The sequence below is a fragment of the Nocardia sp. CDC153 genome, from assembly GCF_035818515.1.
Lineage (GTDB): Bacteria > Actinomycetota > Actinomycetes > Mycobacteriales > Mycobacteriaceae > Nocardia.
Genome location: NZ_JAYKYU010000003.1, coordinates 1086984 through 1144654, shown reverse-complemented (window position 1 = coordinate 1144654; position 57671 = coordinate 1086984). Strand labels below are relative to the sequence as shown.

49 protein-coding genes, 1 tRNA gene and 1 other RNA gene (2 of these 51 cut by a window edge) are annotated in these 57671 nt (G+C 68.0%); 38 read left to right on the top strand and 13 right to left on the bottom strand.

All coding sequences use genetic code 11. The features are described from left to right. On the bottom strand, positions 1-1975 hold the 5' portion of the coding sequence (locus VMT65_RS21895) for an MMPL family transporter (protein ID WP_326310168.1). The gene continues 359 nt to the left of window position 1, outside the view; the window shows 1975 of its 2334 coding nt (coding positions 1-1975); its start codon is at positions 1973-1975; its stop codon lies off the left edge, out of view. Positions 1976-2215: 240 nt separating this feature from the next. On the opposite strand from VMT65_RS21895, the gene VMT65_RS21890 reads away from it, so the two are divergent. From VMT65_RS21890 to tgt, 5 genes are read left to right on the top strand one after another with little or no spacing between them, the layout of a single operon-like run. Continuing rightward, positions 2216-2803: a TetR/AcrR family transcriptional regulator gene (locus VMT65_RS21890; protein ID WP_326310167.1), complete on the top strand. Its 588-nt coding sequence runs from the start codon at positions 2216-2218 to the stop codon at positions 2801-2803. A 49-nt stretch (positions 2804-2852) separates the two neighbouring features. Then, positions 2853-3392 carry an RrF2 family transcriptional regulator gene (locus tag VMT65_RS21885; protein WP_326310166.1) on the top strand — a complete coding sequence of 180 codons (540 nt, stop codon included), beginning with the start codon at positions 2853-2855 and terminating at the stop codon, positions 3390-3392. Between the two features lie 56 nt (positions 3393-3448). Next, entirely contained in the window at positions 3449-5182 is a 1734-nt protein-coding gene (locus VMT65_RS21880; RefSeq protein ID WP_326310165.1) for an ABC transporter ATP-binding protein, read from the top strand. Beyond that, a complete protein-coding gene (locus tag VMT65_RS21875; RefSeq protein WP_326310164.1) occupies positions 5179-7143 on the top strand; it encodes an ABC transporter ATP-binding protein in 1965 nt (654 codons plus the stop codon). The genes VMT65_RS21880 and VMT65_RS21875 overlap by 4 nt, the downstream gene beginning before the upstream one ends. A gap of 24 nt (positions 7144-7167) precedes the next feature. Continuing rightward, entirely contained in the window at positions 7168-8418 is a 1251-nt protein-coding gene (gene tgt, locus VMT65_RS21870; RefSeq protein ID WP_442790275.1) for a tRNA guanosine(34) transglycosylase Tgt, read from the top strand. A gap of 29 nt (positions 8419-8447) precedes the next feature. Here tgt and VMT65_RS21865 read toward each other — a convergent pair whose 3' ends face one another. Then, entirely contained in the window at positions 8448-9218 is a 771-nt protein-coding gene (locus VMT65_RS21865; RefSeq protein ID WP_326310162.1) for a queuosine precursor transporter, read from the bottom strand. 76 nt (positions 9219-9294) lie between these two features. On the opposite strand from VMT65_RS21865, the gene VMT65_RS21860 reads away from it, so the two are divergent. Beyond that, positions 9295-9870: a DUF4190 domain-containing protein gene (locus VMT65_RS21860; protein WP_326310161.1), complete on the top strand. Its 576-nt coding sequence runs from the start codon at positions 9295-9297 to the stop codon at positions 9868-9870. Between the two features lie 70 nt (positions 9871-9940). Here VMT65_RS21860 and VMT65_RS21855 read toward each other — a convergent pair whose 3' ends face one another. From VMT65_RS21855 to VMT65_RS21845, 3 genes are all read right to left on the bottom strand, one after another. Continuing rightward, positions 9941-10711 (bottom strand): RDD family protein, encoded by a 771-nt coding sequence (locus tag VMT65_RS21855; protein ID WP_326310160.1) that lies wholly within the window; start codon positions 10709-10711, stop codon positions 9941-9943. A 59-nt stretch (positions 10712-10770) separates the two neighbouring features. Then, entirely contained in the window at positions 10771-11700 is a 930-nt protein-coding gene (gluQRS, locus tag VMT65_RS21850) for a tRNA glutamyl-Q(34) synthetase GluQRS (protein WP_326310159.1), read from the bottom strand. 98 nt (positions 11701-11798) lie between these two features. Next, a complete protein-coding gene (locus VMT65_RS21845) occupies positions 11799-12296 on the bottom strand; it encodes a DUF309 domain-containing protein (RefSeq protein WP_326310158.1) in 498 nt (165 codons plus the stop codon). Positions 12297-12695: 399 nt separating this feature from the next. Between VMT65_RS21845 and VMT65_RS21840 the strand changes: the two genes are divergently transcribed. Next, positions 12696-12899, top strand: a complete 204-nt coding sequence (locus tag VMT65_RS21840; protein ID WP_442789901.1) for a DUF397 domain-containing protein — start codon at positions 12696-12698, stop codon at positions 12897-12899. Between the two features lie 114 nt (positions 12900-13013). On the opposite strand, the gene qcrB is transcribed toward VMT65_RS21840, so the two are convergent. Then, positions 13014-14669: a cytochrome bc1 complex cytochrome b subunit gene (gene qcrB, locus VMT65_RS21835; RefSeq protein ID WP_326310156.1), complete on the bottom strand. Its 1656-nt coding sequence runs from the start codon at positions 14667-14669 to the stop codon at positions 13014-13016. Positions 14670-14767: 98 nt separating this feature from the next. On the opposite strand from qcrB, the gene VMT65_RS21830 reads away from it, so the two are divergent. Further along, positions 14768-16198, top strand: a complete 1431-nt coding sequence (locus VMT65_RS21830) for a WS/DGAT domain-containing protein (protein ID WP_326310155.1) — start codon at positions 14768-14770, stop codon at positions 16196-16198. 42 nt (positions 16199-16240) lie between these two features. Here the strand turns inward: VMT65_RS21830 and VMT65_RS21825 are convergent. Further along, positions 16241-16326: transfer RNA gene (locus tag VMT65_RS21825), tRNA-Ser, on the bottom strand. A 77-nt stretch (positions 16327-16403) separates the two neighbouring features. Continuing rightward, positions 16404-17453, bottom strand: a complete 1050-nt coding sequence (locus VMT65_RS21820) for a hypothetical protein (protein ID WP_326310154.1) — start codon at positions 17451-17453, stop codon at positions 16404-16406. 99 nt (positions 17454-17552) lie between these two features. Between VMT65_RS21820 and ffs the strand changes: the two genes are divergently transcribed. After that, positions 17553-17647, top strand: an RNA gene (ffs, locus tag VMT65_RS21815) — signal recognition particle sRNA small type. 128 nt (positions 17648-17775) lie between these two features. Next, the gene (locus tag VMT65_RS21810; RefSeq protein WP_326310153.1) at positions 17776-19065 is read left to right on the top strand and encodes an aminotransferase class I/II-fold pyridoxal phosphate-dependent enzyme; all 1290 of its coding nucleotides are present in this window, start codon (positions 17776-17778) and stop codon (positions 19063-19065) included. A gap of 61 nt (positions 19066-19126) precedes the next feature. Here the strand turns inward: VMT65_RS21810 and VMT65_RS21805 are convergent, their stop codons facing one another. Then, complete coding sequence (locus VMT65_RS21805) at positions 19127-19933, bottom strand: methyltransferase domain-containing protein (protein ID WP_326310152.1); 807 nt, start codon at positions 19931-19933, stop codon at positions 19127-19129. Positions 19934-20091: 158 nt separating this feature from the next. Here VMT65_RS21805 and VMT65_RS21800 point away from each other — a divergent pair, with 158 nt between their 5' ends. The 18 genes from VMT65_RS21800 to VMT65_RS21715 all read left to right on the top strand — a co-directional run bounded on the left by VMT65_RS21800 (position 20092) and on the right by VMT65_RS21715 (position 37407). Then, the gene (locus VMT65_RS21800) at positions 20092-20670 is read left to right on the top strand and encodes an HhH-GPD-type base excision DNA repair protein (RefSeq protein ID WP_326310151.1); all 579 of its coding nucleotides are present in this window, start codon (positions 20092-20094) and stop codon (positions 20668-20670) included. Positions 20671-20787: 117 nt separating this feature from the next. Beyond that, entirely contained in the window at positions 20788-21483 is a 696-nt protein-coding gene (locus VMT65_RS21795) for a hypothetical protein (RefSeq protein ID WP_326310150.1), read from the top strand. Positions 21484-21641: 158 nt separating this feature from the next. Continuing rightward, a complete protein-coding gene (locus VMT65_RS21790) occupies positions 21642-22352 on the top strand; it encodes a hypothetical protein (RefSeq protein WP_326310149.1) in 711 nt (236 codons plus the stop codon). A 229-nt stretch (positions 22353-22581) separates the two neighbouring features. Further along, the gene (locus VMT65_RS21785; protein ID WP_326310148.1) at positions 22582-23307 is read left to right on the top strand and encodes a hypothetical protein; all 726 of its coding nucleotides are present in this window, start codon (positions 22582-22584) and stop codon (positions 23305-23307) included. A 117-nt stretch (positions 23308-23424) separates the two neighbouring features. Continuing rightward, a complete protein-coding gene (locus tag VMT65_RS21780; RefSeq protein WP_326310147.1) occupies positions 23425-23997 on the top strand; it encodes a flavin reductase family protein in 573 nt (190 codons plus the stop codon). 45 nt (positions 23998-24042) lie between these two features. Then, positions 24043-24975 (top strand): amino acid ABC transporter permease, encoded by a 933-nt coding sequence (locus VMT65_RS21775; protein WP_326310146.1) that lies wholly within the window; start codon positions 24043-24045, stop codon positions 24973-24975. Next, positions 24972-25736, top strand: a complete 765-nt coding sequence (locus VMT65_RS21770) for an amino acid ABC transporter ATP-binding protein (protein WP_326310145.1) — start codon at positions 24972-24974, stop codon at positions 25734-25736. Before VMT65_RS21775 ends, VMT65_RS21770 begins: the two co-directional genes overlap by 4 nt. 27 nt (positions 25737-25763) lie before the next feature. Continuing rightward, positions 25764-26744 (top strand): transporter substrate-binding domain-containing protein, encoded by a 981-nt coding sequence (locus VMT65_RS21765; protein WP_326310144.1) that lies wholly within the window; start codon positions 25764-25766, stop codon positions 26742-26744. A gap of 3 nt (positions 26745-26747) precedes the next feature. Next, positions 26748-27818 carry an LLM class flavin-dependent oxidoreductase gene (locus tag VMT65_RS21760; protein WP_326310143.1) on the top strand — a complete coding sequence of 357 codons (1071 nt, stop codon included), beginning with the start codon at positions 26748-26750 and terminating at the stop codon, positions 27816-27818. Continuing rightward, the gene (locus VMT65_RS21755; RefSeq protein WP_326310142.1) at positions 27815-29428 is read left to right on the top strand and encodes an ABC transporter substrate-binding protein; all 1614 of its coding nucleotides are present in this window, start codon (positions 27815-27817) and stop codon (positions 29426-29428) included. The genes VMT65_RS21760 and VMT65_RS21755 overlap by 4 nt, the downstream gene beginning before the upstream one ends. Positions 29429-29432: 4 nt before the next feature. Next, the gene (locus VMT65_RS21750; protein ID WP_326310141.1) at positions 29433-30392 is read left to right on the top strand and encodes an ABC transporter permease; all 960 of its coding nucleotides are present in this window, start codon (positions 29433-29435) and stop codon (positions 30390-30392) included. Next, positions 30385-30564, top strand: a complete 180-nt coding sequence (locus tag VMT65_RS21745) for a hypothetical protein (RefSeq protein ID WP_326310140.1) — start codon at positions 30385-30387, stop codon at positions 30562-30564. The genes VMT65_RS21750 and VMT65_RS21745 overlap by 8 nt, the downstream gene beginning before the upstream one ends. After that, the gene (locus tag VMT65_RS21740; RefSeq protein WP_326310139.1) at positions 30557-31372 is read left to right on the top strand and encodes an ABC transporter permease; all 816 of its coding nucleotides are present in this window, start codon (positions 30557-30559) and stop codon (positions 31370-31372) included. Before VMT65_RS21745 ends, VMT65_RS21740 begins: the two co-directional genes overlap by 8 nt. Next, positions 31369-32994, top strand: coding sequence for an ABC transporter ATP-binding protein (locus tag VMT65_RS21735; protein WP_326310138.1), 1626 nt, complete (start codon positions 31369-31371; stop codon positions 32992-32994). Before VMT65_RS21740 ends, VMT65_RS21735 begins: the two co-directional genes overlap by 4 nt. Then, positions 32994-34070, top strand: a complete 1077-nt coding sequence (locus VMT65_RS21730) for an LLM class flavin-dependent oxidoreductase (protein ID WP_326310137.1) — start codon at positions 32994-32996, stop codon at positions 34068-34070. The genes VMT65_RS21735 and VMT65_RS21730 overlap by 1 nt, the downstream gene beginning before the upstream one ends. 9 nt (positions 34071-34079) lie before the next feature. Then, the gene (locus VMT65_RS21725; protein WP_326310136.1) at positions 34080-35465 is read left to right on the top strand and encodes an NtaA/DmoA family FMN-dependent monooxygenase; all 1386 of its coding nucleotides are present in this window, start codon (positions 34080-34082) and stop codon (positions 35463-35465) included. Further along, on the top strand, positions 35462-36274 hold the full coding sequence (locus VMT65_RS21720) for a DUF1684 domain-containing protein (RefSeq protein ID WP_326310135.1): 813 nt from the start codon (positions 35462-35464) through the stop codon (positions 36272-36274). The genes VMT65_RS21725 and VMT65_RS21720 overlap by 4 nt, the downstream gene beginning before the upstream one ends. Next, complete coding sequence (locus VMT65_RS21715; protein ID WP_326310134.1) at positions 36271-37407, top strand: LLM class flavin-dependent oxidoreductase; 1137 nt, start codon at positions 36271-36273, stop codon at positions 37405-37407. The genes VMT65_RS21720 and VMT65_RS21715 overlap by 4 nt, the downstream gene beginning before the upstream one ends. 211 nt (positions 37408-37618) lie before the next feature. On the opposite strand, the gene VMT65_RS21710 is transcribed toward VMT65_RS21715, so the two are convergent. Beyond that, on the bottom strand, positions 37619-38896 hold the full coding sequence (locus tag VMT65_RS21710) for an ROK family protein (protein WP_326310133.1): 1278 nt from the start codon (positions 38894-38896) through the stop codon (positions 37619-37621). Positions 38897-39590: 694 nt separating this feature from the next. Between VMT65_RS21710 and VMT65_RS21705 the strand changes: the two genes are divergently transcribed. From VMT65_RS21705 to VMT65_RS21680, 6 genes are all read left to right on the top strand, one after another. Next, positions 39591-40358 (top strand): GntR family transcriptional regulator, encoded by a 768-nt coding sequence (locus tag VMT65_RS21705; RefSeq protein WP_326310132.1) that lies wholly within the window; start codon positions 39591-39593, stop codon positions 40356-40358. Then, positions 40359-40586, top strand: a complete 228-nt coding sequence (locus tag VMT65_RS21700; RefSeq protein WP_326310131.1) for a 4Fe-4S dicluster domain-containing protein — start codon at positions 40359-40361, stop codon at positions 40584-40586. A gap of 9 nt (positions 40587-40595) precedes the next feature. Further along, positions 40596-41975 (top strand): ABC transporter substrate-binding protein, encoded by a 1380-nt coding sequence (locus tag VMT65_RS21695; protein WP_326310130.1) that lies wholly within the window; start codon positions 40596-40598, stop codon positions 41973-41975. A gap of 101 nt (positions 41976-42076) precedes the next feature. Further along, positions 42077-42889, top strand: a complete 813-nt coding sequence (locus tag VMT65_RS21690; RefSeq protein WP_442790274.1) for an ABC transporter permease — start codon at positions 42077-42079, stop codon at positions 42887-42889. Beyond that, positions 42886-43647: an ABC transporter ATP-binding protein gene (locus VMT65_RS21685; RefSeq protein ID WP_326310129.1), complete on the top strand. Its 762-nt coding sequence runs from the start codon at positions 42886-42888 to the stop codon at positions 43645-43647. The genes VMT65_RS21690 and VMT65_RS21685 overlap by 4 nt, the downstream gene beginning before the upstream one ends. Then, positions 43647-46343, top strand: a complete 2697-nt coding sequence (locus VMT65_RS21680; protein WP_326310128.1) for a fumarate reductase/succinate dehydrogenase flavoprotein subunit — start codon at positions 43647-43649, stop codon at positions 46341-46343. The genes VMT65_RS21685 and VMT65_RS21680 overlap by 1 nt, the downstream gene beginning before the upstream one ends. 19 nt (positions 46344-46362) lie before the next feature. Here VMT65_RS21680 and VMT65_RS21675 read toward each other — a convergent pair whose 3' ends face one another. Beyond that, positions 46363-47970, bottom strand: a complete 1608-nt coding sequence (locus VMT65_RS21675; RefSeq protein WP_326310127.1) for a DUF2207 family protein — start codon at positions 47968-47970, stop codon at positions 46363-46365. An 85-nt stretch (positions 47971-48055) separates the two neighbouring features. Here VMT65_RS21675 and VMT65_RS21670 point away from each other — a divergent pair, with 85 nt between their 5' ends. Continuing rightward, a complete protein-coding gene (locus tag VMT65_RS21670; protein WP_326310126.1) occupies positions 48056-49285 on the top strand; it encodes a neutral zinc metallopeptidase in 1230 nt (409 codons plus the stop codon). A 24-nt stretch (positions 49286-49309) separates the two neighbouring features. Here VMT65_RS21670 and VMT65_RS21665 read toward each other — a convergent pair whose 3' ends face one another. Together VMT65_RS21665 and VMT65_RS21660 are read right to left on the bottom strand one after the other, a co-directional pair. Next, entirely contained in the window at positions 49310-50605 is a 1296-nt protein-coding gene (locus VMT65_RS21665; protein ID WP_326310125.1) for an ammonium transporter, read from the bottom strand. Positions 50606-50709: 104 nt separating this feature from the next. Next, positions 50710-51543, bottom strand: coding sequence for a hypothetical protein (locus VMT65_RS21660; RefSeq protein ID WP_326310124.1), 834 nt, complete (start codon positions 51541-51543; stop codon positions 50710-50712). Between the two features lie 393 nt (positions 51544-51936). On the opposite strand from VMT65_RS21660, the gene VMT65_RS21655 reads away from it, so the two are divergent. The 3 genes from VMT65_RS21655 to VMT65_RS21645 all read left to right on the top strand — a co-directional run. Beyond that, positions 51937-54390: a DNA polymerase III subunit gamma and tau gene (locus tag VMT65_RS21655; RefSeq protein ID WP_326310123.1), complete on the top strand. Its 2454-nt coding sequence runs from the start codon at positions 51937-51939 to the stop codon at positions 54388-54390. Between the two features lie 255 nt (positions 54391-54645). Continuing rightward, complete coding sequence (locus tag VMT65_RS21650) at positions 54646-55857, top strand: acetyl-CoA C-acetyltransferase (RefSeq protein ID WP_326310122.1); 1212 nt, start codon at positions 54646-54648, stop codon at positions 55855-55857. 37 nt (positions 55858-55894) lie between these two features. After that, on the top strand, positions 55895-57671 hold the 5' portion of the coding sequence (locus tag VMT65_RS21645) for a 3-hydroxyacyl-CoA dehydrogenase NAD-binding domain-containing protein (protein WP_326310121.1). It continues 386 nt past the right edge of the window; only the first 1777 of its 2163 coding nucleotides appear in the window; its start codon is at positions 55895-55897; its stop codon lies off the right edge, out of view.

Below are 57671 nucleotides of genomic sequence, written 5' to 3'. Positions count from 1 at the left end.
CGCGCATGCGGGTCACCAGGAACACCTGGTAGTCCATGGCGAGGCCGAATACCAAGCCGATCAACATGATCGGCAGGAAGCTCACCAGCGGATGCGGCTCCACCAGACCGAAGTGGCCCTCCTGGAAGATGAGCACCGTCGCGCCGAAGGTGGCCGCCATGGAGAGCAGGAAGCCCAGCGCGGCGGTCAACGGCACGACGATCGAGCGGAACACCAACAGCAGCAGGATGAATGCCGCGCCGGCCACGATCGCCAGGTACGGAATGATCTTGTTCAGCAGCGCCTGCGAGACGTCCGCGTAGATGGCGGTGGTGCCGGTGATGCCGTACTCCATGCCGTACCGGTCCTTGAATTCGGACTCGGCGTCGCGGGCGTTCTTGACCAGGTCCTTGGTCTCCTGGTTGTTCGGCCCGGACTTGGGCACGCCGGTGAACATGGCGGCCTGCTGGTCCTGGCTGCGCATGGCGAAGGTCAGGTAGTCCATGCCCGGGTAGCCGGCGAGCTTGGCGCGCAAGGCATCCAGGGCCTCGGTGCGCTGATTCTCCGGCGTCTTGCTGAGGTCGACGGCCACCAGCAGGGTGCCGTTGGCGCCCTCGCCGAAGCCCGCGGTCTGCAGGTCGTAGGCCTTGCGGATGGTCTGGTGCTTGGGCATGGAGTCGCCGCCGGGCAGACCCAGCTGCAGATTCACCGCGGGCGCGGCCAAAAGACCCAGCAGCACAACCGAAATGCCCAGCGTCAGCGCCGGAGCCTTGCCGATGAAGCGGGCGAAGCGCATGCCATTGGTGACCGAGTGCTCGTCCTCGGGATCGTGCTGGGCCACCAGCGGCAGCTTCGGCTTGAACAGGAAGCGGCCGAACGCGCCCATCAGCGCGGGCATCAGGGTGACGGCCACCAGCACCGCCATGGCCGCGGAGACCGCGCCGAAAATGCCCATGTAGGTGAGGAAGCTGACACCGACGAAGCTCAGGCCCGCCAGCGCGATGATGACGGTCAGACCGGCGAAGATGACGGCCGAACCCGCGGTGCCGACCGCGGTGCCCGCGGCCTCCTCCGGCGAATTCGACACGGCCAGTTCATGTTTGTACCGGGACACGATGAACATGGCGTAGTCGATGGACAGCGCCAGGCCGATCATGGAGGCCAGGATCGGGGTGAAGGTCGGCACGGTCAGGAAGTGGGTGCCGAACATGATGATGGAGATGGCGGTGCCCACGCCGATCAGCGCGGTGAGGATCGGCACGAAGGCCGCCACGATCGCGCCGAACGCGATCACCATGACCACCAGCGCCACCGCGATGCCGATCAGCTCGGAGGAGCCGTTCGAGCCGCCCGGATCCTGCGCGATGGAACCGGTCAGTTCCACCTGCAGCCCGGCCTGCCGCGCCTTGTCGCCGACCTGGTAGGCGGCGTCGCGATCGGCCTGCTTGATATCGGAGAACTTCGCAATCGTGTACTTGGCCTTGACCGTCGCCACCGAATCCGCGGCGGTCTTGTTGAGCACGTTCAGCGGCGCGCTCGAGCAGATGGCGGCGAAGTTCGGATTGGACCGATCGCCGTTCAGGCAGTCGATGCCCGCGGGCTCACCGATCTTCTTGGTGACCTCGATCGGGTTGGCGGGAGCGGACTTCGGGTCCGACTTGTCCACGATCGCCAGCGCGTTCAGATCGGTGAGGAACTCGTTCAACGCCGCCGCGTTCGCGGGGTCGGTGAGCTTCTGGCCCGCGGGCGCGGCGATCACATAGGTGCCGGTGACGGCATTGGGGTCGAAGTCCTTGGACATGCCCGGGAAATGCTGGTCGAGGATTTCCGTGGCCCGCTCCGAGGGCAGGTTGGGCATGGTGAAGGAGTCTTGGAACGGCTTGGCGAGGGAACCGCCGAGGCCGCCGATGACGAGCAACGCGGCGATCCACGCCGAGATGACTATCCATTTCCGGCGGAAGGCGAACTTTCCCCACCGATAGAGGTATACGGACACGAGGGGTTCTCCTGGGCGAATGGTTACGGGCGAAACAGGGTGCTGGTTGCGCTGGCGCGTAGACAGGCACTGCCGCCGGGAGCCTCGGCCCCCCGCCTCCACGAAAACTAAATTCTGCCTACCGTGCGGTAGGTAGACTACCGAGCGATTAAGCGGAGGAACAACCTCGACTCTAGGTGGCGTAGATCGCACTCCGAGCGCGGTTGGAGCACCTCCCCGCGCGGGTGAGAGGATGAGACCATGGGCGCCCCAGTCGTTTCCGGAACAGTTGTCGCAGGTAGAAGCACCAAGGACGCGATTCGCGAGGCGGCTCTGCAGATTTTTTCGACCAAGGGGTTCGACCACAGCAGTTTGCGCGAGGTCGCGGATGCGGTCGGAATCACAAAAGCGTCGCTCTACTATCACTACGCGTCGAAGGTCGATCTGCTCGTCGCCATCATCGAGCCGATGTTCGACGAGGTTCGCACCCAGGTCGAGGGTCTGGCGGATATTCCGCACACCCCCGAGAACGTGGAACGCGTAATTCGGGAGCGGCTGCGCTCGACGCTGGCCAATCGCCATGTGGGCGCGCTGTGCATGCGCGACACCGTGGCCATCGTGAACGCCCTCGGCAATCGCTATCCCGACCTGATCGAATTGCATCACCGCACCTGCCGGTGGCTGGCCGGCCCCGATGCCGATGCCGACACCCTGCTGCGCGCCACGGCCGCCATGCAGGTGCTCAGCACCGCGATGATGTCCCAGGAGATCGTGCCGGACACCGAGATCGCCCACGTCGAGGAGACGCTGTTGAATGCCGCACTCGGCGTACTGAATCCGAAGCGATAGGGTTTTCCTTTACCCGTTCCGAATCGAATGCCGCGAGTCAGGAGTTCCCGTGCACATCACCGCGAAGGTCGATTACGCGGTGCGCACGCTCGTGGAAATCGCCAAGGCGCAACCGGATTCGGTGAAGGCCGACGCCATTGTGGCCGCCCAGGACATTCCGCCCAAGGTCCTGGAATCGGTGGTCTCGGATCTGCGCAAGGGCGGATTGGTCACCAGCCGCCGCGGCCCGGACGGCGGGTACCGACTGGCGCGCGCGGCCGCGGAGATCAGCGTCGCGGATGTGATTCGCGCCGTGGAGGGTCCGCTGGCCTCGGTGCGCGGACAGCGGCCCGAGGACGTCGGCTATCCGGGCGCGGCCGAACCGCTGCAGCGGGTGTGGATCGGGCTGCGGGTGAACATCCGCTCGGTGCTCGAGCGGGTCACCATCGCCGATATCGCCCATGATCTGCTGCCATCGTTCCTCGACGAGCTGCTGCGCGATCCGGACGCCTGGACCCGTCGCCCCCGCCCGAACGGCGGACCGGTCGCGACCCCGCATCGTGGTGAGGTCGCGGTCGCGTGGCGCGACCTGGACCAGCCCGATATCTAGCCCTGCCGAAAAACGTCGCGGCGATGCCCCGGTTTCGGCGGTAGCCTGCCAACATCATGTTGATCCGACTTCTACGCACCTTCCTCTGGCCCTATCGCTCCCAATTGGCCGGGGTCGTCGTGCTCCAGCTGATCTCGGTCATCGCCATGCTGTATCTGCCCACGCTGAACGCCGACATCATCGACAACGGCATCACCACGGGCGATATCGGCTATATCTGGTCCACCGGCGGCTGGATGCTGCTGGTCACCGCCATTCAGATCGTCGCCCAGGCCGTTTCGGTGTATCTGGGCTCGCAGGCCGCCATGGGCGCGGGCCGCGATATGCGCGCGGCCCTGCTGCACCGGGTCGGCACCTTCTCCGCGCGGGAGGTCGGCGTGTTCGGCGCGCCGTCGCTCATCACCCGCAATACCAATGACGTCGGGCAGGTGCAGCTGCTCATCGTCATGAGCGCCACCATCCTGGTGATGGCCCCGATCATGTGCGTCGGCGGCATCTTCATGGCGCTGCGCGAGAGCATGCAGCTGTCGTGGCTGCTGCTGATCGCGGTGCCCGCGCTCGCGCTGACCATGGCCTTCATCATCACCCGCATGGTGCCGGGCTTCCGGCGCATGCAGGAGCGCATCGATGCGGTGAACCGGGTGCTGCGCGAACAGATCACGGGCATCCGTGTGGTGCGCGCGTTCGTGCGCGAGCGCCAGGAGACCTGGCGTTTCGGGGTCGCCAATACCGAGCTGACCGCGCAGTCGCTCTATGTCGGCAAGTACATGGCGCTCATGTTCCCGGCGGTCATGCTGATCTCGAATGTGACCACGGTCGGCGTCATCTGGTTCGGCGGCCACGCCATCGACGACGGCAAGATGCAGATCGGTTCGCTCACCGCCATGCTCGCCTACATCATGCAGATCCTGATGGCGGTCATGATGGCCTCCTTCCTGGCCATGATGGCCCCGCGCGCCGCGGTCTCGGCCGAGCGCATCGGCGGGGTGCTGGACACCGAGTCCTCGGTGGCCGAACCGCGACTGCCGCAGGATTTCAAGGGCGATCCGGCCACGGTCGATCTGGCCTTCGCGGAGTTCAAGTTCCCGGGCGCGGAGAAGCCGGTGCTGCGGGCCATTCGCTTCCAGACCGCGCCGGGCACCACCACCGCCATCGTGGGTGCGACGGGTTCGGGCAAGACCACGCTGATCAATCTGATCCCGCGGCTCATCGACGTCACCGACGGCGCGGTCTACGTGGGCGGCACCGATGTGCGACACCTGGCGCTGGAGACGCTGCGCTCGCAGATCGGCCTGGTGCCGCAGAAGGCGTATCTGTTCTCCGGCACCGTGGCCTCGAACCTGCGCTACGGCAAGCCGGACGCCACCGATGAGGAGCTCTGGCGCGCACTGGAGATCGCGCAGGCCGCCGACTTCGTGCGGGAGATGCCGCAGGGGCTGGAAACGCCTGTGGCGCAAGGCGGTACGACCGTCTCGGGTGGTCAGCGCCAACGCCTGGCCATTGCCCGCGCGCTGGTGCGCAAGCCCCGGGTCTACCTGTTCGACGACTGCTTCTCCGCCCTCGACGTCGCCACCGATATGCGGGTGCGCGAGGCGCTGCGGCCGGAGACCGCCGACGCCTCGGTCATTATTGTGGCGCAACGGATCTCGACGATTCGTGACGCCGATCAGATCGTGGTGCTCGAGGACGGCGCGATGGCCGGGATCGGCACCCACGACCAATTGCTGAAGGACTGTCCCGAATACCGCGAGATCGTGGAGTCGCAGTTCAGCGCGGAGGAGGTGCGATGAGGCCCGGCGGCGTCAATCCCGGTGCGCCGGACGCGAAGGCGAAGTCCTTCGGCCCGTCGCTCAAGCGTCTGCTGCGCATGCTCGCGCCGGACAAGGCGTATCTGGTGGTGGTGTTCCTCTTGGCCGTGGGGTCGGTGGTGCTCAACACCCTGGGCCCGCAGATCCTCGGCAAGGCCACCAACATCATTTTCGACGGTGTGGTCGGCAAGGAACTGCCCGCCGGAGAGAGCAAGGACCAGCTGGTCGAGCGCCTGCGCGCGAACGGCAACGGCACCTTCGCCGACATGTTGGCGAGCATGAACGTGATTCCCGGCACGGGAGTCGATTTCACCGCCGTCGGCCATGTGCTGGCCTGGGTGCTCGCGCTCTACATCGGCGCGTCGGTGTTCGGCTGGCTGGAGGCGCAGCTGCTGATCATCGTGATCAACCGGACCGTCAAGCGCCTGCGCGCCCAGATCGAGGACAAGCTGCACCGGTTGCCGCTGCGCTACTTCGACTCCATGCCGCGCGGCGATGTGCTCTCCCGCGTCACCAATGACGTCGACAATATGGCACAGACGTTGCAGCAGACCATGTCTCAGCTGATCATCAATGTGCTGTCGGTGATCGGCATCCTGATCATGATGTTCTGGATCTCGTGGCTGCTCGCGCTGATCGCCCTGCTCACCGTGCCGTTGGCGATCATCGTGACCGCGCAGATCGCCAAGCGCTCCAAGCCGCACTTCGTGGACCAGTGGAAGTACACCGGTGCGGTCAACGCCCAGGTCGAGGAGGCCTTCACCGGCCACGAGGTGGTCAGCGCCTTCGGCCGCGTGCGCGAGGTCGGCGAGAAGTTCGACGAGACCAACGAGAAGCTCTACCACGCCTCGTTCAAGTCGCAGTTCATCTCCGGGCTCATCATGCCCGCCATCATGTTCCTCGGGAACCTGAACTACGTGCTGATCGCCGTGGTCGGTGGCCTGCGGGTGGCGTCGGGTCAGCTGTCACTGGGTGAGGTGCAGGCGTTCATCCAGTACTCGCGCGGGTTCACCCAGCCGCTCACCCAGATCGGCTCGATGATGAACATGCTGCAGTCGGGTGTCGCCTCGGCCGAGCGGATCTTCGAGATCCTCGACGCCGAGGAGCAGTCGCCGGATCCAGAGGAGGATTCGCGGCCGGTGGATCGCGGCCGGGTGGCCTTCGAGGACGTGTCCTTCCGCTACGAGCCGGAGACGCCGGTCATCGAGAACCTCTCACTGGTGGCCGAACCCGGGCACGTGGTCGCCATTGTCGGGCCGACCGGCGCGGGCAAGACCACGCTGGTCAACCTCCTCATGCGGTTCTACGAAGTGGATTCCGGCGCGATCACCATCGACGGGGTCGACATCACCCACATCGGCCGCGACCGTCTGCGTTCGCGCATGGGCATGGTGCTGCAGGACACCTGGCTCTTCGGCGGGACCATTCGCGAGAACATCGCCTACGGCCGCACCGACGCCACCGAGGAGGAGATCCTCGAGGCCGCCCGCGCCGCCTACGTGGACCGGTTCGTGCACGCCCTGCCGATGGGCTACGACACCGTCATCGACGAGGAGGGCTCCGGCGTCAGCGCCGGTGAGAAACAGCTCATCACCATTGCCCGCGCGTTCCTGGCCAAGCCGTCCATCCTGATCCTGGACGAGGCCACCAGCTCGGTCGACACCCGCACCGAGCTGCTGGTGCAGCACGCCATGGCGGCGCTGCGCCGGGACCGCACGAGTTTCGTGATCGCGCACCGGCTTTCGACGATCCGCGACGCCGACACCATCGTGGTGATGGAGAAGGGCAAGATCGTCGAGCAGGGCACCCACGAGACGCTGCTGCGCGCGCGGGGCGCGTACTACCGGCTCTACAGCGCCCAGTTCGCCGCCGCGATCACCGACGGCGAAGGCAACAATGTGGACGATCCCGAGCCGGACGCGGTGGGTGCGGGCAAGGCCTGATTCCCACCTGAGAGGATGGAGGCCGTGTCTGCTGCCTCCGAGTTCTCGTTCAAGGTCGGTACCCGTCTGGAAGGGCGGCATGGCAGGACGGGCGTGATCAGTACGCCGCACGGCGACATTGCCACGCCCGCCTTCACCCCGGTGGGCACCAAGGCGACGGTCAAGGCCGTGCTGCCGGAGACCATGAAGGAGATCGGCTCGCAGGCGCTGCTCGCCAATGCCTATCACCTGTACCTGCAGCCCGGCCCGGACATCGTCGATGAAGCCGGGGGCCTGGCGGCGTTCATGAACTGGAACGGACCGACCTTCACCGACTCCGGCGGCTTCCAGGTCATGTCGCTGGGCGTCGGCTTCAAGAAGGTGCTGGCCATGGAGGCCGTCGGCGTGCGGAGCGACGATGTGATCGCCAAGGGCAAGGAGCGTCTGGCCCACGTCGACGACGACGGCGTCACCTTCCGCTCGCACCTGGACGGGTCGAAGCACCGCTTCACCCCCGAGGTGTCCATGGGCATCCAGCATCGGCTGGGCGCGGACGTCATGATGGCCTTCGACGAGCTCACCACGCTCATGAATACCCGTGGCTACCAGGAGGAATCGCTCGAGCGCACGCGCCGCTGGGCCAAGCGCTGCCTCGACGAACACGAGCGACTCACCGCCGCGCGGTCGCATCGGCCGTATCAGGCGCTGTTCGGGGTGATTCAGGGCGCGCAGTACGAGGACCTGCGCCGCAAGGCCTGCCGGGATCTCGAGGCGCTGCGCGGCGAGGCCGGAACCGGATTCGACGGCTACGGCATCGGCGGCGCGCTGGAGAAGCACAATCTGGGCACCATTGTCGGCTGGTGCTGTGACGAACTGCCGGAGCACAAGCCGCGGCACCTGCTCGGCATCAGTGAGCCGGAGGACATCTTCACCGCGGTGGAGAACGGCGCGGACACCTTCGACTGCGTGAATCCCTCACGCGTGGCCCGCAATGCGGCGCTCTACACCGACGAGGGCCGCTTCAATATCAATACCGCCCGCTTCAAGCGCGATTTCACGCCCATCGACGAAACCTGCGACTGCTACACCTGCGCCAACTACACCCGCGCCTACATCCATCACCTGTTCAAGGCGAAAGAGATTCTCGCGGCGACGCTGTGCACCATCCACAACGAGCGCTTCACGGTGCGCCTGGTGGATCGCGTCCGAGAAAGCCTGGACGGCGGCTACTTCGACGAGTACAAGACCGACTTCTTGAGCCGCTGGCGCGGCCGCATCAAAGCCCCTGGGCTGTAGGAACTTTCGACGCGACCGCGCCGAAACCCCTACTCGTAGATGGCGGCACGCTCGCGGGGCCGGTACGAGGGTTCCCGCTTCTTCAGGAAGGCGATGCAGCGGTAGCTGATCGGCAGCACACACATCTCGACCAGCGTCTTCCAGATGAAGCCCACGATCGTGTAGTTGATGTAGTCGCCCCAGGTGTGAATGCCGATGGCGGTGGCCGCGATCGAGCAGAACACGAAGGTGTCGCCGACCTCGCCCGCCACGGTGGAGCCCAGGAGCCGCGCCCACAGGTGCTTCTCCTTGGTCTTCTCCTTGATGAGCACCAGGGTGATCGAGTTCAGGAACTGACCCACGAAATACCCGGCGATGCCGGCGAAGGCCAGCTGCGGGGTATGGCCGAGGACATTGCCGAAGTCCGAGCCGTTCTGGTCCAGATCGCCCGTGGGCAGCTTGATGACCACCTGGAAGCAGATGATCATCAGCAGCAGCGCACCGAATCCGTAGTAGACGATGCGGCGGGTGGCGCGGAAGCCGTAGACCTCGCTGAGGATGTCGCCGATGACGTAGGCGATGGGGAAGAGGAAGAACGCGCCGTCCATGGTCAGGGGCAGCACGGTGATGGGGCCGAGGGACACATGGTGTCCGGTGAAGAACTGCACGCCCTTGGCGACGCAGACATTGGAGATCAGCAGCACGGCGGTGAAGGCCACCGCCACCGGTGTGAAATATCCCCCCGCCGCGTCCGCGAATGCGGCGTGCTCCGGCGCGGGGTGTCCAGATCGGTCGTTTTCGACCGTTTTCGTATCGCTCACGCGGAAAGTATCCCTGCCTGGATCGATCCGCACGGACCGGTGGGTGTCTTCGTTCGGTACGGCCTAGGCTGAGCCAATGACGAATCCCGGCGACTCCGACGAGTGGTGGAAGCAGTACGGCGGCGAGAGCTCCGTACCCGAGGCTCCGCCCGCGGCACCGCAGCCGCAACCGTCGCCGCCCGCGGCCGGATACACCTCCGCGCCCCAGTATCAGCATCCGCCGCTGACCCCGCCGCCGCAGCCGGTGTATCCGAATTACCCTCCGCCGCAGGCGGGTCCGACTCCCGGTTATCCGCCCGCGGGGCAGACACAGGGTAGTGGCGCGCAGCCGCCGGGCTACGGCTACCCGGGCTATCAGCCCTACGGGTACAGCCTGCCGAGCCAGCAGACCAATTCGCTGGCCATCGCCTCGCTGATCGTGTCGATCATCGGCCTGCCGGGCATGTTCATGTGTCTGTTCATCCCGCTGATCTCGATCGTCGGCCTGGTGCTCGGGATCGTCTCGCTCAACCAGATCAAGTCCAATCCGCAGCAGCAGGGCCGCGGCCTCGCGCTGGGTGGCATCTGGGTGGGCGCGGTCGGCGTGGTGATCGGGCTCGGGCTGCTGTTGTTCCTCATCGCCGTGGGGGATTGGAGCACGAACTACAGCTGAAAACGACTGTGCGGCAATGAAAATGGGGCGCATCCGAAGGATGCGCCCCATTTTCGTCGGGTTCGGGGACTCAGCCCTTGAGCACCTGGGTGCCGCCCGCGAACTTGTCGTGCCAGCCCTGCTTGTTCGGGTCCTGCTCGATGGAGATCGCGGCCCAGATCATCAGACCGATGCTGACCAGATTGCCGAGGCAGTAGACGATATCGGCCGCGACGAAGATATTGCGCTTCAGCGACGTGGCGACATCCAGCGGCGCGCCGCCCGGGCCGATGACGCGCAGGCCCAGCAGCTTCTTGCCGAGGGTCTGACCGTTGTTCTGGGTCTCCATCAGCACGAAGTAGGCGGTGATGATCGCGGCGGAGATGACCGAACCCAGAATCGACGCGCTGATCCCGCCGCCCATGGCGGCCTCCAGGATGCCGACGACGATGCCGGTGGGGATACCGGCGATCAGGTAGTCGATGACGCGGGCGCCGAAGCGAACCCACAGCTCACCGGGCTGCGAGCCACCGAAACCCGGTGCGCCGTAACCGGGCTGGCCGCCACCCGGGTAGGGCTGGTACGGCTGCTGGCCGTAGGGCTGCTGCCCACCGTAGGCATCCTGCTGACCGAACGACGGCTGCTGACCGAACTGCGGCTGCTGCTGGGCGTACGGGTCGGACTGCTGGCCATAGGGCTGCTGACCGTACGGCTGCTGCGGCTGCTGCTGACCGTAGGGATCGGACTGCTGGCCGTAGGGCTGCTGCCCGTACGGCTGCTGGGGCTGCTGCCCGTAAGGCTGCTGCCCATACGGCTGGCCGCCCTGCGGATATTGGTTGGGGTCGTACCCACCGCTCGTCATTGTTTCGCCGTCCTCGTCGAATTCGTTCGGGATCTGGTCGAGTGCGTACGTTACGTATATCAGCTGGGTTGCAACAACCCGTTAGCGTCGAGTGTCCAGGGTTCGCGCGGCAGGTCTTCCGGCCGGAATTTCTCGAGCAGCGCCGACGGTGTGGTTGCGCCGGTGTAGCCGAGGGACTCCGCCAGCACGCTCAGCACGTACCCCGGGGATTCGCCCAGCGCCATCCGATTCCGCAGGGTGACCGCGCCGTCGCGTTTGGCCAGGCGTTGGCCCGCGGTGTTGAGCACCAGCGGCACGTGGGCGTACTCGGGCACGGGCAGCCCGAGCAGGGTTGCCAGATAGGCCTGGCGCGGGGTGGAGGGCAGCAGGTCGTCGCCGCGCACCACCTGATCGATGCCCTGATCCGCGTCGTCGACGACCACGGCGAGGTTGTAGGCGGGGGTGCCGTCGCCGCGGCGCAGCACCAGATCGTCCACCGCGCCGCGATATTCACCGAGCAGCCGATCGGTGACGGTGAATTCGGTGACGTCGGCGCGCAACCGGAGCGCGGCGGGGCGGCCCTCGGCGCGGCGCTGTTGTTTCTCGTGTTCGGTGAGGGTGCGGCAGGTTCCGGGGTACGCGCCCAGGGGTCCGTGCGGTGCGGTCACGGCCTGCTGTATTTCCCTACGCGTACAGAAGCATTCGTAGGTCAGCCCGGCCGCGGTCAGGCGCGCGATGGCCGCCTCGTAGAGCGGGAGTCGCCGGGACTGCCACACCACCGGCGGGTCCCAGTCCAGACCGAGCGTCGCGAGATCCTCGAGCTGCCGTTCGGCCGCGCCCGCGCGCACTCGATCCAGATCCTCGACCCGCATGAGGAATCCGCGCCCGGTCGAGCGGGCGAACAGCCAGGCCAGCAGTCCGGTGCGCAGGTTGCCCAGGTGCAGATCGCCGGAGGGGCTCGGCGCGAAGCGGCCGTTCCCGGGTTTTGCTGTGGCGGGGTCGGTGGGCACGTCTGTCGATGGTAGTTCGCATCCTTCGCACGGCCGCCGGTCCCGCGCATTCTTGCGGGCACGCACACCGAGTGTGCGTCCGGAAGCGAATTGTGAATTCAGTGCGAGATTGTGAGTCGCGGCCGAAGATCGTTATCCGACACCGGTTTTCCCTGGTCAATCGCGATGAGCAGGGCGTCGGCGCAGGCCAGCAGCCCGGCGGAGTCGATATCGTAGGGGGCCGGGCCGTAGGCGGTGAGACGCTGGGCCGCCCGTTCCAGCAAGGTGCGAGCGCCCTTCGAATTTCCGCGTTGAATGTGGGTCAGCCCAACGGCAAACTGCGCGAGGCCCTGCCACAGCGACTTCTCCGCGAACGGACCGTTCTTCCAGGCCGCCTCGAGTACCTCGTGCGCGTTGAAGGCCAGGCCGTCATCGATCAGCCGTTGGGCGTACTCGAGGGTCTCGGCGGGCGGCAGCTCGAGATCGTCGGGGATGCGGGGGACACCCGCGCTGCCGAATGGGAGAGGTCGCCCAAAACGGTCACGGGGTCGGGCATTCCGGGCGCGTCCGTTCTCGTCACGGTCCCGTTCGGCGTCGTCGCGGGTGTCCTCGGGCATGCCCTCCATGATTCCCCATGGCGGGTGCCGTGGCGCGCACCGCGTTTCCCGGCGGGATCATTAATGACACGACAACGGAATTCGGACTTCTGAAATTCAAAAGCCTCAAATTGCGGCTATTTTCGTGCAAATAATTAGCTGGCTAACCTTGCCGCATATTTGCTGATTGAAAACGAAAGAATGCGATCTCCTAATGACGAACCCTGCTAGTGTTTAGCGCGGGAACGGCCATCGGGGGTGCATTCCCATCGCGAAGTGCAGAGAACCGGTTGTACGGAGCGTTTGCGTGCGACCCGCGGCGTAACCGGGATTCCGGAATCTCGATGGATCTCGAGGTCGCCAAGATCGATGCCAGCAAGATCTCGTACTTGACGCAGCAAAGGAGCTAGGACCGTGAACGTGGATTTCACAGGCGCCGTCTGGCGCAAGAGCAAACACAGTGGCCCCAATGGCAACTGCGTAGAGGTCGCGTTTCTCCGCGACGGCAATGTCGCCGTGCGCGACAGCAAGGATCACGGTGGCGGGCCGATCCTCGCCTTCACCCCCGGCGAGTGGGATGCCTTCATGGCGGGCGTCTCCGACGGGGAATTCAAGCGGGCCTGATCGGCACCGCGGGGCCTGACCGCGGCCCCACCGGGAGCAAAGCGAAGCCCCGAGTCCCGGAGACTCGGGGCTTCACTCGTGTGTACGGCGGCTTGGGCGGTGGCGGTACGGCGGCTACGGCTCGGAAGTTCCGCTATGCCCCGGGTGACCGTTGCCGGCACTGCCATTGCCCATGGCCGCCTCCTGTGCCCGCCGCAGCACCGCCAGCTGTGCGTGCTCGGCCTCGCGCTCGTTGGCGGCGTTGAGCTCCCGTTCCCGCGGCGGATCCGCCCAGAAGAACGCACCCGTGCCGGGGCTGCCCGCGACCCCCAGTTCGTTCATCTTCCGCGGCACCCGAGCGCCCTGATACTCCAGGGGAATCGGATGCCCGTGCGCGTCCACCGGCCCCAGCGGCTGATGGATCTCGATGTACTCACCGTGCGGAAGTCGCCGCACCACACCGGTTTCGATGCCGTGCTCGAGCACCGCGCGATCGCCGCGCTGCAGGCCCAGGCACAACCGGTAGGCGATGGTGTAGGCCAGCGGCGGCACGGTCAGCAGTGCGATGCGGAAGGCCCAGGTGGTGGCATTGAGCGAGATGTCGAACTTGTAGGCGATGATGTCGTTGACGCAGGCCAGCGTGAGAATCAGATAGAAGCTCAACGACATGGCCCCGATCGAGGTGCGCACCGGCACATCGCGCGGGCGCTGCAGCAGATTGTGCCGGGCCCGATCGCCGGTGAGCCGCTTCTCGATCCAGGGGTAGGCGATGATCAGCGTGAAGATCAGCGGCATGAACAGCGCCACCGAGAACGCGCCCGGCACGGTGTGCCCGAAGATGTAGAGCTCCCAGGCCGGGAACAGGCGCAGGAAGCCGTCGGTCCACATCATGTAGAAGTCCGGCTGGGTGCCCGCCGAGACCTGAGACGGGTTGTAGGGCCCCAGATTCCAGATCGGATTGATCTGCAGCACCCCGCCCATGATCGACAGCACCGCCAGGGTGAAGGCGAAGAACGCGCCCTGATCCAGCGAGAAGACCGGCACGATGCGGGTGCCGATGACATTCTTCTCGGTGCGTCCGGGACCCGGGTACTGCGTGTGCTTCTGGTACCAGACCAGCGCGATGTGAACCACGATGAGCGCCAGCATGATTCCCGGCAGCAGCAGCACGTGGGCGATGTAGAGGCGCGGAATGATGATGTTGCCCGGGAAGTCGCCGCCGAACATGAGCCAGTGCAGCCAGGTGCCGATGACCGGACTGCCCAGGGTGATGCCCGCGAAGGCGGCGCGCAGGCCGGTGCCCGAGAGCAGGTCGTCGGGCAGCGAGTAGCCGAAGAAGCCCTCGAACATGGCCATGATGAACAGCAGCGCGCCGAGCACCCAGTTGGCCTCGCGCGGCTTGCGGAACGCGCCGGTGAAGAAGATCCGGCACATGTGGACGATCATCGAGGCGGTGAACAGCAGTGCGGCCCAATGGTGTACCTGCCGCACGAACAGGCCGCCGCGCACGTCGAAGGAGATATTCAGCGCGGACTCGTATGCCCGGGACATGGTGACCCCGCGCAGCGGTTGATAGGCGCCGTTGTAGGTCACGTCCTGCATGGACGGATCGAAATACAAGGTCAAATAGACGCCGGAGAGCAGCAGAATGATGAAGCTGTAGAGCGCTATTTCGCCGAGCAGGAACGACCAGTGGGTCGGAAAGACCTTGTTGATGGATCTTTTCAGGAATGCGGCACCTTGGTACCGCTCGTCGGCCTCATTGGCCTGAATCGCCAGTTTGGATGCCATATGCGTCTCACCCGCCCCCGGGACAGTGATTGGCTTCTACTACAAACGGTAGCACCCAGAGCCAGTGCGCCGTAGGGCGTTTCGTTAGGGTGCTCGGGGTGAATTCCCTCGCCGCCCGGGACGCCGCCATGTACTGGCTGTCCGCGCGCACGCCCAACGACCTGTTCCTGCTCTACTGCTTTGTCGACGTTGGCAGCGATGCGGAGCGGCTGCGGGCGGCCGTAGCGAAGCGGGTCGAGCATGTTCCGGATTTGCTGATACACGTGCTGGACACTCCTGCGAACCTTGCGTATCCGATTTGGGCACCTTGCGAATTCACGAATGACCAGTTCGTCGATCATGAACTGGCGGCGGCGACATGGGCGAATGTCACCGCCGCCGTGGGCGGCCTGGTCGGCACCGGTCTGCGCGCCGAGGATCGCCCCTGGCGGCTGCACGTCTTCCGAAATGTCCGGGACGCCCCGGGTTTTGCTGCCGGCGAGTCCGCGCTGGTAGCGGTGCTCCAGCTATCCCACGCCCTGGCCGACGGGCGTCGCGCGGCCGTCATCGCACGAGAGTTGTTCGGGCATAGCGAATTTCCGGCAGCGTCGGGTAAGGCCCGAACTACGCCGTTCATCCGCCGGTTGGTGCCCGATGCGATTGGGGAATCGATTACGAGCGTTCTCTCCGCTACCATGGCCATACCTGGAATCCCGATCGGTATGGCGCGCACCGTCGTTCGCGGATTGGGCGCTGCCCGCGCGCAACGCCGTCTCGCCGAGCTGACGGCCGCCGGTGCGCTGCCGCCACCCGCACCGGATACGCAACCGAACGCGCTCAACGGCGGCGGTGCGACGCCGGTCTCGCACTCCGTGCGAATGCTGGTGTGCGACAAGGACCGGCTGCGGGCTCCGGGCCACTCTGTGACGGTTGTGTTCCTCACCGCGGTGTCGATCGCGCTGGAGCGCCACCTGCGCGAAGCGGGCGAGGCGATCGACGGTCTCCGCGCCCAGGTGCCCATGGCGTTCGCCGGGACCGGCGTCGGCCGCAATGGCTACCGCGATCTGTCGGTGGATCTGGCCGTCGCCGCATCGGACCCGCGCGCCCGGGCCGCCCGCATCGCCGCCGATCTGGCCGCGCGCCGGGAGCGTGCCGCGCATCCGCTCCAGGGCGCACGGGACGCGGTGACCGCGGTCCTGCCCGCCCCGCTGCTCCATCGTGACGTGGCTCACGCGCCGATCGACATACTCCCCGAACGAGTTTCGGGTCACACCGTGGTGTCGAGCGTCGACCGGGGCGCCGCGGATCTCGAGTTCGGCGGCGGTGCGGTGCGATTCACCGCCGGGTTCCCGGCCCTGGGCGCGGTCATGCATCTGACCCACGGCCTGCACGGCCTCGGCGACACCGTCACCCTCTCCGTGCACGCCGATCCGGCCGTGCTGCCCGATCCCGACCGGTACGCGAGTTTGCTGGAGGCCGCCGTGGACGAGGTCGCCACCGCTTTGCGGGCACCCGGCACCGCGTTGCGGGAACCCGGCACGACCGAATAGCGAAGGCCCCGGCCGGACTGAGTCCGGCCGGGGCCTTCGAAGCGGAGGATAGGGGATTTGAACCCCTGAGGGCTGTTAACCCAACCCGCGTTCCAGGCGAGCGCCATAGGCCACTAGGCGAATCCTCCGCCGAGCAATATACCGGGTGCACCCCTGGTAGAAGCAAATGCCGTGGTCGGCGGCTGCTTCTCCGGCGAATTCGGGCTCACTTCTTCTTGATGTTGTCCAGCGCCTTGCGGGTCTGGTCCTTGCAGGTCTGGGCGAGGTCGTCGGTGCTGACGGTCTTGCCCTTGTACATGGTCAGGCGGAGCTCGATCTTGACCGAGGCATTGTCGTCCTTGACCGCGCAGGTGTAGTCGGTGGTGGTGAAGTAGGTGTAGTCGTCGGACTTGGACACCCAGTAGCCGGCCTCGCCGATGCCGGTCAGGTCACCCGAGGTGCGGCCGCTGCCGGTGGTGCCGGTGTCGGAGGTCTTCCAGATGTCGTATTCCGGGCGGTTGTACGCGCTGGAGGAACCGCTCAGGAAGGACACGTCGAGGGTCAGGTCGGCGGTGTTGGTGTCGGTGGAACCGTATTTGTCGGGCTTGGTGGTCTCCTCGTTGCCCGCGCGGCATTCGAAGCGGCCACCCGAGTAATCGGTGGGCTTGGTCTCGGAATGCTCGGGGGCGCCCTTGGAGTTGGCGGCGAACTTGCTCAGCGCCGAGGTGTCGATCACGCTGCAGCCGTTGGTGACACCGTCCATGGTGTACTTCCCGGCATTCTTCTTCTTGTCGTCACCGAGCGGGGAGCTGCCGCCGCTGAGCGCGACCGCGCCGATGATCACGCCGATGATCACCACCAGGCCGATGACGCCGCCGACGATCCAGCCGGTCTTGTTGCCACCGGAACGCGGCGGCGGCGCGACGTAGCCGTAGGCGGGCGCGACCGGGGGCGTCGGGGCGTACTGCTGCTGCGGGGCGAATTGCTGCTGCGGCGGGTACTGCTGCTGCGGGTAACCGCCGGACACCGGCTGGCCGTAGCCGCCGGTCATCGGCTGCTGCGGATAGCCGCCGCCGGACTGCGCGGGCGGAATGGCCTGGGCGGGTGGGGTGTACGGCGGCATACCCCCGGCCGCGTAGTTGAGCATGGTCGGGTCCGCGCCCTGAACCGGTTGGCCGGGATCGGTTCCGGTGGGCGGGGTGGCCCACCACTGCGCGGTCTCCTGGGCTTTCGCCGGGTCGTGTGGCCCGCCCGGTCCTGGTTCGGAACTCGTCATGTGATCTTTCCCCTCCGGAAATGAGCGGGAGACCCCGCATATCGCAGGCATCGTATCGACCCCCGGCGGCACGGGTCTCGGTGAGCCGCTACACTGGCCGACGGATCCAGCGCGGCGCGCATCCTGTGAACTCCCCCAGGGCCGGAAGGCAGCAAGGGTCAACGGGCTCTGCCGGGTGCGCTGGGTCCCCTTTCTTTTTGTGGGCACCGTGGACTGGCGTATATCGCTGCCGAATCGGAGTGGCCTGCTAGTAACGTGGGCGGTTGGGTTCGCGCGGAGCGCAACCCTCGACACACACCCACGCCCTTGGAAAGGCTGTCAGATGCCTCGGCAGACGCAATTCGGTTTGATGAGCCATGCGGAACTCGTGACGGAACACGAGACGCAGACCGCGAACTACGCGAAGCTCAAGACCGAGAAGCTGACGCTGGACATTACGAGGGGTAAGCCATCGCCCGAGCAGCTGGATCTCTCGCAGGGACTCCTCGAGCTGCCGGGCACCGCCGACTACCGGGACGCCAATGGCACCGATGTCCGCAATTACGGTGGCCTGCACGGCCTGCCGGAGCTGCGCGCCATTTTCGGTGAGCTGCTCGGCATTCCGGTGTCGAACCTGCTGGCGGGCAACAACGCCAGCCTCGAGATCATGAACGATCTGCTCACGTTCTCCATGCTGTACGGCAACGCGGATTCGGTGCGCCGCTGGATCGACGAGCCGGCGCTCAAGTTCCTGTGTCCGGTCCCGGGTTACGACCGCCACTTCGCCATCACCGAGGCGCTCGGCTTCGAGATGATCCCGATCCCCATGAAGGGCGACGGCCCCGATGTCCACCTGATCGCGGAGCTGGTCGCCTCCGACCCCAGCATCAAGGGCATGTGGGCGGTGCCCAACTACTCCAACCCCACCGGCATCAGTTTCTCCGAAGCCGTTGTCCGGGAACTCGTTTCGATGCCCACGGCGGCACCGGACTTCCGGCTCATGTGGGACAACGCCTACGCGGTGCACCCGCTCACCGAGACCGCCGACCCGGTGGTGGACGTGCTGGGCCTGGCCGCCGCGGCCGGGCACCCGAACCGCCCGTTCGTGCTCGCCTCCACCTCGAAGATCACCTTCGCGGGCGCGGGCGTGAGCTTCTTCGGGTCCTCCACCGCCAATGTGGAGTGGTATCTGAAGCATCTGGGCAAGAAGACCATCGGCCCGGACAAGGTGAACCAGCTGCGGCACCTGCGCTTCTTCAAGGACGCGGAGGGGGTGCGGGCGCACATGCAGCGCCACCGCGCCATCCTGGAGCCGAAATTCAAACTGGTGCTGCGGATTCTGGAGGATCGGCTGGGCGCGTCCAAGGTGGCGTCCTGGACCGAGCCCAAGGGCGGCTACTTCATCAGCCTCGATGTGCTGGAGGGCACCGCGAGCAAGGTGGTGGCGCTGGCCAAGGACGCGGGCATCGCGCTGACCCCGGCCGGTGCGTCCTATCCATACGGAAAGGACCCGGAGGACAAGAACATTCGCATCGCGCCCAGCTTCCCGTCCACGGCGGAGCTGGAGAAGGCGATGGACGGCCTGGCCACCTGCGTCCTGCTGGCGGCCTCCGAGAAGTTGATGAACCTGTAAGGGATTCAAAGAAATAAGAGGCGCGCACCCCGAAACGGTGCGCGCCTCTTGTCTTTTGGGATCAGAACGGCTTGTGGGCCAGGACCGCGAAGATCGTCACCGACAGGTGGATGTCGCCGCTGGCCGCACCGGCCTCCAGGTCCGCGAGCAGTTGGTCGCGCTGTCGTTCGGTGATCGAACCGCGCGCGACGGCCCGGTCGGCCACGCGGGCGACCAGCGCGCCCGCGCCGACCCCGCCATCCTGAATGAGCGCGTGCGAGCCGATATCGTCCACGACCAGTCCGGCCTGGGTGAGCTGCCCGGCCAGGCGGCGGCCCGCGAAGGGGTTGGTGGTGCCCGCGATCATGGTCTCGATGACCTCGTGCACCACGTGCCGGTCGCCGGGATGCACGATGGCCGTGCCCCAGTCGGAGTCCATGACCACCACGCGCCCGCCGGGGCGCAGCACGCGGGCGATCTCACCGGCCGCGCGGGCGGGGGCGGTCAGATGCCCGAAGACGCGCTCGCACAGCGCCACATCGAAGCTCTCGCTCCCGACGGGCAGGCCGTAGGCGTCACCGCTGACGAAGGTGGCGGTGGATCCGGCCTGCGCGGCGCGGCGTTCGGCGGCCAGCAGCAGGTCCGGATCGGGTTCGACGCCGAGCGCGGTCCCGGTGGGCCCGACCTTGGCGGCCAGGGTCAACACCTCCGACCCGGTGCCGGATCCGATGTCGATGGCGCTCTCGCCGGGTTGGGTGGCCAGGGCGTCGTGGGCCCAGGCCCGCAGCCGCCGGATGCCCGGCAGGGCCGCCTGCAGATCGTTGACGTCGACGAGCTGATCTTGTCCAGCGCGGTCGAAACGGTCCGGTCGTAGTCCGGCTGGGTCCATTGCGCCTCCGCTGCGCTCCAGCGATGCGGCGTCGGGGTGTGACGCGATTCGTACTGAAGAATTAGCCATGGTGTCGGGCATGGCCGAAGCCTAGCCCTTTCGTGGCCTCCGGGGTGACCCGTGTCACGGTGACGCACGGGTAATGGGATGATCGAGGCATGGTGAGCCGCACGCTGTGTATTGCGCAGGAATCCGATGCCGACGAGCTGCTTTCGACCGATGATTTCGCCCTCTTGGTCGGAATGATGCTGGATCAGCAGTTCCCCATGGAGCACGCATTCCGCGGGCCCTGGAAACTCGCCGACCGAATGGGCGGCTTCGATATTCACAAGATCGCCGCCGCCGATCCCGAGGAATTCGAGGAGCTGGCCGCGACCCCGCCCGCCATCCATCGTTACGGGCGTTCCATGGGGCGTCGGGTGCAGGAACTGGCCCGCTACATTGTGGAGAACTACGACGGCAATACCTCGGCGTTGTGGACCGAGGGCGATCCGGACGGCAAGGAAGTGCTGAAGCGGATCAAGAAGTTGCCCGGGTTCGGCGATCAGAAGGCTCGAATCTTCTTGGCGCTCTTGGGTAAACAGCGCGGGTTGACCGCGGCGGGGTGGCGCGAGGCGGCGGGCGCGTACGGCGAGGACGGCTCGCGGCGCTCGGTCGCGGACGTCACCGACGCCGAATCCCTCACGCAGGTGCGGGAATTCAAGAAACAGGCCAAGGCGGCCGCCAAGGCGCAGTAATACCCGTTCGGCCCCGGCCGCCAGAATCAAGCTGGTTTTTAACCTCCAGAATCCTGAGGGGTTGCTTAATGCTTGCCGCCGACAGATCAGTTCGCGGCAGTGGGAAGCAGTACCAGAATGAAGATGAGGAAATTCGCCGGAATCGCGGCCTTGGTGATCGCGGCGACCGGCGTGACGGCGGGGACGGCGTACGCCGGACCGGCCCCGGCCGACGGCGGTGCCATCAATTACACCGGCCAGGTCACCGATACCGGCGCGATCATTCGCACCGACGCCGGTTCGCTGGTGGTCGAGGATGGCGTGCTGAAGATCAAGGCGGCCAATGGAACCACGGTCGCGGGCACGGAATTGAAGTTCCGGGTCGATGATTTCGAGTTCCCGATCGCGGCCGATATCTCCGACCGCACCGCCACCCTGACCCCGCAACTCGACGAATCGCACGCCGTGTACAAGCCGGTCGCGCTGCCGTACGAGGATCAGGCGCCCTGGAAGACCCAGTACGACCGGGAACAGGCCGCGTGGAACCGCCTGCGCGACACCATCTCGCTGGGTGCGACCGTCGGTACGCTGGTCGGTGGCCTCGGTGGTGCGGCTCTGGGCTGCGCCGCGGGTGCGGCGGTCGGCCTGACCGCGACCGGTGCGCTGCTGGCCCTGTTCGGTGCGGGCCCGCTGCTGGGCTGCGTCGTCGGCGCGTCCACCGTCGGCTTCCTGGGCACCATCGCGGGTCAGCTGTTCGTGACCGCGCCGGTGGCGATTGCCGCTGCGGCGCAATACTTCACGACCATCAACCAGCCGTTCAACGCCGCCAAGTAAGAATTACGGCAACCGATGGGCAAAGGTTCATCCGCGGGGAACCCGCCTGCCACATTGCGTTTGTAAAGGCGGGTTTCCATCACAGCGTCCCAGGGGAGACACCTGACAATGTTCCCCTGGGACGCATCTGCTCATCTGAAGAGAGATCTCCAAAACACATGCGTCTCAAGAAATTCACCGCGGTGTCCGCCCTGGTCGTCGCCGCGCTCGGCGTGACCGCCGGTACCGTGAACGCCGCGCCCGCCGCGGACGCCAACGCGCCGATCAACTACACCGCCACCGCCACCGAGACCAACACGGTCATCCGCACGGATGCCGGTTCGCTGGTCGTGGAGAACGGCAACTTCGAGATCAAGGCCGCCAACGGCAACGTTGTCGCCGGGATGCCGCTGAAGTTCCGGGTGGACGACTTCGAGTTCCCGATCGCCGCGGAGATCGCCGACCACACCGCGACCCTGACCCCGCAGTACGACATGGACCACGCGACCTACGCGCCGGTCGCCAAGGATGTCGCACTGCCGTACGAGGATCAGGCTCCGTGGAAGTCGGATTACGACCGTGAGCAGGCCGCCTGGAACCGCATGAAGGACACCATCTCCCTGGGCGCGACCATCGCGACCCTGGTCGGTGGCCTGGGTGCCGCGGCCGTCGGCTGCGTGCTGGGCTTCGGCGTCGGCGCTCTGTCCACCGGTGTGCTCGCCACCCTGTTCGGCGCGGGTCCGATCATCGGCTGCCTCGTCGGCGCGGGTGCCGTCGGCTTCCTGGGCACCATCGCGGGCCAGCTGTTCATCACGGCTCCGGTGGCCATCGCCGCCGCGATCCAGTACTTCACCACCATCAACCAGCCGCACGTCGTCGCGCCCAAGTAATACCGCGACCGACTGAAAGAGCAAGGGGCTCTATAGAATCAGCATCACCTCATCGGGACAGCCCGCTCGATCGAATGATCGGGCGGGTTTCCCAATGTCGGGCTGATTGCTCCCCCGAAAGTGTTCACCGAATCGGTACCTTTGGGACATACTTCGTTCGCGTCGGACCGTTTCGATCATGCGGTCCGGTCCATATCTGGCGGACCGTCTGATGAGGGAACGAAATTTCATGCGCTTCAAGAATTTCGCCGCGACCGCGGCGCTGGTGATCACGGCCATGGGCGTCACCGCCGGTACCGTGAACGCGGCTCCCGCCGCCGACAACGGCGTGATCGACTACACCGCCACCACCTCCGACTCCAGCACCATCATCCGCACGGATGCCGGTTCCATGGTCGTCGAGAACGGCAATTTCGAGATCAAGGCCGCCAATGGCACCGTCGTGGCCGGTATGCCGCTGAGCATCCACATCGACGATTTCGAATTCCCGATCGCCGCGAACATCTCCGACCACACCGCCACCCTGACCCCGCAGGTCGATATGGACCACGCGACCTACAAGCCGGTCGCCCAGGCCCAGGATGTCAACCTGCCCTACGAGGATCAGGCGCCCTGGAAGTCGGACTACGACCGTGAGCAGGCCGCCTGGAACCGTATGCGCGACACCATCTCCACCGGTGCCACCATCGGCACCCTGGTCGGCGGCATCGGCGGCGCGGCCGTCGGATGCGCGCTGGGCGCGATCGTGGGCGCGGGTGTCGCCTCGGCCACCATTGTCGGCCTGTTCGGTCCGTTCCTGCCCGCCGGTGTGATCGGCTGCATCGGCGGCATGGCCGCCGTCGGCTTCCTGGGCACCATCGCCGGTCAGCTCTTCGTGACCGCCCCGATCGCCATCGCCGCCGCCTACAACTACTTCGTCACGATCAACCAGCCGACGCTGAACGTGCCCAAGTAATTCCGCGTTCCACGCGCGCATCGAACCCCCGCTCGACACCCGTCGCGCGGGGGTTCGTTTGCAATCGGTGTGAGCCCAATCCTGTCGCCGCGTGGGGGCCGGTGCTGGACTCGGGTAATGGGCGAGCTGACCACTGAGTCTCTGGGCAAGATATCCCCGATTCACGGCGCGGCTGCCGCGCTTGCTCCCGTCGACGGAGCCGATCTGCGACGCACCTTCGCGCACTTCCCCAGCGGGGTGGTGGCGGTCTGCGCGCGTATTGGCGGGACGCCGTACGGCCTGGTGGCCAGTACTTTTGTGCCGGTGTCGCTGGATCCGCCGCTGGTGTCGATCTGCATTCAGTACACCTCGGAGACCTGGCCGCGGCTGGAGCAGGCCTCCCGGTTGGGGTTGAGTCTGCTCAGCAGTGAGCAGGAACCGGCGGCGCGGAGTTTGAGTTCGCGGCGCGGGGATCGGTTCCGCAATGTCGAGTTGCATACCGGCAATGGGAACGCGGCCTTCGTGGGCGGGGCCACCGCCTGGTTGGAGACCTCGGTGCACGAGCAGGTTCCGGCGGGGGACCATGCCGTCGTGCTGTTGCGGGTGCATCGGGTCAGCGTGAGTTCCGACTCGGAGCCGCTGGTCTTCCACCGGAGTATTTTCCGCGCGTTCGAGGGGAAATCACCTGTCGGTCAATTGAATTCAGCCTGATCGGGACCGGCGACAGTGGCGGCGGGGCTTCGTATCGTCGGTTTCATGAGCACCCTGGCGGCATCCGCGCAGGCAGCGCCGTCCACCGAAGACTCGGTGGCGACAACCGAGCGCGAGGACGGTGATCTGCCGATTGTCCGGACCCGGCATCCGTGGCGCTGGGCCACGGCCGCCGTGGCATTGGTGCTGGTCGCGCAGTTCGCGCACGGGCTGATCACCAATGCCGGATGGGACTGGGGCACCTTCGCGCAGTACTTCACCGCCAAGTCGGTGTTGTCGGCGCTGAAGGTGACCCTGGAACTGACCTTCTGGGGCACCCTGCTCGGATTCTTTCTGGGCGTGTGGCTGGCCATCGGCCGACTGTCGAAAAGTCCGGTGCTGCGCGCGATTTCGTGGACCTATATCTGGGCCTTCCGCTCGATTCCCCTGATCGTGCAATTGCTGTTCTGGTTCAACCTGGCGTATCTGTACAAAACGCTGTCGCTGGGCATTCCCTTCGGGCCGGAGGTCGTGCGTTTCCAGACCAATGGGGTGATCAGCGGATTCACCGCCGCCGTCATCGGCCTGGCCCTGCATCAGGCCGCGTATTCGGCGGAAATCATTCGGGCCGGGATCATTTCGGTGGATCAGGGGCAGTGGGAGGCGGCGCGGTCGCTGGGCCTGCCGTGGCGACGCCAGTTCTTCACCATTGTGGTGCCGCAGGCCATGCGCGGGATTCTGCCGAATGCCGCCAATGAGGTGATCAGCCTGTTCAAGGGCACCTCGATCGTCTCGGTCATGGCCATCGCGGAGCTGTTCTATCAGGTGCAGGTGATCTACGGCCGAAATGGCCGGGTGGTGCCGCTGCTCATGGTGGCGACGGTCTGGTACATCCTGCTCACCACCGTGCTGAGCGTCATTCAGTTCTACATCGAGCGGCATTACTCGAAGGGCGACCGTGCGCGGGGTTCCGCCGTGCAGGGCGGTGACCGCCGATGAGCGAGTTCGCGATCGAATTGCGCGGTGTCCGAAAGTCGTTCGGCCGCAACGAGGTGCTCTCCGGCATCGATCTGGCGGTCCGGCCCGGTGAGGTCACGGTCATCCTGGGCCCCTCCGGTTCCGGCAAGTCGACGCTGCTGCGCACCATCAACCACCTCGAGCAGGTGGACGGCGGCACCGTGCGGGTCGGCGGCGAGCTGGTCGGCTATCGCCGCAAGGGCAACAAGCTCTACGAGCTGCACGAGCGGGAGATCCTGCGGCAGCGGGCCCGTATCGGATTCGTCTTCCAGAACTTCAATCTCTTTCCGCACCTGACGGTTCGGGAGAATGTGGCGCTCGCCCCGGTGGCCACGCAACGCCGCCCCAAGGGCGAGGTGAATGCCGAGGCGCTGGAGCTGTTGGCGCGAGTCGGCCTGGCGGACAAGGCCGATGAGTATCCGAGCCGTCTCTCGGGCGGGCAGCAGCAGCGCGTGGCGATCGCCCGGGCCCTGGCCCTGCGGCCCGAGGTGGTGTTGTTCGACGAGCCCACCTCCGCGCTCGATCCGGAGCTGGTCGGCGAGGTCCTCGATGTCATCAAGGATTTGGCGCGCGGCGGGTCCACGCTGGTGATCGTCACCCACGAGGTCGGTTTCGCCCGCGAGGTCGCCGACACCGTGGTGCTCATGGACGCGGGCCGCATTGTCGAACAGGGTCCACCCGCCCGGGTGCTGGACAGCCCGGAGCATCCGCGCACCAAAGCCTTTCTCGCACACGTTCTCTGACGTCCCCGATTAGTAAGGAATCCGCCCATGTCTCTGGCGAGCCGTCGCAGACGGACCAGCGCCTTGATCGCCGTCACCCTGCTGAGCCTGTTGGTGGGCGGGTGCTCCGGCAAGGGCGACGGCGGCGCGGAGAGCACCCGCAGCGTGAACGGTCTGACCTACGATCTGTCGCCGGAGCAGGCCGGGCGCGTGCACGCCGACAAGGTGGATGCCATTGCCGCGCAGGTCCCGCAGGCCATTCGCGACCGCGGCACGCTGGTGGTCACCGGCACCATCGGCGCGACACCGCCGCTGGGCTTCTACGCCACCGACGACCGCACCATCGTGGGTTCCGAAGTGGACCTGTCCATCCTGATCGGCGACATCCTGGGCCTGAAGGTGGACCGCCGCAATGGCGACTGGGCGCAGAACTTCGTGAAGATCGACTCCGGCGAGGCGGACCTGTTCGTCTCCAATGCCACGGTCACCGAGGAGCGCAAGGAGAAGTACGACTTCGCCACCTACCGCCTGGACAATATCGCGCTCGAGGTGCCCAAGGATTCCACCTGGACCTATCAGGACCGGAAGTCGCTGGCGGGCAAGAAGATCGGCGTCACCTCCGGCACCAATCAGGAGCAGCTGCTGGTGGCCTGGAACGACCAGAACGTGGCCGAGGGGCTACCCAAGCTGGAACTGGCCTACTACCAGCAGCCCTCGGACTACTACCTGGCGCTGTCCTCGAATCGCATCGACGGCTACGTCGGCCCCAACCCGTCGGCCCAGTACCACTCGGCGACCACCGGCACCAAGGTGCTCACCACCTGGTCCGGCGCGGGTGACGCCCTGCAGGCCGAGATCGCCGCGCTGACCCGCAAGGACAACGGCCTGATCGGCGCCGTGCAGCAGGCCATCCAGTACGCCATCGACCACGGCACCTACCAGAAGGTCCTGGACCGCTGGGGCCTGGGCGGCGAGGCCGTGAAGCAGTCGCGCATCAATCCGCCCGGCCTGCCCAAGAAGAAGGGATGAGCGGTGAAATTCCTGCTGCTGACCCTGATCACGCACACCCCCGACCCGGTGACGGGCACCACCGAATCGCCCCGACAGCGTTTGCGCCGGGTGGTCGACAGCGCCCGGCTGGCCGAGGAACTCGGCTATGACGGCTTCGCGGTGGGGGAGCGGCACGAGGACCCGTTCATCTCCGCCGCGCCGCCGGTGGTGCTCAGCCACATCGCCGCGGTCACTTCGCGCCTGGCCCTGTTCACCGGGGTCACCACGCTGAGCCTGTTGGATCCGGTGCGTGCCTTCGAGGACTACTCGACCCTGGACAATCTCTCCGACGGTCGCCTGGAACTGATCATCGGCAAGGGCAATGGCGCGGCCCAGGCCAAGCTGTTCCACGTCACCACCGAGGACCAGTGGGACCGCAATCGCGAGGGCTACGAGCTGTTCCGCAAGCTGTGGGAGAGCGACAGCGTCACCTGGGAGGGGCGTTTCCGACCGTCGCTGACCGAGGCCAAGGCGCTGCCCCGGCCGCTGCAGCCGCGCCTGCGCATCTGGCACGGCAGCGCCACCAGCCGGGAATCGGCGGATTACGCGGCGCGACACGGTGATCCGCTGTTCTCCGCCAATGTCACCTATCCGATCGAGCCGTACGCGGAGTTGATCGACCACTACCGTGAGCGCTGGGCGGCCTACGGCCACGACCCGGCGCAGGCGCTGGTGGGCGCGGGCACCGCGGGCTTCCTGGTGACCCGCACCTCGCAGCAGGCCCTCGACCTGTACCGCCCGATCTTCGAGGCGCGGCTGGCGGTGGCGCGAAAGTTCAACGTGCCCATCGTGTTCGAGAGCGTCGAGGACTTCGCCGCCCGCTCGTCGGCGCTGATCGGCAGTCCCGAACAGGTGCTGGACAAGGTGAGCCGCTACCACGAGCGCTTCGGCCACGAGGTGATCCACCTGAGCGCGGACGCCGACGGCCGCACCGAGACGCAGCACCGCGACAGCCTCGAACTCTTCCAGGCCGAGGTCGCTCCCGCACTGCGCCAACGCATTCCGAGCCGTCCGCTCGGCGCCGACCGCTACCCCTCCGGAGATCCCCGATGAGACGTTCCCTCGCGTTGACCGGCGCGGTCGCCGCCGCGTTCACCCTCGCCGCCTGCGGTGGCGGCGGGGACAACGGGGGCGGGAACGGCGAACCGTCGGGTCCGCCCCAGACCGGCGGCACCCTGCGCTACGGCCTGTCGCTCGCCCCGACCTGCTCGGATCCCGCGCAGTCGGCGACCAATCAGACCATCTACGTGACCCGCCAGATCGTGGATTCACTGGTCGATCAGGATCCGGAGACCGGCGCGCTGAAGCCGTGGCTGGCCGACAGCTGGACCGTCTCCCCGGACGCCAAATCCTTCACCTTCCATCTGCGCGACGGCATCACATTCAGCGACGGCACGCCGCTGACCGCGGACTCGGTGCGCAAGAACTTCGACTCCATCGTGGCGCTGGGCGGTGCGAAGGCTCCGCTGGGCGCGAGCTACCTGGCCGGTTACACCGGCAGCACCGTGGTGGACCCGCATACCGTGCGGGTGGACTTCAGCGGCCCCAATGCCCAATTCCTGCAGGCCACCTCGACCCCGCAGCTCGGTATCCAGTCCGACGCCACGGTCGCGAAAACGGCCGACGAGCGCTGCGTGGGGACCAATATCGGCAGCGGCCCCTTCACCTACACCGAGTGGAAGCAGAACGCCTCGGCGACGCTGTCCAAGCGCAGCGGATACGCCTGGGGCTCCGCGGTTTTCGCCTCGCAGGGTGAGGCGTACCTGGACAAGATCGTGTTCACCGTGGTCCCCGAATCCGGGGTCCGCACCGGCAGTCTCGCCTCCGGCCAGCTCGATGCCATCAGTGACGCGCTGCCGCAGGATGTTCCGCAGATCGAATCGGGCGGCGGCCGGGTGCAGTTCACCGCCAATCCGGGCGTGCCCTTCGGCCTGCAGGTGAATGTGACCCGCGGACCGCTGCGCGACGCCGCGGTCCGGGCGGCGCTGGTGCCCGCCATCAACCGCAAGGAACTCGTGGACACCGTCCTGGGTCCGCAGTTCAAGGTGGCCACCAGCGTCCTGGCTTCCAAAACTCCTGGCTACGTGGATCTTTCGGCCCGCGTGAAGTACGACCCCGAGGCCGCCAAGAAACTGCTCGATCAGGCGGGCTGGGTGCCCGGCGCGGATGGCATTCGCGTCAAGGACGGACAGCGCTTGGCCGCGAGCGTCATCTTCGCGCCGGTCTTCGCGGGCAACCAGGCGATTCTCGAGCTGACCCAGCAGCAGTTGCGGGCCGTCGGCTTCGATCTGCGGCTGGAGCCGCTGTCGGTCGCGGAATCCAATGTGCGCCAGAACAACAAGGACTTCGACTTCGACTACTACAACTCGACCCGCGCCGACGGCGACATCCTGCGCACCACCTTCGCCGTCGACCAGCGCAACCTGAACGCGCGCGGCCCCGCCGAACCCCTGGACAGCCTGCTGTCCCAGCAGCTTTCGGCCACCGACCCGGCCGCCCGCGCCAAGGTCATCGGCGACGCCCAGTCCGCGGTCCTGGACCAGGGCCTGTGGATACCCACCATCGAACTGTCTCAGGCCATCGGCGTCGGTAAGAACGTCGCCGGGGTGAAGTTCGAGGCCTCGGCCCGCCTCCAGTTCCACGACACCTGGCTGAAGCGGTGATCGCATGGGCCGCTATGTGATCGGACGGGTGCTGCAGGCGATCGGCGTGCTGTGGGCGGCGTTCACGCTGTCCTTCGTGGTGCTGTACCTGCTGCCCGGGGATCCGGTGGACATGGCGGCCAATGCCGCCACCGGCACCCCGGTGGACGCCGCGGCCGTGGCGGAGATGCGGGCCCGATACGGCCTGGATCAACCGCTGTGGACGCAGTACTGGACCGCGCTGACCCACGCGGTGCGCGGCGACCTCGGCCATTCGATCTTCAGCGGCCAGACCGTCACCGGCGCGCTCGGTGACGCCCTGCCCTCGACTCTCGCGCTGGCCGGGCTGGGTCTGCTGCTGGCCCTGGTCGGTGGCACCGGGCTCGCGCTGGTGGCCGCCTACACCCAGCGGCCATGGCTGCGCGGCGTGCTCACCGCGCTGCCGCCGGTCGGGGCGTCCATGCCCGCGTTCTGGGTGGGATTGCTGCTGCTGCAGTTCTTTTCGTTCCGGCTGCGTCTGGTCCCGGCCTTCGGCGGCTCCGGTTTCCGCGGCATCATCCTGCCCGCCGTCACCCTGGCCCTGCCGATCGGCGCGGTGGTCGCCCAGGTGCTCTACGCCAGCCTGGTGGTGACCTGGCGGCAGCCGTTCGTCGATGTCGCCTTCGCCAAGGGCGCGTCCCGCTGGTGGGTGCAGTTGCGTCATGTGCTGCGGCCGGCCGCGACCCCCGCGTTCACCGTGGCCGGACTCTGGGTGGGGCAGGTGCTGGCGGGATCGGTGGTCACCGAAACCGTGTTCTCCCGACCGGGATTGGGCCGACTGACCCAGGAATCGGTGCTGCACCAGGACATTCCCGTGGTACAGGGCATCGTGGTGTTCGCCGCGCTCGCCTTCGTCACCGTCAACCTGTTGATCGACCTGGCTTATCCACTCTTGGATCCCCGCAACGCACGGCGGGATTCGAGGAAGGAGCGTGCTCATGTCTGATTTTCGCCCGCACCATCTGATCCGGAACCTGCGCGAACGCCGGCCGTCGGGACCCCGCTCGCGATTGCGGGTCGTCACCCTGAACCACCCGCTGCTCGATCCGGGTATCGCCTACTGGGTCGTCGACGACGCACCAGACCATTCCGACAGCGGGGTGTGGGCCGATGACTGAGACCGCCTGGCTGCGCCGCAATCTCGGCCTGCTGGTGGCGGGTACGGTGGTCGCGCTCATTCTGGCCTGGGCGGTGGTGCCCTCGCTGTTCGCGGGCCGCGATCCGTTGCGCGGCGTGCCCGCCCAGAAGCTGCGGGGGCCGAGCGCGGACCATTGGTTCGGCACCGACAATCTGGGCCGGGATCTGTACACCCGCGTGGTGCACGGCACCGGACTCTCGGTGAGCGCCACCGTCTTCGCGGTGCTGCTCGGGCTGGTCGCCGGATCGCTGCTGGGCTTGGTGTCGGGGACCGCGGGCGGCCTGCTGGACACCGCGCTCATGCGGGTGGTCGACGTGCTGCTGTCCATTCCCGATCTGCTCGTCGCGCTGTCCATGATCACCGTGTTGGGGCTGGGCACCCGCAATGTGGCCATCGCCGTGGGTGTTTCGCTCATCGCGCGATTCGCCCGGGTGATGCGCGGCGAGGTGCTGCGGGTCCGCAGCGCCCCCTACGTCGAGGCGGCATTCGCCTCGGGGGTGCGCTGGCACACCGTGTTGTTCCGGCATGTGCTGCGCAATGCCTACCTTCCGGTCGCGGCGCTGGCCGCGGTCGACTTCGGTGTCGCGGTCCTGTTCGTGGCCACCCTGAGTTTCCTCGGGTACGGCGCGGTGCCGCCGACGCCCGAGTGGGGATCGCTGGTGTCCGACGGGCGGGGCTTCCTGGCCACGGCCTGGTGGCTGACCACCCTGCCGGGGGTGGTGATCGTCGTGTTGGTGTTGTCCACCCAGCGCATCGCGCGTGCTCTCCAGAAGGACGATGTCCGATGACCGATCTGCTGTTGAGTATTGAGGGGCTGCAGGTCGAGTACCGGGGGAGCGCCGGGACGACGCGGGCCGTGCGGGGTGCCTCGCTGGAGGTACGGCGCGGGGAGACCGTGGCACTTGTGGGTGAATCCGGTTCGGGGAAATCGACTCTCGCGCACGCGGTGATCGGGCTGCTGCGCGGTGGCGCGATCACCGGCGGTGAGATCACCTTCGCCGGTGCGCGCATCGAGCGGGCCTCGCAACGCACGTTGCAGGGAATCCGTGGTGCGCGCATCGGCCTGGTGCCGCAGGATCCGGGTACCTCGCTGAACCCGGTGCTGCGCATCGGACAGCAGGTCGGCGAGGTGCTGCGCATCCACGGCCGGGCCGATCGGCGCACGGCCGGGCTCGAGGCAGTGCGGATTCTCGAACAGGCCGGGCTGGATCGCCCCGAGTTGCGGGCCCGGCAGTATCCCCAGGATCTGTCGGGCGGCCAGCGGCAGCGCGTGCTGATCGGCATCGCCCTGGCCTGCGGGCCGGAACTGGTGATCGCCGACGAGCCGACCAGCGCGCTGGACGTCACCGTGCAGCGCCGCATTCTCGACCACCTGGCCGCGCGCACGGCGGAATCGGGGACGGCGGTGCTGCTCATCACCCACGACCTGGCGGTCGCCGCCGAGCGAGCTGATCGCATCGTGGTCATGCGCGATGGCGAGATCGTCGAAACCGGCACGGCCGCCGAGGTTCTCGGCAATCCGCGGCACGAATACACCCGACGGCTCATCGCCGCCGCGCCCAGTCTCGATCCGGCCGAGCGCCCGCGCCGTGCCCTCGAACGGACGACCCCGCTGCTGGCGGCGACCGGCCTACGCAAATCCTTCCGCATCGCTCGCGATTTCACCCTCACCGCCGTCGACGACGTCTCCCTCGAGCTCCATCGCGGCGAAACCCTCGCGGTCGTAGGCGAATCCGGCTCGGGCAAGTCCACCACCGCGCGCATTCTCGCCCGGCTGGCCGAGCCCGACGCGGGCACCATCACCTTCGACGGCCAGGACATCACCGGGCTGCGGGGTGCTCGGCTGCGCGCCCTGCGCCGCCGCATCCAGGTCGTCTACCAGAACCCGTATGTGTCGCTGAATCCCAAGCTGACCATCGGCGCGATCGTGGCAGAACCCTTGCAGGCGTTCGGCATCGGCGATCGGCGCACCCGTCGCACCACCACCGCGGAACTGCTGGAACAGGTCGCCCTGCCCGCCTCCTACGTCGCCCGTCGTCCGGCCGAGCTCTCCGGTGGTCAGCGGCAGCGGGTCGCCATCGCCCGCGCCCTGGCGCTGCGGCCGGAACTGCTGGTGCTCGACGAACCGGTCTCGGCCCTGGACGTCTCGGTGCAGGCCCAGATCCTGGACCTGCTCGAATCGCTGCAGTCCGAACTGGATCTGGCCTACCTGTTCATCTCCCACGACCTGGCCGTGGTCCGCCGCCTGGCCGACCGCGTCGCGGTGATGCGTCAGGGCTGTGTCGTCGAAACCGCCACCACGGCCGAGCTTTTCGACAATCCGCAGCACGACTACACCCGCGAGCTGCTCGCGGCCGTGCCCCGGCCCGCCGCGCCCGCCGTCGCCCTCCCGCTCGAAAGGACGGCCTGATGCCGCACTCGTCCCCGCTGCTGCTGGGCCTGGAACTGTCCGGCACCGGCGCGCACCCCGCCTCCTGGCGGCGCGCCGACTCCCGCGCCGAGGAACTCTTCGACGCCCGCTACTGGGTGGACGCGCTGCGCGCCGCCGAGGCCGCGGGCATCGACCTGGCCTTCCTGCCGGACTCCTTCGCACTGCAATCGGCGGGCGCGCTGGGCCGCCTCGACGCGGTGGCCGTCGCCGCCCGCGCCGCCGCGCCGACCCGCCGCATCGGTCTCGTTCCGCAGGCGTCGGTCACCCACACCGAGCCGTTCCATCTCTCCAAAGCCATTGCGAGCCTGGACTTCGCGAGCCACGGTCGGGCGGGCTGGGAGGTCGTCGTCGGCGTCGGTGAGGCGGCCCTGTTCGGTCGCAAGCCCGAACAAGATGACCGGTCCCGATGGCGAGAGGCGGACGAGGCCGTCGAGGTGGTGACCCGGCTGTGGGACAGCTGGGAAGATGACGCCGAGATCCGCGACCGCGCCACCGGCCGCTTCATCGACCGCGACAAACTGCACTACATCGACTTCAGCGGCGAGCACTTCTCGGTGAAGGGACCGTCCATCACCCCGCGCCCGCCGCAGGGCCAACCGCTGGTCGCGGTGCGCGCCGCCGACCCGCACAGCACCCGCGTGGCCGTGCACCGCGCCGACCTGATCCGCATTGCCGCACCGGATCTCGCGACCGCCGCCGCCACCCGCGCCGAACTGCGCGCCGCCGTCGCCGCCGCCGGGCGCGACCCGAACCTGGTGCGGGTGCTGTTGGACCTCGATATCCACCTCGCCGACACGGTCGACACCGCCGCGGCCGAGGTCGCCCAGCTCGAGGAGTGGATCGCCACCCCGGCCCCGGCCACGGTCTTCCACATCGGCACCGTCGGCGAACTCCGCGATCTGCTGCGTCGGGTCGAAACCGACTGTGCCGCAGACGGTGTGGTGCTGCGGCCGCTCGCGCTGCACGCCGCCCTGGACCGACTGCCCGGCCGCACCCGCACCCTGCGCGAGCGACTGGGCCTACCCCGTCCCGCCGGCCGCTACGCCCACGCCTGAGGAGCCACCATGCCGGATCAGCGCCTACGCAAGCAGATTCACCTGGCCGCCCACTTCCCGGGCGTCAACCACCACACGGTGTGGACCGACCCGAACTCGGGCAGCCAGATCGACTTCGACTCCTTCGTGCACCTGGCCCGCACCGCCGAACGGGGACTGTTCGACTTCTTCTTCCTCGCCGAGGGCCTGCGGCTGCGCGAACACCGCGACCGCATCCACGACCTGGATGTGGTGGGCCGACCGGACACCTTCACGGTGCTGGGCGCCCTGGCCGCCGTGACCACCCACCTCGGGCTGGCGGGCACCATCAACACCACCTTCAACGAACCCTTCGAGCTGGCAAAGCAATTCGGCACGCTGGACCATCTCTCCGGCGGGCGCGCGGCCTGGAACGCGGTCACCTCGTCGGACGCCTTCACCGGCGAGAACTTCCGGCGCGGCGGCTATCTCGAGCACGCCAAGCGCTACACCCGCGCGCACGAGGTGGTCGACGCCACCCGGGCGCTGTGGGACAGCTGGTCCGCCGACGCGCTCGTCATCGACCGGGAGCGTGGGGTTTTCGCGCGGCCGGTGCCGACGGTCCACTTCTCGAGCGAGCAGTTCGAGATCGAGGGTCCGTTCGTGTTGCCGCGCAGCCCCCAGGGCTACCCGGTGCAGATCCAGGCCGGGGATTCCGACGAGGGTCGCGAATTCGCCGCGGCCAAGGCCGATGTCATCTTCAGCGCGCACGGCGAACTCGAGGACGGGCAGCGGTTCTACCGGGACGTCAAGGACCGGCTCGCCAAATACGGACGCGGTCGCGACGAGCTGAAGATCCTGCCCGCCGCCGGATTCGTGCTCGGCGACACCACCGCCGAGGCCCACGAGCGTGCCCGCCACATTCGGCTGCAGCAGGTGTCACCGCAGACCGCCATCGCCTTCCTCGAACAGGTCTGGGGCCGTGACCTTTCCGCCTACGACCCCGACGGCCCGCTACCGGACATCGATCCGGCCGAGGATGTGAACATCACCCGCGGTCGGGTCCGTCACGCCCGCGACCCGCGCGCCATCGCCGACGCCTGGCGGGCCCGCGCCGCGGCGGAGAACCTGTCGATTCGCGAGCTGATCATCGCCACCACCGCCCGCCAGCAGTTCATCGGCACACCCGCCGAGGTGGCCGCCGAGATCGACCACTACGTCCAGTCCGATGCCGCCGACGGCTTCGTCCTGGTCCCCTACCTGACCCCGACCGGACTCGACGAATTCGTCGACAAGGTCGTTCCGGAGCTGCAGTCCCTGGGCAGTTTCCGCACCGAGTACACCGGCCCGACCCTGCGGCACCATCTGGGGCTGCGCCATCCACATCACGGCACCAGCAATCTGAATCACGGCACCGAAGGAGTACGCGCGTCATGACCGCCACCGCCACCGAATTCGACCAGCAGTGGGCCACCTTCCGCGCCGAACGCGCCGCCTGGGCGCGGCAACCGCTGGGCTGGCTCAGCCTGACCGGGCTGCACTGGCTCGGCGGCGACGAGGAGACCGTGGCCGGGCTTCCGGGCCGCTGGCGAGCCGACGACGAGAACGTCTACGTGACAGTCGATTCCCATGCGGGTGAGCACCTGCGCCTCGAGGGCGAGGAGCTCACCGGCTCGACCGTCCTCACTCCGGCCGAGGGCGCGCCGGGCCTCGAGGTCCGCACCGACGGCCGCGTCATCGAGGTCATTCGCCGCACCGGCCAGTTCGCCCTGCGCATCCACGACCCGGCGTCCCCGACCCTGGCCGCCTTCACCGAAATCCCGGTCTACGAACCGAATCCGGCCTGGACGGTAACCGGTCACTTCGAGCCCTACGAGGTGGCCCGGGTGGTCACCACCGGCGCGGTGGTGGCGGGCCTCGAACACCATCACACCGCCACGGGCACCGTCACCTTCGAATTGGACGGTCAGGCCCGCGAACTCGTCGTCTTCGGCAACCAGCTCCACGGCCTGCACATCCTCTTCACCGACGCCACCAGCGGCGTCACCACCTACGGCGGGGCCCGCCGCCTGGATCTGTCCCGACCGGCCGCCGACGGCACCGTGATCCTCGACTTCAATCGCGCGGTCAATCTGCCCTGCGCGTTCACCGACTACGCCACCTGCCCGGTCGCCCCGGCCGAGAACCGACTGCCGCTGGCCGTCGAGGCGGGCGAGAAGGATCCGCGGAAGGAGCACACGGCATGACCATCCCACTATCGGTCCTGGACCTGGCCCCGATCAGCGCGGGGTCCACCCCGCAGCAGGCGTTGCGCAACAGCATCGACCTGGCCCGCCACGCCGAACGCCTCGGATACCACCGGTTCTGGGTCGCCGAACACCATTTCGTGCGGGTCGCCAGCGCCACGCCCACCACCCTCATCGGCCTGATCGCGGCCGCCACCGAATCCATTCGGGTCGGCTCGGCGGCCGTGCAGCTCGGCCACCACACCTCGATCTCGGTGGTGGAGGCGTTCGGCACCATCGATGCCCTGTATCCGGGCCGCCTGGACCTGGGGCTGGGGCGCTCCGGGCATCGCGGTGAGCAGATCCGCTCGGCGGGCGTGCCGCCGGTGCCCGCGCCCGAACGGCCGACCCAGGTGCGCGACGGTGTCGTGCTGCCGCCGCCGTTCTTCCCGGGTCAGCTGCTCGATTTCTCCCGGGTGAAGGCGGGTTTGGCGGCCCTGCACCTGCCGGGCGCGCAGCCGCTGCCCTACACCGAGCAGGTGGAGGACATTCTCGCGCTGCTGGCGGGTACCTATGTCAGCCCCGATGGCGTTGAGCTGCATGCCGTTCCGGGTGAGGGCGCGGACGTGCAGCCGTGGCTGTTCGGCAGCAGCGGCGGCGAAAGCGCCCAGCTGGCCGGACGATTGGGCCTGCCCTTCGCGGCCAATTACCACGTCTCAACGGGCACCATCGTGGAGACCGTGGAGGCCTATCGCGCGGCCTTCCGTCCGTCGGAGCGCTTCCCGCGCCCGTATCTGGTGGTCTCCGCCGACGTGGTGGTCGCCGAGGACGACGCCACCGCACAGCATTTGGCCTCCACCTACGGGCACTGGGTCTACAGCATTCGCAGCGGGGCCGGGGCCGCCGAATACCTCGATCCCGACACCGCCGCACCGCTGTCGGATCAGCAGCGTCGCCTGGTCGACGATCGGGTCACCACCCAGTTCGTCGGCTCCCCGGCCACCGTCGTCGAGCGGCTGCACGCCCTGCGCAAGCTGACCGGGGCCGACGAAATCGTGGTCACCAGTGTCACTTTCGACCACCGGGACCGCCTGAACTCGCACCGCCTGCTGGCCCGCGAGTGGGGTCTGACCCCGCAGGTGCGCGCCGCCTGAGACCACCGCCGCCCGCCCGGGAAGGGGACTCCCGGGGCGGGCGGCGGTTCCCCGCACCGCGCGCAGGGCCTCGCGCGCGTGCGGGATCGGGGTCGGGCCGGACCGTGGACCGTCCGGCCCGACCCCCCAACCTCGGCCACGAAAACGTCCGAGTCACAAAGAAATCCCCGCCGGGCAGGTCCCGGCGGGGATTTCTGGTCTGCTCCGGCGGCTAGCGTGCCGCGCGGGTGGCCCGGCGCATGGCGGACAGCGGGTCGGCGTAGAACACGCTCACCGAGGTCACCGCCGCCGCGAATTCCTGCACCCGCCCGCCGAAGCGGGAGATCCGCAGATCGGCCGCGGGCAGCGTGGTCGATTCCGCGAAGGCCTTGGCCACCCGATCCATGCCCGGCCGCCAGCCCGTGAAGGCCTGACCACCCAACACCACCCGATCCGGGTTGAACATGTCGCGCACCAGAGCCGCGGTGCGGCCGAGGATTTCGGCGCGCTCGATGAGCAGTTCGCGGGCGGCGGCATTGCCGGTGTCGGCGGCCCGGTACAGATCGGTGATGGCCGGGCGGCGCGGTGCCTCCGGCTTGGGCAGGACGCCCTTGCGCACGGCCCGCTCGAGCAGGGCGCGCTCACCGACGGTGGCCTCCAAGCAGCCGCGACGGCCGCAGGTGCAATCGACATCGGAACCGGTCGGCAGATGCGCGATCGAACCCGGGCCATTCGTCGGGGTGTGCACGCGATCGTGCAAAGTCACTGCCACACCGGCGGTTTCGCGGGCGTAGACCAGCAGGCTGCTGCCCGGTCGGGTCTCCTCGCCCGGCTCGCGCGGGGCCAGCAGCAGCTCGGCGGCGGCCATGGCCTCGACGTGCGCGGACACCGACACCGGCAGATCCAGCACGCTGCTGAACACCGCCGCCACCGGCGCGGCCTGCCAGCCCAGGCGTGGATGGTCCACCACGCCCGCGGCCGGATCGACGCGACCGGCCAGCGCCACACCGGTCCACAGCGGCTTGCGCCGCGGCAGCCGATCCAGGAAGGCCTTGGCGCTGCGGGCCACTATGGTCAGCGCCGCGTCCTGAGTCGTTTGGGGCGTGGCGATTTCGAGTCCGCCGAGAATGCGGCCGGACAGATCCGCGGCCACGATGCGGGTGACGGTGAAGCCGATGTGCACACCCAGGGTCACGTACGAGTCGGTGTCGACCTCGAACGGGACGCGCGGGCGGCCCACCGCGCCGGACGCGGTGAGATCGGCGCGCTCGCGCAGCAGTCCGGCCGAAAGCAGCGCGGACACTTGGCGATTCACGGTGGCGATGCTCAGACCCGTGGTCTGCGCGGCGACATCGCGGAAGATCGGGCCGCGGGTGGCGGCGCGCAGCACGGCGGCCGCCGGATTGTCGGTGATGCGGAGCTCCGGCGGGACCGCCGGGCGGGCCGGGGCCAACCGCGCGGTCGCGACGGACGCGGAGCTGTGGGGACGTTCAAGGATGGGGCTGGACACTTTTCGGAATCCTTGCTGCGGTCCCCGCTGCCGACAGGGGGACGAATGCCTACATGGAGGTATCAGCTGTGCAGCGAGGAACCCGGATTCGGAAAGCGAATCGGGGTCAGAACTCGACTGCGCGACGGCAGGGACAACACAGTTCCCGTTGCCGCGGCAGCCGAACGCCCAGCGCGACGGTCACGTAGGTGACCCGCGGCGCGGAGAGAGGGCGACTGGCAGACATAGGATCAAAGTATCATTCCGATCACGGCGAACGGAAGGCGCGCGGGATCCTCCCGACAGCATCGGCCCCCCGACGGCACGCCCGGGCCAATCCCTTCGGACCGGCTCCGATTCGGCCGAATCTTTTGCACCGGTTGATATTTCACGCCAGAGGTGAGGCGGTTCCGAGCGGTCGAGAAATGTGGTGCACGCCACTTCGGCCTCCCACATCTCGAGAACACTCGTCTCCCGACAGCCCACTCCGCCCCGGCATCGCGCACACGCATTCCGCTCGAGCTGATTCCAAGTCGCAGGTCGGGGGAGCGGGTGGCGCAATAGCCGGATTTCCGGGCATTTCGGCAGGCCGCGCGCACGGCCGGGCGGCGGAGAAACGCATCGGGGTCCGAGCCGTTCGGTGCGCGCCCGGTCCGCCCGCCCGCTCGCCATTACAGTTCTGAAACCGCAGGTCAAGGCGTGGAAAGGAGTCGAGGTGTCGCCGGAACCGGTACCGTTGCGCGTCCCCGGACGCCGGGCCGATCGCGCCCGCCAGGTGGCCGATGTGCTGCGTCAGCAGATCCACGCGGGGGCCTTCGATCGGGCGCTGCCGTCCGAGCCGGAACTGGCCGCCGAATTCGCGGTCTCGCGCAATACCGTGCGCGATGCCCTCGCCCTGCTCAAGGACGAGGGACTCATCGATCGCGCCCCCAAGGTCGGCACGCACGTCGCCCAGCGCAAGTACGACCACGGGCTCGACGCCCTGCTCGGTCTGAAGGAGACGCTGCGCGGTCACGGCGAGGTTCGCAACGAGGTCCGCGCGGCGCGCAGCCTGCTGCCGCCGCCCGCGGTCGCCCGCAAGCTGCGCCTCGAACCCGGCGAACCGGCCGTCTATATCGAGCGCCTGCGCTATCTCGGCGATCTGCCGCTCAGCCTGGACCTCACCTACCTGGTCCCCGATATCGGCGACGAGGTCATCACCCGCGATCTCGAGACCAATGACGTGTTCGCGCTCATCGAGCAGATCGGCGGCGGACCGCTCGGGTCCGCCGACCTGGCGCTGGAAGCCATTACCGCCGACGCGCATTCGGCCATGACCCTCCAGATGCCGGAGGGCGGGGCGCTGCTGCTGCTGGAGCGGCTGACCAAACTCGAGGACGGCCGCCCGGTCGACCTGGAATACATCCGGATGCGCGGTGACCGGATCACCATGCGCGGCAGTCTCACCCGACGGCCGGAGCGAACCGACTGGAGGTTGATCTAGATGGCCATGGTCGAGCAGCGGGCCGATGTCCCGGTGACCATCGACGAATCGCTGTGCATCCAGGGCTGCACGCTGTGCGTGGAGATCTGCCCGCTGGATTCGCTGGCGATCAATCCGGACAACGGCAAGGCCTACATGCACGTGGACGAGTGCTGGTACTGCGGCCCGTGCGCCGCCCGCTGTCCCACCGGAGCCGTCACCGTCAATATGCCCTACCTGCTGCGTTGAGGAACACCCATGAAGTACCGCCCCGCCCGGCTCACCGGCGCGGCCATCGCCGCCGCCCTCGCCCTGACCGCGTCCGGCTGCTCGCTCCAGAGCAGCGGCGGCGGTGACACCGTCAAGGTCGTCATCGGCTACCAGTCCAAGACCATCAATACCGTCACCGCCGGAACCCTGTTGAAGGCCAAGGGCTTTCTCGAGCAACGCCTCAACGCGCTCGGCGGCAAGAAGTATCAGGTGGAATGGCAGGACTACGACACCGGCGCGCCGATCACCGCGCAGATGGTGGCGGAGAAGATCGACATCGGCTCGATGGGCGACTACCCGCTGCTGATCAATGGCTCGCGCACCCAGGCCAATGAGCGCGCCAAGACCGAACTGGTCTCCATCACCGGCTACCACCCCAAGGGCGCGCTGAACATGGTGGTGGTCGCACCCGACTCCACGGCGCGCTCGATCAACGATCTGGCCGGGCAGAAGATCTCGGCCAGCGTCGGCTCGGCCGGGCACGGCACCCTCGTTCAGGCGCTGACCCGCGCGGGCATCGACCCCAAGTCCGGGGTGGAGGTGCTCAACCAGCAACCCCAGATCGGTTCCTCCGCACTGGAATCCGGCCAGGTGGCGGCGCTGTCGCAGTTCGTGGCCTGGCCCGGCCTGCTGGTCTTCCAGAACAAGGCGAAGCTGCTCTACGACGGCGCGGAACTGAACGTCCCGACCTTCCACGGCGTGGTGGCCCGGCGCGACTACGCCAAGCAACACCCGGAGGTGCTCGATGCCTTCCTGCAAGCCCAGTTGGACGCCACCGATTTCATCCACCAGCACCCCGTGGCGGCGGCGCAGACCGTCGCCGACAACGCCGGGCTGGCCCCGGAGGTCGTGTACCTCTACAACGGGCCGGGCGGAACCTCCTTCGACGCCACGCTGAAGCCCACGCTGGTCTCGGCCTTCAAAGGCGATGTGCCGTACCTGAAGTCGATCGGCGACTTCGCCGACCTCGATATCGACACCTTCGTCGACCCGACGGCCCTGCGGCAGGCCTACCGGGAACGCGGCCTGAACTACGACGCCGAGGTGGCGAACACCGCCAACCCGCTGCCGGGCGCGGGCGGCGAACTGTGGCTGTCCGGCCAGGACACCACGGTGTCGGTCGCCGATCCCACCGCACTGCTGCGCGCCGTGAAACAGGCTCGGGCACAGGGGAAGACGGTGCGCGCCGCGTACGTTCCGGACGCCGAACTCGGCACCCGGTGGTTCGCCGACAAGTCCCTGTGGGTCCGTGACGGCGAGAACTACCTGCCCTTCACCACGGCCGCGGCCGCGCAGCGCTACCTGGCGCAGCACCCGTCGGGCGTGAGCATCACCTACGACCAGGCCGTGAGCGAGGTCCGGGTATGAGCGACACTTTGGTCGGTCAACGCGGAGCGGCGGAACCCCCCGTCATCCCGGCACGCTTTTGGCCGGGATCCACGGTGGATTCCGGCCAAAAGCACGCCGGAATGACGGAGGCGGGTCGTTCGCGGACAGGTCGGGGGGTTTGGCTTTCGCGTGTGGTTCGGGCGACGTCGGTGTTGGTCGCCGTGGGTCTGTGGCAGTTGCTGACCGCCAACCATCTTCGGCTCTGGGTGCGGTTCGACACCCTGCCCACCGTCACGCAGATCGTGCGGGCCTTCCGGCATCAACTCGGCACCGACACCTACTATCTCGACCTCGGCCAGTCGCTCATCCGGATCCTCACCGGATTCGGGCTGGCGGCGGCCGTCGGCGTGATCACCGGTGTGGCCCTGGGGCGTTCGCGCTGGTTCGCCGACCTCGTCGGACCGCTCACCGAGCTGGCGCGGCCGATTCCGGCCATTGCCATTGTGCCGGTGGCGATTCTGCTGTTCCCCGACGACGAGGCCGGGATCGTGTTCATCACCTTCCTGGCCGCGTACTTCCCGATCATGGTCGCCACCCGGCACGCGGTGCGGGCGCTGCCGACCATCTGGGAGGAGTCGGTGCGGACCCAGGGCGGCACCCGCTGGGACGTGATCTGGCGAGTCGTCTTGCCCGGCAGCCTGCCCGGCGTCTTCGGCGGACTGTCCACCGGCATCGGCGTGGCCTGGATCTGCGTGGTGTCGGCCGAGATGATCTCGGGGCGGCTGGGCGTCGGCTACCGCACCTGGCAGGCGTACACCATCGTCGACTATCCGGGCGTCTTCGTCGGGATCATCACCATCGGCGTGCTCGGCTACACCACCTCGGCCGCCGTGGAATTCCTCGGACGACGGGTCACGCACTGGCTGCCGCGCGGCGAGGAGGTCGCGAAATGAGCACCGCCGGAATCGGATTGACTCTCGACCGGGTCGCACTGTCCTATACGGGAGCGCCCGTGATCGACGATCTGTCGCTCACGGTGCGGCCCGGCGAGATCCTGATCCTCACCGGCCCCTCCGGCTGCGGGAAGTCCACCGTCCTGCGCGCGCTGGCCGGACTGCTCCGGCCCGACTCCGGACGGATTCTGGCCGACGGGGTCGCGGTGACCGGCACCGATCGCGATCGCGCGGTCGTCTTCCAGGACAACGCCCTGCTGCCCTGGAAGAGTGTGCGCGCCAATATCGAACTGGCACTGAAGCTTCGGGGTGTGCCGCGCACCGGCCGTCGGGACCTGGCCGATCGCTGGATCGCCGAGATCGGGCTCACCGGGTTCGCCGACTTCCTGCCCAAATCCCTGTCCGGCGGCATGCGCCAACGCGTGCAGTTGGCGCGCGGGCTGGCGGGCGCGCCCCGCGCGGTCATGATGGACGAGCCTTTCGGCGCGCTCGACGCGCAGACCCGAAACACCATGCAGCGCTTGCTGATCGACACCTGGCGCAGCCACCCCACCACCCTGGTCTTCGTCACCCACGACGTGGACGAGGCACTGTCGCTCGGCGATCGCGTCGCGGTCCTGGGCCGGGCCGGTCGACCGCTGCGCGCGCTGCTGGATGTCCCGCGGCCCCGCGAAACCGGCGTCGACCGCACCGCCCTGCGCACCGAAATCATTGCCGCCCTGGATCATTCGGGCGAGCTCACGGAGGCAACGAACTGATGGATATCCCCGATCTCGCCGACACCACCCGCCTGGACTGCGATGTGCTGGTCATCGGCGGCGGCACCGCGGGCACCATGGCCGCGCTCACCGCAGCCGAGGCGGGCGCGAACGTGCTGCTGCTGGAGAAGGCGCACGTCCGCCACTCCGGCGCGCTGGCGATGGGCATGGACGGCGTCAACAACGCGGTCATTCCGGGCAAGGCCGAGCCGGAGGACTACGTCGCCGAGATCACCCGCGCCAATGACGGAATCGTCGACCAGCGCACCATCTATCAGACCGCCACCCGCGGGTTCGCCATGGTGCAGCGGCTCGAACGCTACGGCGTGAAGTTCGAGAAGGACGCCTACGGCGAGTACGCGGTGCGCCGCGTGCACCGGTCGGGGTCCTATGTGCTGCCCATGCCGGAGGGCAAGGATGTGAAGAAGGCGCTGTACCGCGTGCTGCGGCAGCGCAGCATGCGCGAGCGCATTCGCATCGAGAACCGGCTCATGCCGGTGCGGGTGCTCACCGCGAACGGTCGCGCCGTGGGCGCGGCCGCCCTGCACACGCGCACCGGCGAATTCGTGGCGGTGGGCGCGAAGGCGGTCATCCTGGCCACCGGTCCCTGCGGCCGCCTCGGCCTGCCCGCCTCCGGCTACCTCTACGGCACCTACGAGAACCCCACCAATGCGGGCGACGGCTACGCCATGGCCTACCACGCGGGCGCGGAACTCTCGGGCATCGAATGCTTCCAGATCAACCCGCTCATCAAGGATTACAACGGCCCAGCCTGCGCGTACGTGGCCAATCCGTTCGGCGGCTACCAGGTCAACGCCCTGGGCGAGCGCTTCGTGGACTCCGACTACTGGTCCGGCCAGATGATGTCGGAGGTGAAGCGCGAGATCGAATCCGCGCGCGGGCCCATCTATCTGAAGGTCTCGCATCTGCCCGAGGAGACCCTCGACGCGCTCGAGGGCATCCTGCACACCACCGAGCGACCCACGCGCGGCACCTTCCACGCCAATCGCGGCCACGACTACCGCACCCACGACATCGAGATGCACATCTCCGAAATCGGTTTGTGCAGTGGGCATTCCGCGTCCGGGGTGTGGGTGGACGAACATGCCCGCACCACGGTTCCCGGGCTCTACGCCGCCGGTGACCTGGCCTGCGTGCCGCACAACTACATGATCGGCGCGTTCGTCTACGGCGACCTCGCCGGGGCGCACGCGGCGTCCACCCTCGCCGAGGTGCCCGCGCCCGCCGAACTGCCCGCCGATCAGCTCGTCGCCGCGCACGAGCTCGTCTACCGTCCGCTGCGCAATCCCGACGGCCCGCCCCAGCAGCAGGTCGAATACAAGCTGCGCCGCTTCGTCAACGACTATGTGGCCCCGCCCAAGACGGCCACCAAGCTCTCCCTCGCCATCGAGACCTTCGACCGCATGCGCGACGATCTCACCGCCATGGGTGCGCGCACCCCGCACGAGCTCATGCGCTGTGTCGAGGTCAGTTTCATTCGCGACTGCGCGGAAATGGCCGCCCGCTCCTCGCTGACCCGCACCGAATCGCGGTGGGGCCTCTATCACGAGCGGGCCGACCTGCCCGCCCGCGATGACGTCGAATGGCGCTACCACCTGAACCTGCGCAAGACCGACGACGGGCGGATGGAGTTCCACAAGCGGCCGGTGGCACCGTATTTCGTGCCCGTCCCCGGGCTGAACGCCCTGCCCTCGGACGATCCGACCGTCATTCCGGTGGCTCAGCCCGCCCTGGTCGGTACGCCGCCCAACCTGGGCGCGCAGGTGCGATCGCACGGCCCGGCCGCGGCATCGGCCCCGAAAGACGTTGTCGCCCCGCGCATCGCGCTGCTGCTGGGCCTGGACGCACCCGGCGTCACCGAGTTGCGGCCCTACCTCGCCGATGCCGATCCGCGGGTGCGCGCCACGGCGCTGTCCGTGCTGACCGAGAACACCCCCGACGGCTTCGCGGAAGAACTGATCGACGCTCTCGCCGACGAGGACGCGCAGGTGCGCCTGGCCGCCGTCGCGGGCCTGCGGGAACTGGCCGAAATCCTGCCCGCCGCAACCGGTCTCGCCCGGCACGCGGATTCGCCGGATCCGATCGTGCGCGCGGCCGTGGTGGATCTGTCCCGCGCGCTGCGCTCCGGCTCCGCCGAACTGTTCGCCAAGGCCGCCGTCGACACCGACCATCGCGTCCGGGTCCAGGCGGTGCACGCCCTGGTCTCCCTGGACGAATGGTCCGCCTTGACCGCCGCCGCTCACGACGACAACCGCGAGGTCCGCATTGCCGCCGCGCGCGGATTGGCCACCATCGGGCTCGGCGGGGCAGACACCGTGCGCGCGCTGGTCCGCGACCGCGATCCGCTGGTCCGGGCCGCGGCGCTCACCGCGCTGGCGCGCCTGGGTACGGCGGCCGACACCGCGACCTTGACCGCCGCCCTGGGTGATTCGGCCTGGCAGATTCGCGAGGGTGCGGCCCGCGGCCTGGCGGCGGTCGGTGCCGAGCTCGCCGCCGAGCCGTTGCACGCCGCCCTCGCCGATATCCACCCGGACATTCGCAAGGCGGCCGTGCTGACGCTGAGCACCTGGCCCGAATCCGCCGCGGCCCGCGCGGCGTTGGACACCGCCCTCGCCGACAGCGATGCCGACGTGCGCGCCTACGCCCGGCGCGCACTGGCCGTGCACGCGGGCTGAGTCCTACGCGGGCTGAGTCCTACGTCGCGTCCCGACCCGCGTCCCGGAACAAACCCTCCACCGCGGTAATGAAATACGGGAAGTGCGCGCCGAAGCGGTGCAGGCGGCGGTCACCCTCGAAGCCGCCGAACCAGTACAGACCCGGACTCCCGTCCGCCGTCGGGTCCAGATCGCGGAAGGTGCGCACCCACTGGTCACCGCGCCGCGCGGCGACCAGGAACGGCAGCGCCCGGGAGAAGACCAGCTCCTGATCGGGTGCCGGGATCTGTTGCGGCGCGAGCGCGTCCAGGCCGCGCAGTATGGCATCGACCTGCCCGGTCAGCTCGCGGCCCAAGGCCGTGCGCGCGGGCAGGTAGCGGGGGAGCAGCAGTGCCGCCACGCCACCGAGTGCGATGGCCGCACCGACCAGGGCGTGCCGCTGGGGACCGAACGCGAGCGCCACGGTCGCGATCACGCCGACGACGATCAGCCCCGCCCCGAGCCAGAATTCGACGCCCCGGCGCGAGCGGTCGACGAACACCCCGGCCGCCACCGCGTCGTCGATGAGGGCGGTGCGCACCGCCTTCGCGTCGATCTGGCCGCGCCGCTGCGACAGCAGCACCGAATCGACGCCCTCCGGAATCAGGGCCGCGTACACCGCGCGCTCGTAGGCGGTCAGGTGCTCGTCCGGCGGATTCACCCGGGCGAAGCGCCAATCCGAATCGCCGACCGCGCTCACCCAGAGATAGTTGCGCACCGCCAGATCCACCACCGTGGCCGCCATGTCGGGGACGTCCGCGTGGCCGTCGAGCAGCAGTCCGGCCGTGCTCGGCAGCATGCCGTCCGGCGAGGTGAACTGCACCCGATCGCCCTGGCGCACCAGCGGATCCAACGTCTCGGTGCCGGTGGGCGCGGAGCGCCGCGACCACACCACGTATCCGGCCGCCGCGGCCAGCGCCGCCAGCAGCACGCCGAAGGCGGCGAAGACCGGGCCGGTCAGCGAGAACGCGCCCGGCGCATTGTCATCGCGGACATCGGCATTGGCCTTCACCGTGTTCGGCGGCAGCTGCAGGGTCACATCGAGAATGTCGCCCTTGTGCAGATCCGTCTTCGACAAATGCGCGAACCCGTCCGGCTCGACGCGAATATCGGCGCAGTCCTGGGGATTTCCGGGCGGGCCGACGGTGCATTTGGTGACGCCCATGCGGAAACTCGGGCTCGAGATCGTCGCATTGATCGATGCCACATCGGTATTCAGTACGCCGGTCCACTGGAACACCTGCGCGCCCGTGGCGTCACTGACGGTGTTGTGGATCGTGTACTTGACGGTCGTCGACCCGGGGCGGGCGGTGATCGTGAACTGATCGTTGGCGACACCCGCCTCGCCGTCGCCGGTCGCGGAGACGTCGGTGACCTGGAAATTCCGCTGCACCGCCGCGCCGGTCTGCACCCGCAGCGGCAGCACCTGCCGAAATTCTCCGCCCTCGGGCACTTTCACGGTCTCGGTGATCCGCAGCAGACCGTCGTCGCCCAGATTCACCTCGGCGGTGATGTCCACACCGTCCGCCTGCGCCCACGCGGCCGGTGCCGCCACACCCGCCAGCGCGAGCAGCAGCGCGACGAGGGCGGCCCCCCGAAAAATCTGCATGACCGAGTACTCTAGCCAGCTTGCTATCCTTCCTCAGCGGCAAGTCGCAGGCCGGTTATCGCTGAGGAACGAGGGGGTGCGGGGGATGACTCGCCCACCGTCCGATCACGGACCCACGCCCCCGGGCCAGCGTCCGCCGGGAACGCCGCAGCCGCAGGGCAATCCGGCCTATCCCGCACCGCCGCAGGGCTTTCCCGCCGTGCCGCGCCAGCGTCCGCCCGGCCGACCGGTGCCACCGCCGGGTTATCCCCAGCGTCCCGGTTATCCACAACAGCCCGGTGCCGCCGTCCCGCCGCCGGGTTATCCACAGCGCCAGGGTTTTCCGCCGCCCCCGGGTTACGGCCAGCCGCCCTACGGTCAGGCCGCGCCCGGCTACCGGGCACCCATGCCGCCGCCCGCCGCGGCCCCGCCGACCGGTGGTTTCCCGGCGGCCCGCCCCACCCCGCCGCGCCGCGGTCGAGTGGGCGCGCTGCTGGTGATCCTGATTCTGGTCGTGACCGGTGTCCTGCTGCGCACCGCCATCACCACGGGCCTGCACACCATCAACGCGGGTTCGACCGTCAAGACCACCTACTCCGGCGATGCCGGGGAGAACCGCGGTGTCGCGGCGACCGCGGACAACCCGTTGCTCACCAATCCCGACTACACGCTGCTGCCCGCGAAATGCGCCTACACCCAGTGGGGTACACAGGTCGACGTCGCCCGCAAGTTCTTCCAGACGGCCGCCGACTGTCTGTACTCGGCGTGGAAGCCGTTGTTCGACAAGATGAATCTGCCATTCGAGCAGCCGAAATTGAACGTGTCGGCCACGACCAGCGGCATCACCACGCTGTGCACCGGCAACAGCAGCAATTTCGCGGCCTTCTACTGCTCGGCGGATATGACCATCTATATGCCGATCAGCCAGCTGCAGACCGATCTGTTCGGCAACAACTGGGTGGTCTACCTGTCGGTCTTCGCCCACGAATACGGCCACCACGTCCAGGCCCAGGCCGGAATTCTCGGCAAGGTGCACTCCCAGCGCCGGGACGCGGGGGCGCGCAGCGACCTCGGACTCGAATTGTCCCGGCGCACCGAACAGCAGGCCCAATGCTTCGACGGCATGTACCTGTCGTCCTCGAGCAATGGCGGGTCACTGTCCAGCGCCCAGATCGGCGTGGCCAAGAACGACGCCTACCACCGGGGTGACGCCCCCGGCGATATGCGTGATCACGGCACCGCGCAGAACATGGGCGACTGGTTCGTGATCGGCTACGACAAGGACCGCGCCATGGCGTGCAACACCTTCAGCGTCCCGGCCAGCAAGGTCAACTGAACGGGTCGGTGTCAACCGGGTGCCTCAGTGCCCCGACGGCTTTCCGATCCGGCTCGGCGAATGCCCGTGCACGCCTTCGGCGTACGCGGTCTCGGCGTGCAGCGCGAAGTCCACGCCGCCGATCTCGTCCTCGCGGCTGACCCGGAAGCCGATGGCCTTGTCGAGCAGCTTGCCCAGCAGGAACGTCACCCCGAAGGCGAAGGCCGCCACCGCGACCACACCCACCGCCTGCTTGCCCAGCTGTCCGAGCCCGCCGCCGTAGAACAGGCCCTCCGGACCGCCGGTCATGACCGCCGCGGCCAGGAAGCCGATCAGCAGGGTCCCCACGATGCCGCCCACGAAGTGCACGCCCACCACGTCGAGCGAATCGTCGTAGTTGCCCTTGAACTTCCAGCTCACCGCGAACGAACACACCACGCCCGCGACCAGACCCACGATCACCGCGCCGATGGTGTTCACCTCACCGCAGGACGGCGTGATGGCGACCAGACCCGCCACCGCGCCCGAGGCCGCGCCGAAGGTGGTCGGCTTGCCGTCGCGGCGCGCCTCCACCACCAGCCAGCCCAGCATGCCCAGGCAGCCCGCCACCAGCGTGTTCAGGAACACCGCCGCGGCAATCCCATTGGCCTGCAGGGCCGAACCGGCATTGAAGCCGAACCAGCCGAACCACAGCAGACCCGCGCCCAACAGCACGAACGGCAGATTGTGCGGCCGCATGGCATCGACCTTGAAGCCCACGCGGGGTCCCAGCACGATGGCCATGGCCAGCGCCGAAGCGCCCGAGGCGATCTCGACCACCAGACCGCCCGCGTAGTCCAGCGCGCCCAGCTTGTTCAGCCAGCCGTCCGGCGTCCACACCCAGTGCGCGATCGGGGCGTACACGATGAGCGCCCACACCGGCACGAAGATCATCCACGCCGAGAACTTCGCGCGGTCGGCGATCGCGCCGCTGATCAGCGCCACGGTCAGAATCGCGAAGGTCAGCTGGAAGGTGACGAACAACAGCTCCGGCACCGCCGCACCGGTTTTCGCGTCCACCACGTGCAGGGTGTCCGGATTGATCCCGGCGAGCCCGAAATGCCCGAGGTCACCGATGATTCCGCCCGCCGCGTCATCCCCGAAGGCCAGGCTGTAGCCGCCCAGCAGCCACACCACCGCCACCAGCGGAATCGAGATGAAGCTCATCATCAGCATGTTGAGCACACCGCTGGACCGCACCATGCCGCCGTAGAAGATGGCCAGGCCGGGGGTCATCAACAGCACCAACGCCGTGGCGGCCAACAGCCAGGCCGTCGCCGCCGGGTCGAGGTGGGGTGTCATGCGGTAACTCCTTCCACGCGGATCGCGTTTCGTGGAAGTTACCGAATCCTCACGTTAAGGCGCTGTTACAAATATGCGAGTTTGGAAACCGGCCCGTAACAGCTCTAGCTGCGGGAACTCTTGACCTTCTTGGCCAGGGCGCGCAATCCGCGCGGGCCGGGCACCGGATTGCCGTCCTCGAGCGCCATCCACTCCGCGGTCACCAGCCACTGCTGCTGGGCGCGGGCGTCGGCTGTGTCGTTGAACACCCGGCGACCCCGGTCATCGCGCAATTCGTAGGCCAGCACCGACCAGCGCGGCGGGCGGCCCAGTTCGGCGACCTGATCGCGCAGATAGGCCGCGACCAGCGTGCCGATGGTGTTCACCGGCCGCAGCGAGACCCGGTTTCCATACCGTGCGGCATGGAAACGCCTTCCGGCACACAGGGATCGGGGCGTGGCGTTGTAGGCGATCCAGCCCGCGCGCTGCGCGCGCTCGATCAACCACAGATGCTTGATGGCGGTCGGCGGAATCTCGCCCACCCGATCGCGGATCAGGGCGATCACGGGCTCGGTCAGCAGAATGTCGCGACGGGTCGGGCCGGTGCCGTGCGCGGTCCAGTACTCGTCGGTGAGTTTGGCCAGCACGCGCCCGAAGTCGTCGATGCTGCGCTGCGCCCGGCGGCCCAGCCGCTCGATGCGCTCGGCCTCGGCGCGCATGTCGTTCTGGACGATGAGGGTCTTGATCGCGGCCATGGTCGGAACCTGGCCGCGCTGGAGTAATTCCAGGATCGCGCCCGCGGTGGCCGGGTCGGCGGCGGCGGACACCGGTAGCGAGTCACGTTTGATGTCGTAATCGTGCGGGCTGATGGCTCGACTGAGCAGACCGGCGGCGGCGGGGTCACCCGCGAATTCGGTGCTGGAGAGCCAGGCGGCGGCGATGACGTCGTGCGACGGCACTTGGGCATGTCCTCCGGGAGATTTGGTTGTGCCCCGGTCGGGATGAGGGACCGGCCGGGGCAACCAACCTGATGAAGGTTTGGCTACCGAAGTTGCCGATGTCCACGGTAGCCAAACGATTGCGATCTTGCCGCATCGATTGACTGGATCGTTATGTCCGCTCTGTGGAGTTGAAACAGAACGTAAGTCTGTATCTGGTGACGTAGCAGATGAGGCGGGTTCGGCAATCCGGGCCTAAAGACACGCTGAGAATTTGCTGCGAAGATCAGCAGGGTTTGGAGTTCGGTCCGGTCGGTATCTACTGAGCCCTCGGAATGCATGTGATTTGCATCACAGTCCGGGCGGTCCGGCAGCGAATCGTTCCGTGTCGGTAGCGGCCGGTAACCTTCCCCCGTGGCTCTGTACCGGAAGTACCGACCGGCAACGTTCGCTGAAGTGGTGGGTCAGGAGCACGTCACCGATCCCCTGAGTACCGCGCTCGACACCGGGCGGATCAGTCATGCCTACCTGTTCTCGGGACCGCGCGGATGTGGCAAGACCTCCTCCGCGCGCATTCTCGCGCGCTCGCTGAACTGTGCGCAGGGCCCGACCTCCACGCCGTGCGGCGTGTGCTCGTCGTGTGTGGCGCTGGGCCCGGGCGGTTCCGGCAACCTCGACGTCATCGAACTCGACGCCGCCAGCCACGGCGGTGTGGACGACACCCGCGAACTGCGCGACCGCGCCTTCTACGCCCCGGCCGAATCCCGTTATCGCGTCTTCATCGTCGACGAGGCGCACATGGTCACCACCGCGGGCTTCAACGCGCTGCTCAAGATCGTGGAGGAGCCGCCCGCCCACCTCATCTTCGTCTTCGCCACCACCGAGCCGGACAAGGTGCTGCCCACCATCCGCTCGCGCACCCACCACTACCCGTTCCGCCTGCTGCCGCCCGCCACCATGCGCGGGCTGCTCGGCAAGATCTGCGATCAAGAGGGCGTGCAGGTCGAGGAGTCGGTGTATCCCTTGGTGATTCGCGCGGGCGGCGGTTCGCCCCGCGACAGCCTCAGCGTGCTCGACCAGCTGCTCGCGGGCGCGGGCCCCGAGGGCGTCACCTACCCCCGCGCGGTCTCGCTGCTCGGCGTCACCGACGTCGCCCTGATCGACGATGCCGTCGAGGCCCTGGCCACCGCCGACGGCGCGGCCCTGTTCGGCACCATCGACCGCGTGGTGGAGGCGGGCCACGACCCCCGCCGCTTCGCCACCGACCTGCTCGAACGCCTCCGCGACCTGATCCTGCTGCGCGCCGTCCCCGACGCCACCGACCGCAACCTGGTCACCGGCCCCGGCGACGTCCTCGACCGCATGCGCGCCCAGGCCGACCGCCTCGGCCCGGCCACCCTGGCCCGCCACGCCGAACTCCTCCACGAGGGCCTCGGCGACATGCGCGGAGCCACCAACCCCCGCCTCCTGCTCGAGGTCATCGCCGCCCGCATGCTCCTCCCGGCCGCCTCCGACGCCGAAACGGCGACCTTGCAGCGCCTGGAGCAGTTGGAACGCCGAATCGCCACGGGTGCGATCCCCGCTGCGCCACAACAGCTCTCGTCCGCCGCGCAACAGGCCCAGGCCGCCCCGCAGCAGGCGACCCCGGCCTCCTCCGCGGCTGCCGCCGCGCCTCCGGGCCGTCGCGGTGCGGCAGCCCTGGCCGCCATGCGCGCCGAAAAGTCCAGCGCGCCAGCGACTTCCGCCGCCGAGGTGGAAGCCGCGCCGGTGACTTCGGCTCCCCCGGTCGACCCGGCCGGTGATCCGGCCCCGCAAGTCCCGACCGGTGGCACCGCGATTCGGCCGCCGGAACTGAGCCCGGTAGGCAGTGCCGCGCCTTCGGTCTCGCCCGCGTCGCCGACGGAAAACCCTGTGCCGGAGTCGATCCCGGCCGCTCCCGAGCCCGAGCCCGCCCCGGTGGCGGCGGCCCCGGAAGTGGCGGTCACCGAAGCCGTTGCGCCGGTTGCCGATCCGGTCGCGGTGCCCGGGCCGGAGGCCGCTGCGGAACCCGAGGTCACCGCGCTGCCGGTGGTCGCGCCCGAGCCGGAACCGGCCGCTACCGATGTCGCGGCCGGTGGGGACGCGGTGCTCGAGGAGATCGAGGCGGCGTGGGCGGATATTCGGGCCAAGGTGCGGGAGTTCGGGGCGGCGGTGCACGCGCTGTTGTCCGGGGCCAGTGTGGCTCGGGTCGAAGGGGAGACGATCGTCTTCGCGCATCAGCACGAGCCGTTGGCGCAGCGGTTGTCGCAGCCGAAGTACGTGGAGGCGGTGCAGTCGGCGGTCAAGGCCGTGTTGGGCCGCGAGCACGGGGTGAAGTGGGAGGTCGGCGGGGCCGGGTCCGGTGGTGGCGCCGCGAAGGCGGGTGCGAGCCGCGGGCCCGCCGCCCCGAGCGCACCCGCCGCGCCGAAGAAGGCCGCGCCCACGTTCTCGCGGCCGAGTCAGGCCAAGGCGGCCGCGGCCGCGCCGGTGGCCGAGCCCGCGGCGAGTGGGTGGGGGAGCTCACCCGCGCCCGCGACTCCGGCCGCGCCGACGCCCGCGCCGTCGGGTTCGGCGGGTGGGGAATCGGATGCGGCGGGCCCCGCCCGGTTCGCGCCGCCCGAGGACGATATTCCACTACCTGACGGGCCGGACCTTCCCGATGATCCGGGGCCGGGGGACTACTCGCCGGTAGGTTATGACGGCGTCCCACCTGCTACTACGCCGGAGGAAGAGCGGGAGATGCTCGAGGAGTCGGCCAAGCCGGTGCCTCCGGAGGAGCGTCGCGACCCGGATGAGGTGGCGCTAGCGCTGCTGCGGTCGGAGTTGGGGGCCACACCTCTCGAGGGTTGACAGTTCGCCTGCGGGGCAGATTAAGTTAACCGGAGTTCGCATAGTTCGGTACTATGATCGGGTGGCCGTGAGTATCGGTTTCGCGAGGTTCTAAGGTATGCCCAGGCGTGAGGGCCTACTGGAGCGTCAACAAACCTGCTCGTGACGTGGTTTGTACAGCGTCAGGCGGTCGGTCGTTAAGGCCGGTCGGCGAGGTTACCCGCGGCCGCTCCGCACAACGCGGTGACGGCGCACCCAAGAGAGGAAAACTCCGATATGACCACAGAGGCCTACATTTACGAGGCCATCCGCACCCCGCGCGGCAAGAACCGCGGGGGCGCTCTGCACTCGGTCAAGCCGATCGACCTGACCACCGGTCTGGTCCAGGAGCTGCGGAACCGGTTCCCCAACCTGGACGAGGATCGCATCTCGGACATCATCCTGGGTGTCGTCTCGCCGGTCGGTGACCAGGGCGCCGACATCGCCCGCACCACCGTGCTGACCGCGGGCCTGCCCGACACCGTCGGCGGCTTCCAGATCAACCGCTTCTGCGCCTCCGGCCTCGAGGCCGTCAACCTGGCCGCGCAGAAGGTCCGCTCCGGCTTCGACGACCTGGTCATCGCCGGTGGCGTGGAGTCCATGTCCCGCGTGCCGATGGGCTCCGACGGCGGCGCCATGTTCATGGACCCGAAGACCAGCTACGACAGCTACATTGTCCCGCAGGGCATTTCGGCCGACCTCATCGCCACCATCGAGGGCTTCACCCGTGACGACGTGGACGCCTACGCCGTGCGCTCGCAGGAGCTGTCCGCCAAGGCGTGGGACAACGGCTACTTCTCCCGCTCGGTCGTCCCGGTCAAGGACATCAACGGCCTGACCGTGCTGGACAACGACGAGCACATGCGTCGCGGCACCACCGCCGCCGACCTGGGCAAGCTGAAGTCGGCCTTCGAGGGCATCGGCGAGATGGGCGGCTTCGACGCCGTGGCCATGCAGCGCTACCACTACGTCGAGCGCATCAACCACGTCCACACCGGCGGTAACTCCTCGGGCATCGTCGACGGCGCCGCCATGGTGCTGGTCGGCTCCGAAGAGGCCGGCGCCGCTTCGGGTCTGACCCCGCGCGCCCGCATCGTCGCCACCGCGACCTCCGGCGCCGACGCCACCATCATGCTCACCGGTCCGACCCCGGCCGCCGAGAAGGCGCTGGCCAAGGCCGGTCTGAAGCGTGAGGACATCGACCTCTACGAGATCAACGAGGCCTTCGCCTCCGTCGTGCTGAAGTTCCAGAAGGATCTGCAGATCCCGGACGAGAAGCTCAACGTCAACGGCGGCGCCATCGCCATGGGTCACCCGCTGGGCGCCACCGGCGCCATGATCACCGGCACCATGGTCGACGAGCTGCACCGTCGCAACGCGCGCTACGCGCTGATCACCCTCTGCATCGGCGGCGGCATGGGTGTCGCCACCATCATCGAGCGCGTCTGACGCCCACCGACTTTTCTCAAGGGAGACACGAAAGACTATGACCGAGAACATGATCGGCTGGGAAAAGGACGCCGACGGCATCGTCGTGCTGACCATGGACGACCCGAACCAGGGCGCCAACACCATGAACCAGCTCTACAAGGACTCCATGCGGGCCACCGTGGACCGCCTGGTCGCCGAGAAGGACGACATCACCGGTGTCGTCATCACCTCCGCCAAGAAGACCTTCTTCGCCGGTGGTGACCTCAAGAACATGATGCAGACCACCCCGGCGGACGCCGCGGCCATCATGGAAGAGCTCACCTTCATCAAGAGCGACCTGCGTCGTCTCGAGCAGCTGGGCAAGCCCGTCGTCTCCGCCATCAACGGCGCGGCCCTCGGTGGCGGCCTGGAGATCACCCTGGCCACCCACTACCGCATCGCCGCCGACGTGAAGGGCCTGAAGATCGGCCTGCCCGAGGTGAAGCTGGGTCTGCTGCCCGCCGGCGGCGGCGTCACCCGCATCACCCGCATGCTCGGCATCGCCAACGGCCTGATGGGTGTCCTGTTGCAGGGCAACGAGTTCAACGCCCAGAAGGCCAAGGCCACCGGCCTGGTCAACGAGGTCGTCGGTTCCGTCGAGGAGCTGGTCCCGGCCGCCAAGGCGTGGATCCTGGCCAACAAGGACAACGCCGACGCCGCGGTGCAGCCGTGGGACAAGAAGGGCTTCAAGATCCCGGGCGGCACCCCGTCCACCCCGGCGCTGGCCGCCAACCTCCCGGCCTTTCCGGCCAACCTGCGCAAGCAGCTCAAGGGCCAGAACATGCCTGCCCCGCAGGCCATCATGGCCGCCGCGGTCGAGGGCGCGCAGGTCGATTTCGACAATGCCTCGCTGATCGAGTCGCGCTACTTCGTGTCCCTGCTGACCGGCCCGGTCGCCAAGAACATGATCCAGGCGTTCTTCTTCGACCTGCAGGCGATCAACAACGGCGGCTCGCGTCCGAAGGACGTGCCGAAGCGTGAGATCAAGAAGGTCGGCGTGATCGGCGCGGGCATGATGGGCGCGGGCATCGCCTACGTCACCGCCAAGGCCGGCATCGACGTCGTCCTCAAGGACGTCACCATCGAGGCCGCCAACAAGGGCAAGGACTACTCGGTCAAGCTCGAGGAGAAGGCGCTCTCGCGTGGCAAGACCACCGAGGAGAAGTCGAAGACCCTGCTGGACCGCATCAAGCCGACCGCCGACGCGGCCGACTTCGCGGGCGTGGACTTCGTCATCGAGGCCGTGTTCGAGAACCCGGAGCTCAAGGCCAAGGTCTTCCAGGAGATCGAGGACATCGTGGACGCCGACGCGCTGCTCGGCTCCAACACCTCGACCCTGCCGATCACCCTGCTCGCCAATGGTGTGAAGCGGTCCGAGGACTTCATCGGCATCCACTTCTTCTCCCCGGTCGACAAGATGCCGCTGGTCGAGATCATCAAGGGCGAGAAGACCTCCGACGAGGCGCTGGCCCGGGTGTACGACTACACCCTCGCCATCCGCAAGACCCCGATCGTGGTGAACGACTCGCGCGGCTTCTACACCTCGCGCGTGATCGGCAAGTTCATCAACGAGGCCATCATGATGCTCGGTGAGGGCGTCGACCCGCAGACCATCGAGCAGGCCGGTCTGCAGGCGGGCTACCCGGCGGCGCCGCTGAAGCTGTCGGACGAGCTGAACTTCACCACCATGCAGAAGATCTACAAGGAGACCGCCGAGGCCATCGTGGCCGCGGGCGGCGAGATCGACGCGGCCTCCGCGGCGACCGCGCAGATCCTCGACAAGCTGGTGGGCG

Excerpts from the sequence above, each read along its gene's own strand:
- VMT65_RS21890 (WP_326310167.1), top strand. The coding sequence starts at position 2,216 with ATGGGCGCCCCAGTCGTTTCCGGAACAGTTGTCGCAGGTAGAAGCACC.
- VMT65_RS21880 (WP_326310165.1), top strand. The coding sequence starts at position 3,449 with ATGTTGATCCGACTTCTACGCACCTTCCTCTGGCCCTATCGCTCCCAA.
- VMT65_RS21875 (WP_326310164.1), top strand. The coding sequence starts at position 5,179 with ATGAGGCCCGGCGGCGTCAATCCCGGTGCGCCGGACGCGAAGGCGAAG.
- VMT65_RS21860 (WP_326310161.1), top strand. The coding sequence starts at position 9,295 with ATGACGAATCCCGGCGACTCCGACGAGTGGTGGAAGCAGTACGGCGGC.
- VMT65_RS21855 (WP_326310160.1), bottom strand. The coding sequence starts at position 10,711 with ATGACGAGCGGTGGGTACGACCCCAACCAATATCCGCAGGGCGGCCAG.
- VMT65_RS21845 (WP_326310158.1), bottom strand. The coding sequence starts at position 12,296 with ATGCCCGAGGACACCCGCGACGACGCCGAACGGGACCGTGACGAGAAC.
- qcrB (WP_326310156.1), bottom strand. The coding sequence starts at position 14,669 with ATGGCATCCAAACTGGCGATTCAGGCCAATGAGGCCGACGAGCGGTAC.
- VMT65_RS21820 (WP_326310154.1), bottom strand. The coding sequence starts at position 17,453 with ATGACGAGTTCCGAACCAGGACCGGGCGGGCCACACGACCCGGCGAAA.
- VMT65_RS21810 (WP_326310153.1), top strand. The coding sequence starts at position 17,776 with ATGCCTCGGCAGACGCAATTCGGTTTGATGAGCCATGCGGAACTCGTG.
- VMT65_RS21805 (WP_326310152.1), bottom strand. The coding sequence starts at position 19,933 with ATGGACCCAGCCGGACTACGACCGGACCGTTTCGACCGCGCTGGACAA.
- VMT65_RS21800 (WP_326310151.1), top strand. The coding sequence starts at position 20,092 with ATGGTGAGCCGCACGCTGTGTATTGCGCAGGAATCCGATGCCGACGAG.
- VMT65_RS21795 (WP_326310150.1), top strand. The coding sequence starts at position 20,788 with ATGAAGATGAGGAAATTCGCCGGAATCGCGGCCTTGGTGATCGCGGCG.
- VMT65_RS21790 (WP_326310149.1), top strand. The coding sequence starts at position 21,642 with ATGCGTCTCAAGAAATTCACCGCGGTGTCCGCCCTGGTCGTCGCCGCG.
- VMT65_RS21785 (WP_326310148.1), top strand. The coding sequence starts at position 22,582 with ATGCGCTTCAAGAATTTCGCCGCGACCGCGGCGCTGGTGATCACGGCC.
- VMT65_RS21780 (WP_326310147.1), top strand. The coding sequence starts at position 23,425 with ATGGGCGAGCTGACCACTGAGTCTCTGGGCAAGATATCCCCGATTCAC.
- VMT65_RS21775 (WP_326310146.1), top strand. The coding sequence starts at position 24,043 with ATGAGCACCCTGGCGGCATCCGCGCAGGCAGCGCCGTCCACCGAAGAC.
- VMT65_RS21770 (WP_326310145.1), top strand. The coding sequence starts at position 24,972 with ATGAGCGAGTTCGCGATCGAATTGCGCGGTGTCCGAAAGTCGTTCGGC.
- VMT65_RS21765 (WP_326310144.1), top strand. The coding sequence starts at position 25,764 with ATGTCTCTGGCGAGCCGTCGCAGACGGACCAGCGCCTTGATCGCCGTC.
- VMT65_RS21755 (WP_326310142.1), top strand. The coding sequence starts at position 27,815 with ATGAGACGTTCCCTCGCGTTGACCGGCGCGGTCGCCGCCGCGTTCACC.
- VMT65_RS21750 (WP_326310141.1), top strand. The coding sequence starts at position 29,433 with ATGGGCCGCTATGTGATCGGACGGGTGCTGCAGGCGATCGGCGTGCTG.
- VMT65_RS21745 (WP_326310140.1), top strand. The coding sequence starts at position 30,385 with ATGTCTGATTTTCGCCCGCACCATCTGATCCGGAACCTGCGCGAACGC.
- VMT65_RS21740 (WP_326310139.1), top strand. The coding sequence starts at position 30,557 with ATGACTGAGACCGCCTGGCTGCGCCGCAATCTCGGCCTGCTGGTGGCG.
- VMT65_RS21735 (WP_326310138.1), top strand. The coding sequence starts at position 31,369 with ATGACCGATCTGCTGTTGAGTATTGAGGGGCTGCAGGTCGAGTACCGG.
- VMT65_RS21730 (WP_326310137.1), top strand. The coding sequence starts at position 32,994 with ATGCCGCACTCGTCCCCGCTGCTGCTGGGCCTGGAACTGTCCGGCACC.
- VMT65_RS21725 (WP_326310136.1), top strand. The coding sequence starts at position 34,080 with ATGCCGGATCAGCGCCTACGCAAGCAGATTCACCTGGCCGCCCACTTC.
- VMT65_RS21720 (WP_326310135.1), top strand. The coding sequence starts at position 35,462 with ATGACCGCCACCGCCACCGAATTCGACCAGCAGTGGGCCACCTTCCGC.
- VMT65_RS21715 (WP_326310134.1), top strand. The coding sequence starts at position 36,271 with ATGACCATCCCACTATCGGTCCTGGACCTGGCCCCGATCAGCGCGGGG.
- VMT65_RS21700 (WP_326310131.1), top strand. The coding sequence starts at position 40,359 with ATGGCCATGGTCGAGCAGCGGGCCGATGTCCCGGTGACCATCGACGAA.
- VMT65_RS21695 (WP_326310130.1), top strand. The coding sequence starts at position 40,596 with ATGAAGTACCGCCCCGCCCGGCTCACCGGCGCGGCCATCGCCGCCGCC.
- VMT65_RS21690 (WP_442790274.1), top strand. The coding sequence starts at position 42,077 with ATGACGGAGGCGGGTCGTTCGCGGACAGGTCGGGGGGTTTGGCTTTCG.
- VMT65_RS21685 (WP_326310129.1), top strand. The coding sequence starts at position 42,886 with ATGAGCACCGCCGGAATCGGATTGACTCTCGACCGGGTCGCACTGTCC.
- VMT65_RS21680 (WP_326310128.1), top strand. The coding sequence starts at position 43,647 with ATGGATATCCCCGATCTCGCCGACACCACCCGCCTGGACTGCGATGTG.
- VMT65_RS21675 (WP_326310127.1), bottom strand. The coding sequence starts at position 47,970 with ATGCAGATTTTTCGGGGGGCCGCCCTCGTCGCGCTGCTGCTCGCGCTG.
- VMT65_RS21670 (WP_326310126.1), top strand. The coding sequence starts at position 48,056 with ATGACTCGCCCACCGTCCGATCACGGACCCACGCCCCCGGGCCAGCGT.
- VMT65_RS21665 (WP_326310125.1), bottom strand. The coding sequence starts at position 50,605 with ATGACACCCCACCTCGACCCGGCGGCGACGGCCTGGCTGTTGGCCGCC.
- VMT65_RS21650 (WP_326310122.1), top strand. The coding sequence starts at position 54,646 with ATGACCACAGAGGCCTACATTTACGAGGCCATCCGCACCCCGCGCGGC.